Raw genomic sequence first — 57,382 nt, 5'->3', positions numbered from 1 at the left:
TGGAGAAACTTTCTTCTGGTCTTAAAATCAACCGTGCAGGAGATGATGCAGCAGGTCTAGCGATTTCTGAAAAAATGCGTGGACAAATCCGCGGATTAGAAATGGCTTCAAAAAACGCACAAGATGGTATCTCACTTATCCAAACAGCTGAAGGTGCATTGACTGAAACTCATTCAATCCTTCAACGTGTACGTGAGCTTGTTGTTCAAGCTGGAAACACGGGTACACAAGACGATACAGATCTTGGTGCAATTCAAGAAGAAATCAAGAACCTTGTCCAAGAAATTGGTAATGGTTCTGAGAAAAATGGTATCTCTGATCGTACTGAGTTCAACGGTAAAAAATTGTTGAATGGTGCTTTCGCTAATGGTACAGCTACTTTAACTTTCCAAATCGGTGCAAATAAAGCACAAAAATTAGATGTAAATATCGAAGCAATGTCTTCTGATAAAATTGGTGCTACTCAACCAGATGGAACTCTTGTAACTGGTCAAGCGGTCTCTAACATTGATGTTACACAATTCGCTGCTGCTACACCAACACTTACATTTGATCAGCAACTAGACATCGTAGATGGTGCAATCAAACAAGTTTCAAATCAACGTTCTAAACTAGGTGCGGTTCAAAACCGTCTAGAGCACACGATCAACAACCTTGGTGCTTCTGGTGAAAACTTAACAGCTGCTGAGTCTCGTATTCGCGACGTTGATATGGCGAAAGAAATGAGTGAGTTCACAAAGAACAACATTCTTTCTCAAGCTTCACAAGCAATGCTTGCACAAGCGAACCAACAGCCACAAAACGTACTTCAATTACTTCGTTAATGACAGGCCCCTTTATGGGGCTTTTTTGTTTTGTTCCTATTCAATTTAATACAGGTTATGTGCTCATCACTTGAACGAATAGCATAATAGAAATCTATTTAAAACTAAATGGTGAATAAAGATATGTAAAATTGATCAATATATATTAAAAAATGTTAAACTTCCTATGAAATAAGCCGATAAAAGAATTGTCAGGGTTGATAAGCCCTAGAATAAAGGACTTTTTTCAGACAAGGATGTCTGTCAGGTCCCACATACATGGAGGTAATAGGAAATGAGAATTAACCACAATATCGCAGCACTTAACACACTGAACCGTTTATCTGCAAACAACGGTGCGAGCCAAAAGAACATGGAGAAACTTTCTTCTGGTCTTAAAATCAACCGTGCAGGAGATGACGCAGCAGGTCTAGCAATCTCTGAGAAAATGCGTGGGCAAATCCGCGGATTAGAAATGGCTACTAAGAACGCACAAGACGGTATCTCTCTTATCCAAACGGCTGAGGGTGCATTGACTGAAACTCACTCAATCCTTCAACGTGTTCGTGAACTAGTGGTTCAAGCTGGAAACACGGGTACACAAGACGATACAGATCTTGGTGCAATTCAAGAGGAAATCAAGAACCTTGTCCAAGAAATTGGAAATGGTACTGATAAAAACGGTATCTCTGATCGTACAGAATTTAACGGAAAGAAATTACTTGACGGTACGTTCAGCGCAGCTGGTGCTACACCAAAATCATTAACTTTCCAAATTGGTGCAAATAAAGCACAAAAATTAGAAGTTAATATTGAAGCAATGTCTTCTACAGCACTTGGTGCGGTTGATCCCGGTACTGGTGCTCTTATTGCAGACCACGCAGTAGCTGACATCGATGTAACACAATTTGCTGATCCAGCTGCTGCTGGCGCACTTTCTTTTGATGATCAATTAGATATCGTTGATGGGGCGATCAAACAAGTATCTGACCAACGTTCTAAACTCGGTGCAGTTCAAAACCGTCTAGAGCACACAATCAACAACCTTGGTGCTTCTGGTGAAAACTTAACAGCTGCTGAGTCTCGTATCCGTGACGTTGACATGGCGAAAGAAATGAGTGAGTTCACAAAGAACAACATTCTTTCTCAAGCTTCACAAGCAATGCTTGCACAAGCAAACCAACAACCACAAAACGTACTTCAATTACTACGTTAATGAAGAGCCCTATATGGGGCTTTTTTTGTTTCCTAACTTCATACAGTTCATAAAACTGAATATGTTAAAATGCGATAAAAAATATTAAAGAATGTTAAACTTCCTATAAAATAAACCGATAATACACTTGTCAGGGTATATAGACCCTAGAAAAAAGGGCTTTTTTCAGACAAGGACGTCTGTCAGGTCCCGCATACATGGAGGTAATAGGAAATGAGAATTAACCACAATATCGCAGCACTTAACACATTAAACCGTTTGTCTGCAAACAACGGTGCAAGCCAAAAGAACATGGAGAAACTTTCTTCTGGTCTTAAAATCAACCGTGCAGGAGATGACGCAGCAGGTCTAGCAATCTCTGAAAAAATGCGTGGACAAATCCGCGGACTAGAAATGGCTTCTAAAAACGCACAAGACGGTATCTCTCTTATCCAAACAGCTGAAGGTGCATTGACTGAAACTCACTCAATCCTTCAACGTGTTCGTGAACTAGTGGTTCAAGCTGGAAACACGGGTACACAAGACGATACAGATCTTGGTGCAATTCAAGAGGAAATCAACAACCTTATCAAAGAAATCGGTGGCGGAACGGATGGAAATGGAATTTCTGATCGTACTGAATTCAACGGTAAAAAATTGTTGAATGGCGACTTTGAAACAGATACATTAACATTCCAAATTGGTGCAAACAAAGCTCAAAAATTAGATGTGAACATCAAAGCGATGTCTGCTGATAAAATTGGAACAGATCCAACTGACGCTACTAAAACAGTATCTGCTATTAAAGTAACTGATTTTGCAACAACTAGTTTCGATGATCAACTAGATATCGTTGACAATGCAATTAAACAAGTTTCAGATCAACGTTCTAAACTTGGTGCAGTTCAAAACCGTCTAGAGCACACAATCAACAACCTTGGTGCTTCTGGTGAAAACTTAACAGCTGCTGAGTCTCGTATCCGTGACGTTGATATGGCGAAAGAAATGAGTGAGTTCACTAAGAACAACATTCTTTCTCAAGCGTCTCAAGCTATGCTTGCACAAGCGAACCAACAGCCACAAAACGTACTTCAATTACTACGTTAATGAAAGGCCCCTTGATGGGGCTTTTTTTAATGCCGTTTTTTCTTCGTTTTTTCTCCTTAATTATGATTCTTAAATCCCTCTGATAAATCATGAAAAATGACCTTTAAATTTGGCATACTCTAGCGAAACAATCATAATGAATAAGACTTTTTCCTTATTTATTCCTTTTTTGTTAAACATATTCCATTAAAGTTCGATAAATGGATTGTAAGGCTTACAAAAAAATTCTAATTTAGAACTTTTGGACATGGATGTCTAATTGGTTCAAACACATGGAGGTCATTTAATATGAGAATTAACCACAATATCGCAGCACTTAACACACTGAACCGTTTGTCTGCAAATAATGGAGCAGGGCAAAAGAACATGGAGAAGCTTTCTTCTGGTCTTCGTATCAACCGTGCAGGAGATGACGCAGCAGGTCTTGCGATTTCTGAAAAAATGCGTGGACAAATCCGGGGGTTAGAAATGGCGTCTAAAAACGCACAAGATGGTATTTCCCTTATTCAAACAGCTGAAGGTGCATTAACTGAAACACATGCGATTCTTCAACGTATGCGTGAGTTGACAGTTCAAGCGGGTAACGTAGGTACACAGCAGACTGAGGATTTAACGGCGATTCAAGATGAGATTAAAGCACTTGTTGAAGAGATTGATGGTATCTCAAGCCGCACAGCATTTAACGGAAAGAACCTTTTAAATGGAGATGTTACAGACGGATTCCAATTCCAAATTGGTGCGAACAAGGAACAACATATTATTGTTGAAATTGGTAAAATGGATGCAGAAACATTAACAGTTAAAGATATTGATGTAAGTGTTGATGGCTTCAATTTCGATACTGAAATTGAAAAAATTGATGCGGCAATCGGCGCTGTATCTAAACAACGTTCATCACTTGGTGCGGTCCAAAACCGTCTAGAGCACACTATTAACAACCTTGGTGCTTCTGCTGAAAACTTAACAGCTGCTGAGTCTCGTATTCGTGACGTTGATATGGCGAAAGAAATGAGTGAGTTCACTAAGAACAACATTCTTTCTCAAGCGTCTCAAGCAATGCTTGCACAAGCGAACCAACAGCCACAAAACGTACTTCAATTATTACGTTAATTAAAAGCCCCCGTTGAGGGGCTTTTTTTATGTTGATTTTAGCAACAGATGTAATTGAAAATCTGGAACAGCTTCATAGAAGAAAGCTCGATTTAATTCATCATTTTTTTGATCCCACCTCTGCCACCAGTTGCGGACCTCACCAGTGGAGTCAGCTTGAATCATGTCTTGCAGCTGCTCTAGGTTGATGATTTTTCTCGGTTCTATTAAGAACGAATGCATACGATGATACGCCTCAAGGCATTTAGGTTGTTTTGTTTGAACGGCATATTGTACATAATAATTGAAAAATTCTTGTACAAATGTCAGATGGGGAATGGGGGTTCCTTTTAATTCGACGCCTTCCCAAGCCATATCCGCAATTGCACAAAGCCACCAGCCAAGCTCATTGGCGTGCTGCATTTGTTGTAAGGTATGCCGTTCAAAAGAAATAAGCTCATCTTCTTGTGCTTGTTTGAGCATACGCTCAAGTGTCTGTGCCTCAAGAGCTGCCTTTGTCATTCCCTGACCATGTATTGGATCTAATGTGCATAAGGCATCACCCATGACCAATAAGCCGCTTGGCCAATCATCCATTTGTTCATAGTGGTTTCTGACACAAGCCGGAACTCTAAATCCTTTTGGTTTCGTATAGGGAATTAAATGAGTGATGGCTTCTGCTATCGAGGGATTGGTCAGCCTAGCGGTCTCTGCATCAAACTGATCAGCGTCCGTTGTTGGATAATGAGAGCCGCCAGCTGCTGAGAGAAGAACCGCTACTAAATCATGATCTACTCGTTCAAACAGTCCTGTTGGAATTTTCTTATTTGGCTGTCCAAGGATGACCATTGGTTCCAGATTCGGTGCCTCAGGTGGTATTTGGTAGTATCTTGTGCTATAGCCAAGAGACACGATTAGCTCATCTGTCTGCGGCAAGGTTCGCCCTGCGCTTTTCAGCCATTTTGGCAATTTAGACATTCTTCCAGACGTATCAATGACTAAGTCCGCACTTATTTTGTTGATGATTCCAGGCTTTATCCTCCGATCTTTGACCTGTAATCCACTCACTTTAGTCGTTTCTTCTTCAAAAAGAAGAGCGATCGCTTCATGTTTTTCTAAAAATTGAAGACGTTCCTCACGTAACATTCTTTGCATCAGCACCCACTCTAGCATGGCACGTCGTGTGACAGCTGTTTCTTCAGTATCGGTGAGTACTAACTCGCCATCTTTTGTCAAAAATCGAGATGTCTGATGCCATGTGTTGTACCCGCCCATTTCGAGTAATTCTTTTGTATAACCAGGAAATAGACGTTCCACTATTTGTTTGCCTAGTGGCAGCATTCTATGTGGATGAAAAGCTTGAGGCGTGCCAAGACGATTCTCAGGAGAGTCTGGCAATTCGTCCTTTTCAATAATCAATACTTCAAGGTAAAAACTTGATAAAACCTTTGCAGCGAGCATTCCCGTTATTCCGCCTCCGATGACGATCGCCCGCTCATACTTCATGGGTTGTGTCACAACATGCGCCTCCAGTGAATATATAAAATGGTTACATGACCATTTCATCATATGTTGATTTTCTAAGTATAGCAAATTCTTGTTTTTTTGAATATAGAAAGGAATTGGCATACTTTTTACTCGTAAATATGAAAAAAACTTCAATCTTGATCATTATTTTTAAAAAATAATAATCAAATTTGAGAGGAATGACCGATAAATACATTAAGGGGGTAGAGAGAATGGATATACTACAGAGTATTGTAACCGCAGCACCTTATATGATGAAGATTTTAAAAGATGAAGTGACGATGGGTGTCATTGATTGAGAAAAATTCTTGCTGTATTTGCCATCAAAAGATGTGGATTTTCAAATACGGACAGGAGATCCCATTAAACCAGATGATCAGAATATGAAAAATGCGCTTAGAGGAGAAACATCAAGTACATTCGTACCTGAATCGGTGTATGGGACGCCTTTAAATGCAATGGGATTGCCGATTTTCGATGAAAATCAACAAGTCATTGGTGCAATCGCTTTAGGTTTTCCACTTAAAAATCAAATAGAACTTGAGGCGTATATGGAGTCATTGAACGACATCATTCAAAGTATTCAAGAAAAAGTACATGTGGTGGCGGCTCATTCAGAAGAGCTCTCTGCGACAAGTGAGGAAATGACATTCCAAACACAGCAAACACTTGAAAGCTCGAAAAAAACTTCAGATATTACAAAAATGATCAAAGGTATCTCTAAACAAACGAGTTTGCTAGGATTGAATGCTTCAATTGAAGCGGCCAGGGCAGGAAAAGAGGGAGCGGGTTTTAGTGTGGTAGCGAGCGAGGTTCAAAAGCTCTCAAGCGAAACCTCACGTGCGACAGAAAACATAGAAAGTTCATTACAAGGAATTTCCTCTAATATACATACATTACTTGAGAGTATGGGCCATATGAAAGGGTCATCTTCAGAACAAGCTTTATTAGTGACGGAGTTTAGTGAAATTGTAGATAGGTTGACGATGTTTAGTAAAGAAATGAAAGAATTTATGCAAAAGGCGATGTTAACGTAAAAAACGAATCCAAAAAGGGTTCGTTTTTTTGTTGGCTCGTTATTTTCTGTTTTTCTGATCAAAGCGATAATCGTATGTTTCACCTTTGACCACATTTAAAAACTCATGTCCAATTTGAACGAGCTGTGCATTTTCCCATTTAATCAGAGGATCTTTATCAGGGTACTTCCAGTAGATTGTTTTCTTATGATGGGTGAGTTTGTTTTCAATTTCTGCTCTGACCGCATTCTCTTTTAGCTTTCCTCCGCTATGTCGATATGTGTTAATGGTATAGGTTCCATCAGGTGATGATATCGAGCGGATGAATGTTCCGTGAGACACGCCTTGAAGAGAGAAGCATTTCCAGTAAATAATTCCGGCGAAGCTAAGACATAAGATGGCAAGGATGATGGTGGTTTTCTTTTTAAACATGAATTCCTCCAGGTGTAGATCGCAATATTCTAATATATGAGAGAGATTACAAAAAGATTCATATAGTCCAAAAGTTCTATTCATTTCAATTATCGGTCATTTTTTCTCAACATTCAACAGTTAGCCCGTAAAGATAAGGAAAATTTAAGGATGCATTCAGATCACACTGGTCATTCGAAAACACTTTACAAAAGAATTTGCGATCAGTAGACTTATGCTCATATAGAGAAATGGGGCAGATGGAATGAATCGAATCATAGATACGTATCAAAATTATGAAGAGCTTTCCGCTCATGAAAGAAAAGGGATCGACTATCAAATTCTTCATCAGCGGAAAGGGGATCAGCTTCTCGTCCTGTCACCTCATGCGGGAGGGATTGAATCTGGCGTGAGCGAGCTGGTCCATGAAGTAGCAACCGATTATTCTATGTATTTATTCGAGGGCCTTAAAGTGAAAGGCAATCATGTTCTTCATATTACGAGCACACGTTTTGATGAGCCGATTTGTCTTTCTCAAGTGCATACACATCATTATACATTTGCACTCCACGGCTATGGAGAAACAGACGTTCTACAAACTTTAGTTGGTGGTACCGACAGGGAAAAAGCTGCTGAAACAGTGAAGTGTCTCACACAAAATGGCTTCCATGCCTTACTTTTATCTGAATCGGATCAATTTGCTGGAACACATCCTCAAAATATTAATAATCAATGCCTCACAGGAAAAAGTGTTCAAATTGAAATTAGCCAAGCTCAGAGAAGAGCTTTCTTTCAAGACTTTAGGCGGAGCCGTAGGCGTGATACACAAACCGAACAATTTTATCAATACACAAATGTACTGAAACAAGTGTTAAGTCTTTATGAATAAACTTCTGACGTCACGTGTGCTGACGCTTTTGTTTGATACGCAGCTTCATTTTCTGCGACCTTGCCGGCTCTCATTAAATAAGAAGTAAATTCTTTTTGAAATTGAATGCCGGCTCTTCGCTGTTCAAATAGAGCAAGCCGTTTTTCAGCAAAAGCCCGAGTGACATGAAATGTTTGAGCAATATGCAAAATGGCTTGCTGCCTAAGGTTTGGGAGCGTCATTTGCAGCAGCATAAAAGTCGGAACACAAAAGTGATACATGAATTGTTTTGCTTGAAACTCTTGCAGTTCTCGAAAGAGCTTGTGCATGTTAAAGTGGTTGCCTGTATGCTTCAGCACATGACAAAGCTCGTGTGCGAAATCCTGCCACTGTTCTTCTGACGATAAGGCTCTGTTTAAAATAATACTGTAAAGACCTTGATGTTTGATCATCATGCTGCCAGTATCCTCGTAGTGTACCCATACATGAAATTCAGCTGCGATCCTATGCATGTCTACATAGGCAGGACCGCTTATTTGCAGTTGAGTGTATAACCGTTTAATATCTTCTTCTAAATGGGTTAAAAAATAAGTCATGTCAAAACCTCCATACAAACGTATGTTCTATTTTTGCCGTAAAAGAAAAGTCCATATAGGACTAAATGGCTAATAAAGCTATCGCTTACTTTTTATATCGGCTTATTTTTAACAATTTTAACATAAAATCAAAGAAAATTGGAAGTTTTTCCTGTTTTTTTGTTCTGTTTTTTATTTTTTATAAAGATAAAACGGCGATTGAATTCAAATTTTACCATAGTCTTATGACGAAAACAAACAAATTTGTCTTACGTTTGCCACCGATTGATGAGCAAGATCAAACATCAATTTAACAAAAAGGAGTGCAAAACATGGTACAAATTTATCAAGATTTTATTCCAGTTGGAAACGGAAATCGGCCAGGATATGCTATGACGCCGCTTTATGTAACTGTGCATAACACAGCCAATACATCTAAGGGAGCTGACGCAAAAAGTCACGCGGCATATGTCAAACGCTCAACAACAGAGGTAAGCTGGCACTTTACAGTGGATGACAGTGAAATTTTTCAGCATCTCCCTTTAAATGAAAATGGTTGGCATGCTGGGGATGGACATGGAGATGGCAATCGAAAATCGATTGGCATTGAAATTTGTGAAAATGAGGATGGAAACTTTCAACAAGCTGTCAAACATGCCCAGTGGCTTATTCAAAAGCTTTTAAAAGAACATGGCATTCCATTAGCAAATGTGGTGACGCATCAGCATTGGTCAGGAAAAACATGTCCACGTCTGCTGCTAGCTACATGGGATGAATTTAAAAGAGGAATTGAGACTGCAGGTGATCCGGAAACGGTGATCACATATGTGGTGAAAAGCGGGGATACGCTAACGAGTATTGCAAAAGCCCATGGTGTCACAGTGAGTGATTTACAGACATGGAATCAGATTAGTGACCCGAACATGATTCGAGTTGGACAAGTTCTCAAGATTTATCATGCAGAAGAAAAGCTCAGTTATGAATTGCCGGATGGGGTGTTAAAGGTGACATCACCTCTGACAAAAGGGGAGCATGTACGTCTCGTCCAAAAAGCGCTTGCTGCTGTGTATTTTTATCCTGACAAAACAGCTGTAGATAAGGGCATTGATGGCGTTTATGGGGAAAAAACAGCCAATGCTGTCGCGCGATTTCAACTGATGAATGGTCTAACAAGTGATGGAGTATACGGTCCTAAAACAAAAGTGAAGCTGCTTCAACTATTAAATCAGTGAGTCTTTCTTTTTGGCCGCTTGAATGACGGCTTCACTTTTTTCATGTAATCGGCAGATATAAGGGGATGGCTTAAATTCAGCAAACTGAACATACCTCAATTGTTTAAGTTTCTTTTTCATATTGGCACCTCAATCGTTGCAGCAGTTGGTTTTATTGTATGCAAGTAGATGTGAAAACGGAAGTAGGACGCGGATAAAGTTCCGCGTCCTTTAGTGTAATCAAGCTTTTTTATTTTTATACTCATCTAGGAGCTGTTCATTCTTTTTGAAAATACGCTCCGTATGGGGACTTACTTTGTAATCAGCCATACTAATATGGCGCTTTTTCTTTAAAATCTTAAATGGGTTTTTCTTGCGATTGTTATTATCCCCTTGAAGTGCGTGTTCCATCTTCATCACCTTCCTCTTCGTCAGGCAAGATTAGGTCATAAATCGTTGTAAGTGAAGTCATTAATAAATAGTCGAATTCAGTGACAATATCCTCAGAGGTCAGCTTAATCACAAAGTGTGCATCCGCTACTGAAAACGGGATGAGAACCAATTTGCCGAAATCATCGTAATACACTTCCTGCCTGTCAAGCTTTGCTTGAATAAGCGCTCTCTGATCAAGTGTCCGCAGCAGGTCATCTTTTTGCTCCTGCGTATCATAAGGACAAAGAACTGCTTGAATATTCATTTTTTCTGCAAAAGAATAGATCAGTCGTTCAATTCCCTCTATATATGCTTCTATACTTCCATAATATACATGGATCGGTTCGTTTTTCAATAGGTATTGGTACGTTTTTAGTTTATTGAGGTAAGAATGAAGCAGGTCGTTATTTTGTTCTAGGAGTTGATGGGTGTCGGTTTCAAGTTCATGATTTCCGAGTTTTTTAATATAGGAGCTGAGGAAAATAAAGGCATCAGTTAATGCGAAAAAAACAGCAATAATCAGGTAGTGCATCCAATCGGTGAAGATTGAAGCAGGGTCATTTGTCCAGTACACAACAGCACCCGCTACATAAATCCAATACCACGTTTTACGAATCGCAAACATCTTTTCTTTTACTTTTTGTTCAAAGCGCCATACCGCAAATACATATACAGCAAGAGCACCTAGCAATAACCAAACAGTCAATTGAAAAAATAATAGCATGTTCTTCTCTCCCATAGACAGATGGATACTTATTTATTTCTATGGATATGATTGGAAACCCTGCTTCATGAAAAAATGGCTTGCAGAAAAAGAGCATTTAAGAATGTAAACAAATAAAAAAAGACCTGTTAGACAGGTCTTTGATATTAGAGAATCGCATTTAACACAAAGTATATAAGTGCCCCTAGAGTTCCCGAAATCGGTAATGTGATCACCCAAGTGACAAGCATACGTTTTGCCGTACCCCAGTTGACTCCTTTTACTCTATGTGCAGATCCTACACCTAGAATAGAAGATGAGATCACGTGAGTGGTACTAACCGGTAAGTGAATAAATGTTGCACCGAAGATAATAGCTGCACCCGTTAAGTCTGCAGATACTCCGTTTACTGGACGAATCTTCATGATTTTACCGCCGACTGTTTTAATAATCTTCCAGCCGCCAATAGACGTACCTAGTCCCATTGCAAGCGCACAAGAGAATTGTACCCAGAAAGGAATGTCGTCTGTTGTATGCAAATTACCTGCAATTAAAGCCATCGTAATAATTCCCATCGCTTTTTGCGCATCGTTTGTTCCGTGGGTATACGATTGCAGTGCAGCCGTTAAAATTTGAACACGTCGGAATTGTTTATTTGTTTTTGCGAGATTATTGTTTCGGAATATAATTTTGATAATGGTATACACGATATATCCTAAAACAAAAGCCAGGATAGGTGAAAGCAAAAGTGCTTGAATGATTTTAATGAATCCCGAATAGTTTAAAGCGCCAAAACCAGCAGAGGCAATAACAGCTCCTGCAATTGATCCGATCAGTGCGTGTGAAGAACTACTCGGAATCCCGTAATACCAAGTAAGCAAGTTCCAAGTTATCGCTGCAATTAAAGCAGCCAAAATGACGACAGATCCGTTTTGAAGTGTAAAAGGATCTGCGATGTCTTTTGTAATGGACTTTGCCACACCTGTAAATGTCATTGCTCCTAAGAAGTTCATAAACGCTGCCATAATAATAGCATGTCTAGGCTTTAACGCCTTTGTTGAAACAGAAGTAGCAATGGCATTTGCTGTATCGTGGAATCCGTTAATGAAATCAAAAGCAAGTGCACAAATGACAATAAGTATGGTAAGGATGAGTAATGTATCCATGTTTAACTAACCCCGTTACGCATTCTTCATAATGATTGTTTCTAGATTGTTGGCAACACTTTGACAGGAATCTGCGATTTCTTCAAGTGTTTCGTAAATTTCTTTGTATTGAATGACCTTAATTGGATCTGTTTCTTTTCCAAACAAGTTCTTTAGTGATTTGCGGTGAAGATTGTCACAATTATGCTCAATCTCTTTAATTTTGATTGCGTGCGGATGAATATCTTTCAAGCGATTATCAGCCAGTAATTCAATAGTCGTTAAAATTTCTTTCGCACATTCTCTGATGTAGTGGCTGAATTTGTCGATATGTTCGTCAGAGCTTGTAATTGAATAAATTTCTAAAGTTGCTGAAAAATGCTCAATGCCGTCTAAAACATCGTCGAGGCTATTCGTCAATTGAAGAATGTCTTCACGTTCAATCGGTGTAATAAAGGCTTTATTCAGCTCTTTAATCATGGTATGAACATGATTATCACCTTTTGTCTCATATTCCTTCAATGTGTCAGAAAATTCTTTCAGAGTGGTTTGATTTGTTACTTTATAGCTAACAAAATACTCAGCAGTTTCATCTAAATTTTTAGCAATTTCCGTTAACAAGACGGAAAACTTGTCTTTTTTCCTTTTTAACATGTAAAAACCCTCCATTGTATAAATGAGACAATGCACACATCAAATAATTATATATTCTTTTGTCGAAAAAAAACAGGTGTAGTCGAAAATTTCTTCACTTTTTCTATTTGATCTTATTCTGACCTAAAGATGTGATCTCAACTCACCTTTTTCAGAAAGGGGAAAAGAAAGCAAAAAAGCGGACCATTTTTGGCACCGCTTAAAAGTTAAGAAGCTGAATAAACAAGCTTAAACCGCTCACAAACAAGAAGCATATCTTCCTTAAATGTTAATCCGTACGGCTTAAGGGCTTCTGTGAAAAATTCTTCATGTTCTTTGTACCAATAGTCATATGAAAGATCGCCTTCACCTTCTGCTTTTGCAAATGATTCAGGAACCTCATTCATTGGCATGATATCTACTTGTGTGATCTCTATGATGGCTTTTGGTTCCTCCCTGCTGTCCAAAATGACCGCATATTGACCGGGTTTTGGAAGAGGCTCTTGTTCTTTTTCGTAAAAAAGGTATCCAGAACAAGTGGCTGTTTTTTTCCCTTGTTGTACAAGGTCAAGCAAGTGATCTGGATCTGCGCCAAATGCCCAAGCAGAAACAGAGGCGTGATCAGGAGTTTTTTCTGATTTTTCCTCCCAATAAGATTCCCAAAATAAAGTGCTTTTGTGGTTCATCCTTTTTCCCCCTTTGTTATGAGATTATTATATCGTGAAGTTTCAAACTTGGAAATCATATGTCTTTATTACTACGAACTGTGCATGTCATATGTTTTGAAAACATGCGTTTTGTTTGGCAGATATAGGATGATAGAATGAAAAATTTTGAAATTTTAGAATAATCTATTGTATTCTGGTCAAGAAGTCGGTAAGGTCAAAGTAAGAATATGGAAGGGGTGTTGTTCATGAAACGCATTTCTCTAACTGTTTTGTCCATATGTCTGTTTGTTTTCTCGTTTTTCCTGCCGGTCAGCCAAGTCACTGCAAACGAAACTCATGGGAATAAAGTAGCTGTTGGCAAAGATGGTATGGTGGCTACTGCACATCCGCTTGCATCAGAGATTGGTGCTGACGTATTGAAAAAAGGTGGGAACGCAGTGGATGCTGCTGTTGCCATTCAGTACGCACTTAACGTAACAGAGCCAATGATGTCTGGAATTGGCGGTGGCGGATTTATGATGGTTTATGATGGGAAAACAAAGGAAACATCCATCATCAATAGCAGAGAGCGAGCACCACAGGGCGCAACACCTGACATGTTTTTAACAGATGATGGAAAAGTGATTCCGTTTGCTGAGCGATCTACACATGGAAATGCGGTAGGTGTTCCAGGGACTGTAAAAGGTCTTGAAGCTGCATTAGATAAGTGGGGTACTCGTTCTATGAAGGAATTGATTGAGCCCTCCATTCAACTTGCAGAAGATGGTTTTAAAATTGATTCTGTCTTGGCAAAAGCGATTGATGATCATCAAGGAAAATTGAAAAAAACGGCCGCAGCGCCAATTTTTCTTCCAAATGATCAGCCGCTCGAAGAAGGAGAGCTGCTTGTACAGCCAGGTCTTGCAAAAACATTTAAACTCATTGCGAAAAAAGGAAGCAAAGCATTTTATGAAGGAAAAGTAGCAAAGGCACTTGCAAATACAGTTCAAGATTTTGGCGGGACGATGACTTCAAAAGATATCAAACGTTATGAAGTCAAGACTGACAAGCCAATCTGGGGAGACTATAAAGGATATCAGCTTGCAAGCATGCCTCCACCAAGCTCAGGCGGGGTGTTTATGCTACAAATTCTCAAAATACTTGACCATTTTAACCTGTCTCAGTATGACCCCAAATCATTCGAAAAATATCAGCTGCTTGCTGAAACAATGCACCTCTCCTATGCTGACAGAGCCGCATATGCCGGCGACCCCGAATTCGTAGATGTTCCACTAAAAGGACTACTAGACGATGATTACATTTCAGAAAGAGCCTCTCTCATTCAATTAGATCAAATGAATCGCAGCCCGAAAGAAGGAGATCCTTGGGCATATGAGGATGAAAAAAATCCATCCCCAATTGTTCCTCAGCCAGAAGATAAAACCATTGGTGAGACGACCCATTTTACTGTTGCAGATCAGTGGGGAAATGTTGTGTCATTTACAACGACCATTGAACAATTATTTGGTACAGGGATTCTTGTTCCAGAGTATGGATTTTTCTTAAATAATGAACTGACTGATTTTGATGCAAGACCTGGCGGGGCAAATGAAGTCCAGCCCAATAAACGTCCGTTATCAAGCATGACCCCGACGATCATTTTTAAAGATGGAGAGCCTGTCATGACTGTTGGGTCTCCTGGTGGAACGACGATCATTGCTTCTGTTTCACAGACGATTCTCAATTTACTTGAATATGACATGGAGCTTCAGGATGCAGTAGAAGAGCCAAGAATCTACACAAACAGCTTAACTTCGTATCGTTATGAAGTAGGTGTCCCTCTAGATGTAAGAACAAAGTTAAATGATATGGGTCACCAGTTTGGCAGTTCCCCTATTGATATAGGGAATGTGCAAGCTTTACTGATTGATCGAAAAGCAGGGACATTCACTGGAGTAGCTGATTCAACGAGAAATGGAACTGCTGTTGGTGTCAATCTAAAAGTAGCTGCAGATCAATAGCATTTCCCGGGAAAAGAAGCGCCTCATCAAGAAGGCGTTTCTTTTTAGTTTTCATTAAAATAAAAACACAGTTGACACCTGTGAATAGTTTGAATAATATATAGACTAACATCAATCATACATAGCTGATCGGACAACCGAAGGCTCTTGGCATTGACGTACAGGACTTTTTTGTACTTCAATCGCTGAGGGCCTTTTTTGCGTATAGAACTGAAAACGGCAAGGTTGGTGTCACTATTCAATGTGAAAGGGAGCGGATAACATGAAAAATTGGATATGGATGTCTATTGCGATGACACTTTTCATCATCACAAGTGCCGCATGCTCAAATGCGAATGAAGCCTCAAATCAAAATGGAAAGGTTGAGCTGTTGAATGTGTCATACGATCCTACACGTGAATTGTATCAGGAATACAATCAAGCCTTCCAGACTTATTGGAAAGACAAAACCGGTGAAGATGTGACGATACAGCAGTCTCATGGAGGGTCGGGTAAGCAGGGGAGATCGATTATTGATGGACTCGAAGCAGACGTGGCTACACTTGCTCTTGGGTACGACATTGATGCCATTGCAGATCGAGGGCTACTTTCAAAGGATTGGCAAAAAGAATTTCCGAATCAGTCCACACCTTACACGTCTACGATTGTGTTTCTTGTGAAGAAAGGGAACCCCAAAAATATTAAAGACTGGGATGACTTGCTTCAGCCAGGTGTATCTATCATCACACCAAATCCAAAAACGTCAGGCGGTGCAAGATGGAATTATTTAGCCGCATGGGCATATGCCGATAAAACCTTTCATGGGGATGAAGAAAAAACGAAGGATTTTGTGAAAAAGTTATATGAACATGTCGAGGTGCTCGATTCAGGTGCTCGCGGCGCCACAACAACTTTTGTCGAGCGCGGTCTTGGTGACGTGTTAATTGCTTGGGAAAATGAAGCCTATTTGACACTGCATGAATTAGGCAAAGACAAATTTGAGATTGTCAGTCCCTCCATTAGTATTCTAGCAGAGCCGCCCGTTGCCGTTGTCGACCAAAATGTGAAACGAAAAGGAACAGAGAAAGTGGCAAAGGCTTATTTAGATTATTTGTATTCTAAAAAAGGACAGGAAATTGCGGCGAAAAACTATTATCGACCAAGAAATCAAGAAGTGCTAAACAAATATAAAGATCAATTTAAAGAGATTGATATGGTGACCATTGATCAGGCATTTGGCGGATGGCGAAAGGCGCAGAAAAGATTTTTTGATGATGGCGGATTATTTGATCAAATATATAGCGGACAAAAATAGGGGGCGACGTGATGAAGAAAGGCTATACTGCCGCCAATAAAAGAAAACGTGTATTGCCTGGATTCGGGCTGAGTCTCGGAGTGACACTTGTTTATGTCAGTGCGATTGTCGTGATTCCTTTATCTATGGTATTTATTTGGACGGCTTCATTAGGAGCAGAAGGAATTTGGAATGTCTTTAGTGATGCGCGGGTGCTAAAGTCGCTGCAGCTTACGGTTACGACTTCTTTTGCAGCTGCACTCATCAATGCAGGTTTCGGTGTACTGATCGCATGGGTTCTCACGCGGTACTCGTTTCCAGGAAAGAACATCCTGGATGCCCTCATCGATTTGCCGTTTGCTCTTCCAACGGCAGTGGCTGGCATCGCTTTGACGACTCTTTATTCTCCGAATGGGTGGATTGGGCAATTTTTGCATGTGAAGGTGGCATACACCCCGCTCGGGATTATCTTGGCACTGATTTTTATTGGCATTCCATTTGTCATAAGAACGGTTCAACCGGTCATTGAGGGGCTTGAGCAGGAAGTGGAAGAGGCCGCAGCCATACTTGGTGCTACAAGAAAACAGACCTTTTTTCATGTACTGCTGCCTGCCTTGTTTCCAGCGGTAATGACTGGATTTTCTCTTGCATTTGCAAGAGCACTCGGTGAATATGGCTCCGTTGTGTTTATAGCGGGAAATATTCCGTTTAAAACAGAGATTACACCACTGATGATCATGTCTAAGCTTGAGCAGTATGATTATCAAGGTGCCGCAGCCATTGCCTGTTTCATGCTGCTCTTATCATTTGTCATTTTGTTATTGATTCACGGATTGCAGTGGTTTGTCGAGCGGAAAAAACAAGTGGAAGTGAGGTGAGACGATTGGAAAGGGAGCTTCTTAAAGAGCACCGCATCAAGTACAGGAGTCCTGTGACGGAATCAAAAGCGGTGAAGAGTATGTTGATTAGTGTGGTGTATGCTTTTTTGATTTTGTTTTTACTCATGCCGTTGATTGCTGTGTTTTCAAAGGCTTTTGAGAAAGGATGGAGTTCTTATCTTCTTGCCATCTCACATCCAGACACGCTTGCGGCAATTAAATTGACTGTTTTCATTGTGATGATCACATTGCCGCTTCAAATGATTTTTGGGATCAGTGCTGCTTGGCTCATCACAAAATTTCATTTCCCGGGAAAACGTTTGTTAACAACTGTCATTGATCTTCCGTTTGCGGTGTCACCTGTCATTGCAGGACTTGTATTTGTACTTTTATTTGGTTCAAATGGACTTTTAGGACCGTGGCTTTTAGCAAATGGATGGAAAGTGATTTACTCTGTACCGGGGATGATTCTTGCGACCATCTTTGTGACATTTCCTTTTGTTGCGAGAGAGTTAATTCCGTTTATGCAAAATGAAGGCATTCATGAGGAAGAAGCATCGCTTACGCTTGGTGCCAGTGGGTGGAAGACCTTTTTCCTTGTGACACTTCCAAATATAAAATGGGCCCTTTTTTACGGCGCCATTTTAGCAGGGGCAAGGGCGATTGGTGAATTTGGTGCAGTGTCAGTTGTATCCGGTCATATCCGCGGAATGACAAATACAATGCCGCTTCATATAGAAATTCTATACAACGAGTATCAATTCCAAGCGGCTTTTGCCGTGGCCTCTCTCATGGCGTTTGTTGCGGTCATCACATTAATCATCAAGCAGATCATTCAGCAGAGAGATCACAGGCTTGGCAAGCGTTCAAAATAAATGGAGGGATCAGCCTTGGGGATTACAGCGAAACAAATATCAAAGCAATTTGGGCAGACGAAGGTTTTGCAAAACGTGGATTTGACGATCGGAAATGGGGAATTAATATCCTTACTAGGACCATCTGGATCAGGTAAGACGACTTTATTAAGAATTATTGCAGGGCTTGATGATGCGAATACAGGGCAGATCTTATTTGGAGAACAGGATTATACTCACATTCCAGTGCGAAAACGGCAAATTGGTTTTGTCTTTCAGCAATATGCGCTTTTTCGAAATATGACGGTATTTGATAATGTGGCTTTTGGATTGAAGATGAAACCTAGAGGAGAAAGGCTGCCTAAAAAAGACATCAAAGAGCGGGTGCATGAGCTGCTGAAAGTCGTTCAATTAACGCAGTATGCTCACCGTTATCCAGAGCAGCTGTCAGGTGGACAAAAGCAACGTGTAGCACTTGCACGTGCGCTAGCCGTTAAACCGAAAGCTCTTCTCTTAGATGAACCTTTTGGTGCACTAGATTCAAAGGTGAGAAAAGACTTAAGACATTGGCTGAAAAAAGTTCATCAAGAATTTCAAATGACGACCATCTTTGTGACGCATGATCAAGAAGAAGCGTTTGATATCGCTGATCGTGTTGTGGTGATGAATGAGGGCAGAATCGAAAAAATCGGCACAAAAAAAGAAATGACAGAGCAGACAGACAACCTTTTTGTAGCTGAATTTTTAGATATAGGAAGCCATATTTAACAAGAAGTTGATGTGATGTAATAAAAGAGATGCGGCAAAAAGCTGCATCTTTTTTTATAAAAATTTTCCTAGGAACATTGACTTATAATTTTGAATATTATAATATCTTTACAAAGGTAACAGTATTGAACATTTTATAAAACATGTATTTGTAAGCGCTTTACGAAAGGTTCTATTTTAAAATGTTCATTCTTTTTGTTACATGTGTTCATATTTATACCAAATGAAAGGGGTGGTTGTTTGAACAGCTTGTTTGAGTTAGATCAACAGCTGATTGAGCTGCAATACGAAGCATCTTCAAGTGAGGAGGTGACTGCCTATTTAGCAGAAAGGTTAGAAACTGGAGGGTATATCAAATCGAGCTTTTTACCAGCAGTGCTTGAAAGAGAAAAAACATATCCGACCGGTCTTCCTCTTGCGACCTTTGGGGTAGCCATTCCCCATACAGATCCTGAACATGTAAACAAACCGGCGATCAGTGTAGCGACATTAAAGGAACCTGTTATTTTTCATAAGATGGGAAGCCCTCATGAGACAGTTCAAGCCAAAATTGTGTTCGTTCTGGCAATCTCTGAACCTAGTAAACAGCTCGTGATGTTAGAGAAACTGATGACGCTTTTCAGAAAAGAAGAAGTAATGACAAGTTTATCTCACATGACATCGTATGAAGAAGCAGTTGATGTACTTCAAAAAGAATTAAACCAATAGCTATTCACGACATAATGTAAGCGCTTTATTTAAAATCAGGAGGTGGATGTATGATCAAGCAAGCCGTCGATTTCATCTTAGACTTAGGGCCAACAATTATGCTCCCAATTATTATGACGTTATTCGGTATGATTTTAAGGCAAGGATTTAAAAAATCCTTCCGTGCAGGTATTACGATCGGAATTGGATTTGTCGGGGTCAATCTTGTCATTAATTTACTCGTAAGCGGTCTTGGACCAGCAGCCAAAGCCATGGTCAATTCTCTTGGATTAAAGCTTGATATTTTAGATGTCGGTTGGCCGATTGGAGCCGCCATTTCATTTGGTACACCTGTTGCCCCTTTGATGATTCCTCTTGTGCTCTTGTTAAATGTCATTTTGCTGTCTGTTAACTTTACGAAAACATTGAATGTGGATATTTGGAATTTCTGGCATTTGATTTTCGCTGCTTCTGTTACTTACTACGCTTATCATAATATGTTCTTAGCTCTTGCCGTTGGTTTAATCGTTTCTGCGATTACACTAAAACTCGCCGATTGGACGGCACCGACGATTGAACACCATTTCGGATTAAAAGGCGTATCGATGGCTCATGCTGAAACGGTCAACTTCGCTCCGCTCATGTATGCGTCAAACCGCGTGATTGATAAAATCCCTGGTTTAAACAAAATTCATGCGGATCCAGAAACTTTGAAAAAACGTTTTGGCATCTTTGGTGAACCGCTTGTAATGGGTCTTATACTTGGTATCATTATTGGTCTTCTTGGTGGCTATGATGCAAAAGGTGTCATGACCCTTGGAATTCAAATGGCTGCAGTGCTTGTGTTAATGCCAAGAATGGTTGCTTTATTAATGGAAGGACTTATTCCAATCTCTGAGGGTGCTCGTTCTTATATTCAAAAGCGTTTCCCTGGAAAAAATGTCTATATTGGTTTGGATACAGCGATTGTCATTGGTCATCCAGCGAATATGGCTGTAGCCCTTTTGATGGTGCCAATCACCATTTTGCTCGCTGTCGTTCTTCCCTACAATGGTATGCTGCCGTTTGCAGACTTATCGGTTCTGCCATTTACAGTGGTATGGGCAGTAGCTGCCGCTCGTGGGAATATTATTCGCGGCCTCATTAACAGTATTTTTACTTTAATGATTGTTTTCTTCATTGCAACGAACCTTGCACCACTCGCCACAACAATGGGGAAAGCAGTTGGTTTCGACTTCCCAGAAGGGGCAAATATGATCTCTGGTATTGATCTTGGTTCACACGTCATTCCTTGGATCATGGTGAGACTTCTTGATCCGAGCAACCCTTACTTCATTGCAGCGATTGTCTGTGCACTGGCATATGCGCTTCTTTGGTACTGGGTGCGAAATGATATTAAAAAGCAGTATGCAAAAGAAATGGGCTTAGATCAGAAAGATCAATAAATGAGCTGGAGGGATTCTCATGGCAAAAAAAATATTAGTATCTTGTGGAACGGCAGTTGCTACGTCAACGGTTGTAGCAAAAAAGGTAGAAGAGACATTAAAGGAAAAAGGATACGATGTCATCGTTGAACAGTGTAAGGCATCTGAGGTTCCGCAGAAGGCGGAGGGTGCTGATTTAATTGTGACGACAACGCCTGTTAGTGATACAAAAGGAACGCCTGTGATTCAAACGTTGTCTTTTTTAACGGGATTTGGCATTGAAGAGGATATTGAAAAAATTATCGATCATATTAAGTGAACGATGGTTGCGTGGAGGAGCTGCGAAAGCTCCTTCCATGTCATTTGAAAGGAGGAGCTCTCATGCAGCAGCATGCTTATAGCCGAACGTCTGCCATGTTTTCTATTTTCCTTCCGGCCTTGTTAATATGTGTGTTTTTTCTCTGGTCTCTTTATACGTTGATGTCGGCAGGACCTGAGCCATTAGCTGTGTTAGGTGTCTATACGCTGCCTATCCTTATGCTTTCTAGCATCACTGGCCTGAATCAGCCAACGAATATCATGATTAGTGAAGATGAGCTGAAAATAGGTGCTTTTGGCAGGTGGCACACATATGCCGTGTCCGATATTAAAGGAAAATTGTTTTTAAAACCATATCCTCATATCGGGAAAGTATATGTCAGAGTGGGACCTGCGCGAATATTTGGCGGACGCTACTGGATTTCAAGTGAGATGAGTGAGTACAAGCAGCTCGTTCAATCCTTGCAGAGTCTTGCGACATGTGATGAAAAGGAGGATGCGGCTAAATGAAATCAGCTGTCTTTTATTCTTCAGAGGACATTCGTTACGAGGAGCGGAAGCGGCCAGCCATTGGTGATGATGAAGTATTATTAAAAATGCGTGCCTGCGGCTTATGCGGGACGGATATTTATAAAGCAACACATGAGACGGTACCTCCTGGCACAGTGCTAGGGCATGAAATCGCTGGTGACATTATCGAAACAGGCCGTCACGTCACACATGTTCAAACGGGAGACAGGGTGTATGTAGCGCATCATGTCCCTTGTTTCACTTGTGACTTTTGTCAAAGAGGATTTTATACAATGTGCCCGCAATTTGCAGCCACAAATGTAGAGCCGGGCGGTTTTTCGGAATATATTCGTGTTCCTGCTTTACATGTGAAGCATACAATGGGCAAGCTCCCACATGACGTCTCATATGAACAAGGAGCGATGGTCGAACCGGTTGCCTGCTGTCTTCACGGCTTTGAAAGGGCGCCCGTTCATCCTGGAGATTCGGTCTTGATTCTTGGAGCGGGGCAAATTGGCTGCATTCAATTACAGCTTGCCAAATATTATTTGGCTGGAAAAGTGATGATCACAGACGTAAATGAGAACAGGCTCCTTCAAGCAAGAAATCTTGGGGCGGACGTCGCTTTTCATCCAGCATCTGAGCCAGTAGAAAACCGCGTCATGAAAGAAACAGATGGAAAGGGAGCGGACCTTGTCATTATTTCTGTGGGGAGCAGTGCGCTTTTAAAAGAAGCATTTCAAGCTGTTGCAAGAGGCGGAACGATTTTGGTCTTTGCTCACTTTCCGAAAGGGGATGTCTCCATTCCAGCAGAACGTTTTTTCCATGATGAAGTAAAAGTAGTCGGAGCTTATTCCTCGCATCCATACCATTATCGTGAAGCGCTAGAGCTCTTAAAAGCAAAGGTCGTTCATACAGAAAAAATGGTGACGCATCGATATCCATTAAGTCAGCTTCGTCAGGCGATAGAATGCGCTAGGCATCCAGAAGGTGAAAGCGTCAAAATCATGATGTATCCAGATGAATGAGAATGTACGAGATGGAGAGAAAGAGAAGGTCTTTGGAAAAGGGCTTTGCCTTTCTCTTTTTTTCTGAAAAAAGATGAAAACGCTTAAAAAATAAACGGAAATACTTGACTTCAATGAGAGTTAAACGTATGATAATTACAAATGTAACACATAAGAACAAATGTAAAGGGGAGAGAAGAAATGCAAAAACAAATCACTTTGCCTGAACAGATTAGTCATGAGAAATTAGCAGATTTATATAAACAAATGTGGTTAGTAAGATATTTTGATGAAAAGGTCGATCAATTCTTTGCTAAAGGATTAATCCATGGAACGACCCATTTATGTGTTGGACAGGAAGCATCGGCTGTTGGGTCTATTGCTGTGTTAAAGGATGAAGATAAGATTGTCAGTACACACCGCGGACATGGTCACTGTATTGCAAAAGGTGCAGAGGTCAATAAAATGATGGCTGAACTATTCGGACGTGAAACAGGTTACTGCAAAGGAAAAGGCGGTTCCATGCATATTGCCGACTTAGAAAAAGGAAACCTTGGGGCAAATGGAATTGTTGGCGGCGGTATTCCGCTTGCAACTGGTGCGGCGCTCACGTCCAAGATGAAAAAGGAAGGTTTTGTGGTCCTTTGTTTCTTCGGAGACGGCGCCACAAATGAAGGCAGCTTCCACGAAGCGCTGAACCTTGCTTCCATTTGGGATTTACCTGTTGTGTTTATTTGTGAAAACAACCAATACGGCATGTCTGGTCCTGTGAAAGAAATGATCAACATTGAAGACATCTCAACAAGAGCAGAAAGCTACGGAATGCCAGGGAAAACAGTTGATGGAAATGACATGGTTGAGATCATGAATACAGTAGATGAAGCGGTAAGCCGTGCAAGAGCTGGAGAAGGGCCATCACTCATTGAAATGAAAACGTATCGCTGGAAGGGTCACTCAAAGAGTGATGCGAAAAAATACCGTACACGTGAAGAAGAGACAGAATGGAGACAAAAAGACGGAATTAAACGCTTTAAGTCACTCTTAATGGAGCTAGATGTTCTGACAGAAGAACAGGCTGCTCGTTTACAAGAAGAAGCGAAGCAAGAGATCGAGGCATCTGTTGAATTTGCGAAAAATAGTAAAGAACCATCAATTGACACACTATTAGAGGATGTATACGCCTAATTAGGAGGGGAATCACGTGACAAACACGACAGTGAGAGAGATTTCATATTTAGAAGCCGTTCGAGAAGCAATGAGTCAGGAAATGAGAAAAAATCAAGATGTCTTCATTTTAGGTGAAGATATCGGCGTATACGGTGGCGCATTTGGTGTCACGCGCGGGATGATCGAGGAATTCGGTCCAGAACGCGTCCGCAATACGCCGATTTCAGAGGCTGCCATCGCAGGAGGCGCAGTCGGAGCGGCTTTGACAGGGATGCGTCCGATTTTAGAACTACAATTCTCTGACTTTATTACAATTGCAATGGATCAGCTTGTAAACCAAGCAGCGAAAACACGTTACATGTTTGGCGGAAAAGGGAAAGTGCCGCTTGTTGTCAGAACACCAGCAGGTTCCGGGACAGGTGCCGCAGCGCAGCACTCCCAAAGCTTAGAAGCGTGGATGGCTCATATTCCTGGACTAAAGGTGGTTCAGCCTTCAACAGCTTATGATGCAAAAGGACTTTTAAAAGCAGCAATGGATGATGACAACCCTGTCATTTTCTATGAACACAAGCTTTTATATAAAACAATTGGTGAAGTACCAGAAGAGCAGTACTCGATTCCTTTAGGGAAAGCGGATGTGAAGAGAAGCGGAAAGGACGTCACAATTGTCGCAACAGCCATTATGGTGCACAAAGCGCTCGAAGCAGCGAAGGAACTAGAAGCGGAAGGAATCGATGTCGAGATCATTGATCCGAGAACGCTCGTCCCATTAGATGAAGAAACCATTATTGAATCTGTGAAAAAAACAGGCAAATGTATCGTTGTGCATGAGGCAGTGAAACGAGGCGGCTACGGCGGAGAGATTGCGAGTATGATAGCGGAAAGTGAAGCCTTCGACTATTTAGATGCACCTATTAAACGACTTGGCGGTCTTGCCGTTCCAATACCGTACAACCCAACGCTGGAAAAAGCAGTCATTCCACAAGTGCCAGATATTATTGAAGCAGCAAAAGAGCTCGTGCGCTCTTAAGTAAAGGGGGAGAAGATCATGCCAAAAGAGATATTTATGCCGAAGCTAAGCAGTACGATGGAGATCGGTACCTTGCTTCAATGGTTTAAAGAAGAAGGAGATTCGGTTGAAATCGGTGAGCCTCTATTTGAGATTATGACAGACAAAATCAATATCGAGGTTGAAGCCTATGATGATGGCGTTTTTCTAAAGAAATATTACGAAGCAGATGATCAGATTCCAGTCAATGCTGTCATTGGATATATCGGAGAGGCAAATGAGCAGGTACCGAGCGAGCCGCCAGCGCAGTCAGATGAAGCATCTTCTGAAGACAGCGGAACGTCATCACCATCTGAACCATCTGTTTCGACTGAAGTTGAACCAACGGTGGGTGAGAAAGTACGCGCAACACCTGCAGCGAGAAAAACGGCAAAAGATCACCAAGTAGCCATTCAAGAAGTATCTGGTACAGGACCAAAAGGCAGAATTCAAAAACGGGATGTCGAAGCGGCACTTCATACGAACGAGGAAGGCCAGCGCGTATCACCACTTGCAGGAAAAGTGGCTGCTCGTGAAGGGATCGACTTAGCGAATGTTGCTGGTTCTGGCGTCCACGGAAAAATCATGAAGAGTGATGTGACAGCAGCAGGCGCACAAAAGGCAGAAGCTGCTCCAGTAAGAACACAAAAACTAGCCGGGATGAGAAAAGTGATCGCAGATCGCATGTCACAAAGTGCCTTTACAGCGCCGCACGTCACATTAACAAGTGAAATTGATATGACAAAAGCAAAAGAAGTGCGCAAACAGCTGCTCCCAGCGATTGAAAAAGAGACAGGCTACAGATTGTCGTTTACAGAAATCATCATCCATGCGGTCAGCAGTGTCCTCACGCGCCATCCGCAAATCAATATGACGTTTGAACAAAATGAGCTCCATTTCCATGAGGATGTGCACATTGGTCTTGCGGTTGCTGTGAAAGACGGCCTAATGGTTCCGGTCATCTCTCATGCAAATCAAAAAGGGCTGAAACAGCTCACAAAAGAAGCAAAAGAAATTGGTCGAAATGCACGCGATCAAAAGCTGCTGCCAGACCAGTTGAAGGGGTCTACATTTACCATTAGTAACTTAGGGATGTATGCCATTGACACGTTTACCCCAATTATTAATCAGCCGGAAGTGGCGATTTTAGGTGTTGGACGCATTCAAGAAAAACCTGTAGTGATCGATGGAGAAATTCAGGTGCGGCCAATGATGGGCGTCAGTTTATCATTTGATCATCGAGTGGTAGATGGTGCACCAGCAGCAGCCTTTTTAACAGACCTTAAAAAAGTGCTTGAACAACCATTTGAATTGCTAATGTAGGAGATGAATCGGATGACAAAAACGTATGATCTGACAGTCATTGGCGGAGGGCCTGGCGGATACACTGCCGCCCTTCAAGCCGCTGAACGTGGACACAAGGTTGCATTGATTGAAGAGGATTTTCTAGGGGGGACTTGTTTAAATCGAGGCTGTATCCCTTCAAAGACACTGCTCAAACATGCAGAAGTCATTGAATCCATTGAGAAAGCAAAAAGCTGGGGAATCGAAACAGGTGAGATGGTTCTTTCCTTCGATAAAATGAGAAAACGTAAAGATGATGTCATCGAAAAACTCAGGGGTGGAATCGCCTTTTTATTAAAGCAAGGAAAGATTGATGTATATAACGGCAGAGGAACAGCTGTGACAAAAAATCGCATTGACATTGAAAAACAAGATGGGTCAGAAACGATTGAAACAAAAGAGCTGATCATTGCCACTGGCTCATCACCTGCTATTCCGCCTATTCCAGGGCTCAAAGAGATTCAATTTGACACAAGTGATACGATCTTTGACATCCCAGATATTCCTGCATCTGTCGTCATTATTGGCGGGGGTGTAATTGGTCTTGAGCTGGCATGCATCTTCCAGAGTCTCCAATCAAAAGTCACCATTATAGAAGCCGCTCCGTCGATTATTCCGCAGGAAGATGAAGAAGCGTCGAAATTACTAGAAAAAGAATTGAAGAAAAAAGGCATCCATATCGCAAAGAAAACGACGGTGACAGAAGTAACAGAAAGCGAAGGAGTCAAAGCGATTCATGCGACAGACGATAAAGGAGAGACGCACATCTTTACGGCTGAAAGGCTGCTAGTTTGTGTCGGAAGAAGACCAAATGTCTCTGCTGTCAGTCAGCTGGATCTTCAGCTAGATGGTCCTTTTATTAAAGTGAACGACGAGATGAAGACAAGTGCTGAAGGTGTATATGCAATTGGCGATGTAGCCGGCGGCTATCAGCTCGCTCATGCGGCGATGGCAGAGGCAGCCGTTGCAGTTAGCAATATATGCGGTGAGCCTGAAAGAATGAATCACGACATCGTTCCTAGATGTATTTATACATTGCCAGAAGTAGCGAGTGTGGGACTGACAGAGAAAGAGGCGAAAGCCAAAGGACTAAACGTGCGGGCAGAGCGATTTGATTTAGCTGCAAGCGGAAAAGCGTTGGCAGCAGGTGTTCAAACCGGTTTTATTAAACTCGTGTACGATACCTTATATGGTGAAGTCATTGGCGCTACAATGGTTGGTCCGCACGTAACGGAGATGATATCAGAGGCTTCCTCATTTATGTATTTAGAAGGAACAGCGGAAGAGATGGCCAAAATGATTCACCCGCATCCAACCATCTCAGAAGGCTTTTATGAAGCAGCTCTTGATATTGTGAGTAAGCTGAGAAAATAAATGCCAAACAAGGGATAGGGAGGAGATCCGTGTGCACGTCCAGCTTCATCAGAAAGTGGCACTTGTGACAGATAGCACAGATGGATTTGGAGAAGCCATCTGCCTAGCTTTGGCCCAGGCAGGTGCACATGTTTTCATACACGCTTTTCGTGATGAATCAAAAGCAAAGTCGATAAGCGAAGACATTGAAAAATTAGGCGGCCAATCGACTGTTGTCATCAATCCGCTTGAGACACCGCGTGATGCTACGCTTATGCTAAGACAAGTCATCGATACATGCGGCAAGCTTGATATTTTAGTCAATCAAGCCGAGCAAACAGCAGATGGGGAGATTGATGACGTAAGTCCTGAGATATGGGTCGATGAAGTGGAAAAGTCCGTAAATACAGTCTTTCTTTCCAGTCAAGCCGCTGTGTGGCATATGGTGGATCAGAAGCAGGGCTGCATCATTAATATTTCCTCATCAGGCAGCATAACAGGTGATGGCGGGGTCTCACATGCTACATCAAATAGTATGTTGAATGCCATGACAAAAGGATTAGCGCGCGAATTTAAAGACAAAGGCATCCGGGTATTGGCACTACTTCCGCCGCCTCTCCATTTGCTTCCTGACAAAGAGCAAATCAAGGAGACGGTGGCTCATATGACGGTTTTCTTAAGTACGTCGTACGGTGCATTTACAGATGGAGCAGCGATTATGCTTGATGGGGGTGAGAGCGCTGGCTAATCAACAAAAACCAGTTCTCATCGTAGGTGGCGCCCAAGGAATCGGCAAAGAAATTGCTCAGCGTTTTTTAAAAGAAGGGCATCGTGTAGCTGTGTCAGATATAGATGAACAGGGACTTTCGCTTTTAAAACAACAGCATCCTCAGCTGCTGACGTTCCAAGCTGACGTTTCATCGTGGGAAAGTGTTCAGCAAATGGCGTCAGCAGCTGAAAGGGAGCTGGGTGGCATTGGGCATCTTGTCTATTCAGCAGGAATGACGAAATCCCTTCCTTTTTTAGAGGTTGATTTTTCACTTTGGAAAAAGACACTGGCTGTGAATCTATATGGTCTTTTCTACTGCATCAAAGCATTAGCACCCTATCTATGTGAGCGGAATGAAGGCAGCGTCGTCATTATTGGATCAGGATCTGCGATAACAGGCTCTGGCGGCGGCATCCAGTATTACGCATCAAAAGCCGGGGCATTTGGTCTCATGCGTTCGCTCGTAAAGGAATTGGGTTCCCATCATGTCCGCATCAATGTCATTGCACCGCGCGTCATTGAATCTCAGATGCTTGATACGCTCTATCCGACTGAGCTTGAGAAAAGTCAGCTTCGATCACTTATTCCTATCGGGAGATTAGGAAAACCAGAAGATATTGCTGGAGTCACTTTATTTCTCGCAAGTGACGAGGGAAGCTATTTGCACGGACAGATACTCTTATTAGACGGCGGGAGAACGTATCAGCCTAAATATAGCGAGGGAAAAAGAGCGGAGCGTTAATCGCTCTTTTTGTCATTTTCATAACAATTGTTCCAATTAGAAACGAATGTTTGGTATACTGGTAATCATAGTATATTAAAAGGATGATGTCACATGCTGAATTGGGAAGAAAGACGACAGCTCGTCAAGGTTGCTCATCTTTATTATACAGACGGGTGGACGCAGCAGGAGATTGCAAAAAAGCTCAATGTCTCAAGACCAGTCATTTCAAAGCTCTTACAAAAAGCAAAAGATGTGGGAATCGTTGAAGTGTACATTAAAGACGAAAGTATTCATACAGTGGAACTTGAAAAGCAGCTGGAAACAACTTTTCAATTAACGGATGCTGTCGTTGTCCCAAGTGTCGGGACAATGTCTGAGATGGTCAAACGGGCAGTCGGTCAAGCGGGCGCCTATTATCTTTCTAAAAACATGAAAGGCGCTGAGAAAATCGGTATTTCATGGGGAACCACACTTGCCGAGCTCGTGAAGGAATATCCATTTGAGCGAAGAAACGATGTCAAAGTCATTCCTTTAGAGGGCGGAATGGGCAGGCAGGCAGTCGACATTCACGCGAATCAGCTGGCATATGAGCTGGCAAAGAAGATGAATGGTACGTGTTCCTATTTATATGCACCTGCGATTTTAGAAACAGAAGAATTAAAAGAGCGGCTGATGGCGATGCAGGACATAGAAGCTGTGCTTGAAGAAGGCAGAAATGTTGATATTGCCCTGATCGGTATTGGAAATCCGCATAAAGGCTCTACATTGAAAACAGTCGGTTATTTAAAAGAAGAGGATTTGTCTGGGTTGAGACAATCAGGGGCTGTTGGTGATATTGGTTTTCGTTTCTTTGATGGTGAAGGGAAACCAGTCCAAGATGAGCTGAACCAAAAGGTGATTGGATTATCGTTAGAACAATTAAAGAACGTGAAAAAAGTCATCGCAGTTGTGGAAGGAACCCATAAAGCTGAAAGTATTTTAGGGGCCTTAAACGGCGGCTTTATTCAGGTGCTCGTCACCGACGAATTAACTGCGGCAGCTATTTTAAAGGAAGCATCTGTCCAATAAACAGCTGACAGCTATCGTATTGTATAAAAAGAGCTACATCAAACGAGAAAGGAGCTGTGTATCTTGAAGAAAACCGAAATGGAAGCAAACCTACACTGTACTCGGTGCCAAGAAGAGACCCTCCACAGCATCGTTTATGTGAATGATCAGATGAAAAGCGTTGAGTGTACAGAGTGTCATCAGAAGATCAGTGTGCAAGTCGACATCATGAAGGAATTTTACAAAGAAGTATATGAAAAAATTGCGACAAAGCCGAAGCGGATGACGCAGGAGTATAAGGCGAATCTGAATGGATTTATTTCAAGACTCCCCATCCGGGTTTTAAGTAAGCCATACCGGCTGATGAGATATTTAAACGAATCTTATAAGGTCATTAAGCAATATAAAAAATAAAGCAGAGGCTGTCTTAGCGCTCTGCTTTATTTTGTGTTTTTTTCATGTAGTAATAAATCGGCAGTCCGGCAATGCCGATCAGCATGGAGATCAGGCAGCTTTGCCAATCGGTGATCATGGTGCTGATTAAGACAAAGAAAGAGCCGATAATCGCAATGATCGGTGTGAGCGGGTAAAGTGGTACGCTATAAGTGCGCTTCATTCCCTTGTTTTGTTTTCTTAGCTTAAAGACAGCGAAAAAGGCCATCACATAAAAGATGTAAATCATGAAAATCGAAACCTCTGACAGCTTCTCAGGATTACTGACGATCATAAACACAATGGCAATCAAAATCTGTACAAATACAGCGATCCAAGGTGTTTGAAAAGTAGGATGAATGCGTGAAATGGCTTTGGCAAATGGAATTTGTTTTCGTTCTGCCATTGCAAAAATGACACGCGGGAACGAAAGAACCTTTCCATTCAAACAGCCAAAGATACTAATGATGATTCCGATACTAATAATTTTACCGCCAATGGGACCAAAGAGCATTGTAGCAGCTGTGCTTGTGGCATTTTCACCTAGTTGAACGATTTGATCAGCTGGTAACACATGCAAAAGGGCGATGTTAATAAAGAGATAACATGCTGTGACAATTAAAATACCTCCTGCCATCGCGCGAGGAAGCAGTTTCTCTGGATTTTTCATTTCACCACCAAGCGCTGCAAGCAAAATCCAGCCATCATAGGCGAATAATGTTGCCAAAATTGCTGCACCGAAGTTCATCTGAGCGATACTCTCATTGACGGCTGTGAAAATATGTTCATTTCCTTTCCATAAGCCAAACACAATAATTGCTGCAATTGGAACAAGCTTTCCGATCGTGGTCAGTCCTTGGACAAAACCACCGTATTTCGTTCCCATGATGTTGATCACACATAAAAAAAGAACGGTGATAATGCCAATGGTTGTAGCCCATATAGATGAAAGAGAAAATAAATTAGCTAATAATGAACCAAAATAAAGACCAAGAGCACCAATAATCGCTGGTCCGTAAATAATAATTTGCACCCAGCCACATAAGTAGCCCCAAAATTCACCGTATACTTCTTCAAGATAGGCATATAAACCGCCAGTACGCGGGATTTGTGTACCAATTTCAGCGACTGTGAGTCCGCCTGCAAGGGTTAAGATCCCGCCTAACAGCCATGCGAATAAGGCGATGCCTGAGCTTCCTGAATAAGAAAGGACGTTGCCAGGCTTCATAAAAACGCCAGATCCAATAATTGTTCCGATGACAAGAGATAGGGCAAAAAATAAGCCGATGTCTTGTTTTAACGCTGGTTGTTCTTTGTTCATTACACACGACCTCCTGCATCACTTTCGTACGTTACTGTGACATGTATTTTGTTCATTGTAATACGATTTTAGGAAAACAAGAATTAAAAAAATTTTCTGATTTTCGTATTTGTATTTAAAAGTGTTCGTTTATTGGAGATATTAGGATGAATGTTATCTTAAAAACGAACAATATAATGATATTTTCGATTTAATGTTAATTTAATAGGTGAAAGCCGAACATCCAATAAAGATGCAGCCGAATGGTTGACTTTTCTTCTAAAATGACCTATTTTATTCATAAGGATATTATCTTGAATTCGAGATATTTTATAATAGGAGTGAACACAATGAAAATAAATGGGATTCACCACGTATCAGCACTAACAGCAAATGCTCAGAAAAACGTTGATTTCTACCGCCAAATCCTTGGCTTAAAACTGGTGAAAAAAACAGTCAATCAAGATGATCCATCGATGTATCATCTATTTTATGGAGATGAGGTCGCCTCACCTGGTACAGAGCTGACGTTTTTTGAAATACCGATGCTCGCCCGCCGGCTGGACGGAACAAATGCGATCTCACGCACAGGTCTGATTGTCTCTTCAGAAGAGGCAATCACCTTTTGGGAAAAGCGCTTTGAAGAAAAAGGTGTAAAGAAAGAAACAGCTTCTTTAAGAGGCGGCAGACCTACCTTGAAATTTACAGATCCAGAAGGACAGCAGCTGTTTTTGACTGTAGAACCAAGCGTGCAAGATGGAGCGAAGCCGCCAGTGCATGATGAGATTCCTGCTGATTTTGCGATCAGAGGTTTGGGACCAGTAGAATTAACAGTCGCAGAAGCAGATAAAACGATCAGTGTGTTAACGAGCATCCTTGGTTTCACAGAAAAAGCACGTGAACAATCAAATGATGGGGAAATCGTGACGATTTTTGAATCAGGACAAGGCGGAGCTGGAACAGAGATTCATGTCATTGAAAAAGCAGAAGGACCTGCTGAGCGATCTGGCAGAGGGAGTGTTCATCACGTAGCCTTTCGTGTAGCGGACGCAGAAGAGCTTGAAAAATGGCATGATAAAATAGCCAAAGCCGGTTTCACCAACTCTGGTGTTGTAGAACGTTTTTATTTTAAAGCCCTATATTTTAGAGAGCCAAACGGCATCTTGTTTGAAATCTCAACAGACGGTCCTGGATTTACAGTGGATGAAAGCGTGGATGAACTTGGTGATCAATTAGCACTTCCGCCATTTTTAGAGCACAAACGAGCAGAAATTGAACAAAGATTGGTCCCAATCAAGTGAACATGAAAAAAGCAGCTCATAAAAATTGAGCTGCTTTTTTCGTTAAGAGCTGACTTGCTTTGATTCAGATTGTGTTAATGTCACTTGTTTTGTTTCTTCTGTTCCATTACGAACGAGTGTGATGCTGACGGTATCTCCTACTTTTGCATTCGTGTAAAGCTCGTGACGTAATTCACTGCCGGTTGTCACTTTTTTACCATTGATGGCGGTGATGACATCCTCTGTCTTTAATCCAGCTTTGGCAGCAGGTGAGCCAGCAGCGATTTCTTTTACGTACACGCCTTTATCCAGCTGACTGCTTGTCAGTCCAAGCGTTTCCTGCTGATAAGCATCTGGTACTTGTTCGAGATCCAGCATGCTGATACCGATATAAGGTCGTTCGATTTTTCCTTTTGTGAGAAGCTGCTCTGCAATTGGTTTGACATCATTGATTGGGAGCGCAAACCCGATACCTTCCACACCTGTTTCAGAAATTTTCATACTGGTGATCCCCACAACCTTTCCGTCTGTTGTTAAAAGCGGCCCGCCGCTGTTGCCGGGGTTAATGGCGGCATCTGTTTGAATGACATTAATACTGCTTTCGCCAGCTGATGTATCCATAGACACTGTTCGATCGACACCGCTGACAATTCCTTGTGTCACTGTTCTTGATAAATCTTCACCAAGCGGATTTCCGATTGCAATGACGGTTTCTCCTGCACGAAGGGATGAGGAGTCTCCAAGTTCAGCGACTTTTGTAACGCCGTTGCTGCTAATTTCGACGACAGCAAGATCAGTCAGCGGGTCAGAACCGACCACTTTTCCTTCCACCGTCTTGCTATTATGCAAGGAGACTGTTAATTTATTTGCTCCTTCAATCACATGGTTGTTTGTTAATACATAGGCTTTACTGCCCGATTTTTTGAAAATAACCCCTGATCCGGTACCGCTTTCTTGCTCTTGACTGCTGCTGTTTTGATTTTGCTGTGATCCATCAAAAGGTGAGTTCATATCACCAAAATCTGTGGTTGTTTGACTTTGTGTTTGATAGTTTGTAATGCCGACGATGGCTGGTGATACGTTTTCGACCATACTGGAAATACTGCTGGTCGAATTGGATGTTTGTGACGCTGTTGTTTTTGACGAATTTGTACTTGTATCATTTGTCGATACAGCGGCTGTTTTCGTTGACGACTCAGTTGAATGATTTTCTGAATGCTGAGCATATGGAGTTAGAACGTAAACACCTAACGCTAACGTACCGCCCACAATCCCGCTGACAAATGGCTTCAGCCAGCCACTTGGCTTCTTCTGTGTTTTTTTCGGCTGTTCAATCGTTTGTAATTCATAAGAAGTGTGTTTTTCATCTTTGTGTTGTGTCATTAAGATCACTCTCTTTCATCGATTTTTACATGTATGTGTTCAAGATGTTTGACCGTATGTGGTGGATACTGACTTTATCGTAAGAAAAAAGTGTGGGATAAAAATGAAAACATTGTGGGAAATTGTTAAAATAAGTAGTGAATCTAAGCAAAATAGAGGAGATTAAACTGTGGAGACTATTGGAATCATTGGATATGGAAGCATGGCAGATATGATGGTACAAAAATGGCTGGATAAAGGAGTACTTCATGCCAGTCAGTTTATGATCCATACACGAAGTGAAACGGAGCGTCTGCAACAGCTGAAAGAGAAGAACCAGCATGTCAACATTTGCTCTTTAGATGACATCTCTGCATCATGTGATGTCGTGTTTGTTTGTGTACCACCGCTTGCTGTACTTGATGTCTTAGATCAACTGAGCCTCGCAAAGACATCTCTTCATATCGTATCAGTGGCAGCGGCTGTCACGTTAGACAAATTAATGCAACATACGAATCAGCCGGTGTCTAGATACATTCCCACTTTGACATCAGCCGTAGGGACGGGTGTATCCCTTGTGGCGCATGGTGAAACCGCTGGGCAGGAGGCGCAAGAACGGCTCCACCGCCTGCTTTCAGCTTTTAGTATCGTCAGGGAAGTGGAAGAGGACCGCTTTGATGCGGCGAGTAATTTGACAAGCTCTTCTCCGGGCTTTATTGCAGCAATCTTTGAAGAAATGGCGAGAGCCGCTGTTCGGAATAGTGAGCTTTCTTTAGAAGAAGCCTATGAATTTTTAACATATGCGCTGCTCGGTACAGGACAAGTTCTTGTTGAACACGGACTGACATTTGCTGAAACGGTGAACAGGGTCGCAACAAAAGGCGGGATTACAGGAGAAGGCGCTGCAGTCATCCAGCAGCAGGCACCGCAAATGTTCGATGACTTGTTTACACAAACGATGAAAAAATATGCGCAGCTAAAATCGCAAATCGATGAAGCAGACAAACACCACTAAAGACATAGCTAGTGGTGTTTTTTCTGTAAAATAAATCCTTTCGCATCAATGCTTTTGACCTGTATTACCTGAGTCTAATTTCCTTATTTTCAGACATTGTATTGAAAAATCAATCAAGTTCTCATATAATTTTTTAGAAAATTTAGAAAAATATACACAAATTTTAAGTTTAATTAAAGGGGGATGGGGATGAAGCTCTATTTATCAGTCGATATGGAGGGAATTACTGGTCTAGCTGATCATACATTTGTTGATAGCCGCCAGCACAATTATGAGCGCGGGAGAAAAATCATGACAGGTGAAGTGAACGCCTGTGTAGAAGCTCTTCTTACACATGGGGCGACCGATATTTTAGTGAATGATAGCCATTCTAAAATGAATAATCTGTTGATTGAAGAATTGCATGAGGAAGCATCTCTCATATCAGGTGATGTAAAGCCTTATTCAATGGTTCAAGGATTAGATCAAACGTATGATGCCGCTGTTTTTTTAGGCTATCATGCAAGGGCATCAATGAAAGGTGTGATGTCTCACAGTATGATTTTTGGTGTCAGACATTTTTACATAAATGATCATCCGATTGGTGAAATGGGCTTTAATGCGTATGTCGCAGGCTATTATGGTGTTCCGGTCATTCTTGTATGCGGAGACGATCAAGCGGCACTTGAAGCAGAAAAGTTAATGCCTGGCGTGAAAACAGTGGCGGTGAAAGAAACCATTTCAAGATCTGCTGTGAAATGCTTAACACCAGCGAAAGTGAGCACCCTCATCTCTCAGCAAGTGGAAGCTGCCATGAAACAAATTCATCAAATGAAGCCGCTCACGCCTCCTGAGCAGCCAGTGCTGAAAATCGAGTTTGCCAATTATGGACAAGCTGAATGGGCGAATTTAATGCCGGGTACGGCCATCATTGAAGGGACAACAACGGTGACGTACCAAGCGGAGAATATATTAGAAGCCTACCAAGCGATGCTTGTCATGACAGAGCTTGCCGCACGTACAACATTTTGTTAAGCGAGGGGGAGACAGCAGATGGCCAGCTTTTTGCTCAAGCGTTTGATTGCGATGATTGCCACGATTTTAACGATTACGACGTTAACGTTTATTTTAATGAAGGTCATCCCAGGATCGCCCTTCAATGAAGAACGAAATACAAACGAAACTGTCCAGCGAAACCTCGAAAGCTACTATCACTTAGACGAACCACTCTATGTTCAATATATGATCTATTTAAAATCCATCGTTACTTTTGATTTTGGTCCTTCCATTAAAAAGCCTTCTGAAAGTGTCAATGATTTATTGGCGAGAGGTTTTCCAGTCTCATTAGAACTTGGTCTTATCTCTATTTTGATTGCTGTCATCTCCGGTATCTTGCTCGGAATCATGGCTGCCCTCCGGCATAATGGCTTGATTGATTATATCGCCATGACGATTGCTGTTTTCGGTATATCCATACCAAACTTTATCTTTGCTACCTTATTAATTCAGCAGCTTGCTGTGAATGTAAAGCTCTTTCCTACAGCGATGTGGACAAGTCCAATGCATATGGTGCTTCCTACCATTGCACTGGCGGTAGGTCCAATGGCGATCATTGCCCGGTTAACGAGATCGAGCATGATTGAAGTGCTGTCGCAGGACTATATTCGAACTGCAAAAGCGAAAGGACTTTCCCCTTATAAAATTGTGTTTAAACATGCCCTGCGGAATGCGCTTTTACCTGTCGTCACGATCCTCGGCACACTTGTCGCAAGTATTTTAACAGGCAGTTTTGTCATTGAAAAAATATTTGCGATCCCTGGAATGGGAAAATACTTTGTCGAGAGTATTAATAACCGTGACTATCCTGTCATCATGGGAACCACTGTTTTTTACAGCATCATCTTAATTACCCTTCTTTTCATTGTAGATGTGACATATCGTCTGCTTGATCCAAGGATCCAGCTGCATCAGAAAGGAGGAAAGGCATGAGTATACACCTTCAGCATGATCAAATGAATCAAGCGCATGAAGTGCCAGATGAATGGTTTGCGCCTAAAGAACAAAAGACATCTGAAGTCCATGCCATTAAAAGACCCTCACTTTCGTATTGGGCAGATACTTGGCGACGGTTAAAACAAAATAAACTCGCTATGTTTAGTTTATCGGTGCTGATTTTTCTTTTCGTCATGGCTGTATTAGGTCCACTCCTTGCACCGAATAGTGTGACAGAACAGCGGCTTTCCATGCAAAACTTGCCGCCGTCAGCTGCTCACTGGTTTGGAACAGATGAGCTTGGACGTGATGTGTTTACACGTACTTGGTATGGCGCACGCATCTCGTTATTTGTGGGCGTGATGGCCGCTCTCATTGATTTTGCGATCGGTGTCATCTATGGCGGTATTGCAGGATATAAGGGCGGGAAGTATGACCATGTCATGATGCGGATCGTCGAGGTGCTTTACGGTCTGCCGTATTTACTCGTCGTCATTTTATTGATGGTTCTGATGGGGCCTGGGCTTGTCACTATTATTGTGGCGCTCACTGTCACAGGGTGGATCGGGATGGCAAGAATCGTGAGAGGTCAAGTCCTTCAGCTGAAAAGCCAAGAATATGTCCTTGCCTCGAAAACCTTTGGCGCAAAAAGTTTGCGCATCATCCGCAGAAATTTACTGCCGAATACGATGGGACCGATTATTGTCCAGATGACGCTAACTGTACCGACAGCGATTTTTGCTGAAGCATTCTTAAGTTTTCTCGGTTTAGGGATTCAAGCCCCGTTTGCAAGCTGGGGTGTGATGGCCAATGACGCCTTGCCGACAGTGCTGTCAGATAATGGTCACTGGTGGCGTTTATTCTTTCCGGCATTTTTTATTTCGCTGACGATGTTTTGCTTTAATAATTTAGGTGATGGCTTGCAAGATGCGCTTGATCCGAAGATGAAGAGGTGATGGCGTGATGAAAAAAATGCTTCGGATTATCGATCTGCATGTTAGCTTTCGGACATATGGCGGTTCTGTTCAAGCGGTACGCGGGGTGAATGTGGATGTGTATGAAAAAGAAACCCTCGCCATTGTAGGAGAATCAGGCTGCGGAAAAAGTGTGACGTCTCAAAGTATCATGCGGCTTCTCCCTGCATACAGTGCACAAGTCGATCAAGGGGAAATTTGGTTTCGTGATCGCAACTTGCTGTCATTATCTGAAAAAGACATGCGCAGCATCCGTGGTGTCGATATCTCCATGATTTTTCAAGATCCCATGACGGCACTCAACCCGACGCTAACAATTGGAGATCAGCTGATGGAGGCTGCAAAAGTGCATCAGAAGCTGACAAAAAAAGAAGTGAAAGAAGAGGCGCTTCGTATGCTTGATTTAGTGGGGATTCCGCAGCCGAAAGAGAGGCTGAAGCAATATCCGCATCAATTCAGCGGTGGCATGAGGCAACGGCTCATGATTGCAATGGCTCTTATTTGTGAGCCGAAGGTGCTGATTGCAGATGAACCGACAACTGCACTAGATGTCACCATACAGGCGCAGATTTTAGAACTATTTAAAGAGATTCAGAAAAAAACAGGCGTGACGATTATTTTAATCACACATGACCTAGGGGTCGTAGCACAAGTTGCTGATCGAGTGGCCGTCATGTACGGGGGGAAAATCGTTGAAGTTGGGACAAGGCGAGATATCTTTTACAGTCCGCAGCATCCCTATACAAAAGGGCTGCTGCAATCCGTTCCAAGGCTGGATATGAAAGATGAACTCATTCCTATTGAAGGAAGCCCGCCTGATTTATTTGCCCCGCCAAAAGGATGTCCATATACCGATCGATGCCCGTCTGCGATGAAAGTGTGTGATCATATCATGCCGCATGAAACGCAGCGTTCACCTACACATGCAGTACATTGCTGGCTCCAAGATGAACGAGCGAAGCAAACGGTTTTATCTTCAACACAAAGGGGGAGTTTTTCATGAGAAAAACAGGTTGGATTCTCAGTATGTGCTTTATCGCAGTGATGCTGCTTGCAGGATGTACAGCCAATGAGCAAGCAGGCAAAGGATCTTCAAGCAAGGGCGAAGAGAAAGTTTTAACATTAAATAATGAAAACGAACCGACATCATTTGATCCGCCTATTGGTTTTAATAATGTGTCCTGGCAAGGGCTCAATAACTTAATGGAAGGATTAACAAGACTGAATGAAAAGCACGAACCATCTGCTGCCATGGCGGAAAAATGGGACATCTCAAAGGACGGAAAAACGTACACGTTCCATTTAAGGGATGGGATTAAGTGGTCAAATGGTGATCCAGTCAAAGCAAGTGACTTTGAATATGCGTGGAAGCGGCTGCTAGATCCAAAGACGGGCTCTTCTGCGGCATTCTTAGCTTATATGATTGAAGGAGGCGAAGCGTTTAACAGCGGAAAAGGGAAGAAAGAAGATGTAAAAGTCAAGGCTGTTAATGATCAAACGCTAGAGGTCAAGCTAGCATACCCGCAGAAATCTTTCTTAAATATGACCGCAAACCCTGCCTTTTTCCCGGTGAATGAGAAGGTAGCGGAGAAGGACCCGAACTGGGCCAAGGATGCGAAAACCTTTGTCGGTAATGGACCGTTTAAGCTGACAGAGTGGAAGCATGATGAAAGCTTTACAATGGAAAAAAGTGACACGTATTGGGACAAACAAACGGTCAAGCTAGATCAAGTGAAATGGCTCATGATCAGTGATCGAAACACAGATTATCAAATGTATCAATCAGGAGATTTAGATACGGCCTTCGTTCCGGCAGAACAAAGTGAAGACCTGTTAAAAAGCAAAGATGTGCAAATTGAAGATCAAGCAGGGCTGTTTTTTTATCGCCTAAATGTCAACATGGAGCCTTTTCAAAATAAGAACATTCGCAAAGCCTTTCAAATGGCGATCAACCCTCAGGATATTGTAAAGTATGTGACGAAAAATGAAGAGAAGCCAGCACGTGCCTTCGTTTCACCAGGAATTTTAGATTCAAAGGGTGAAGATTTCAGAGAAGCTGGCGGCGACCTTGTCAAACATGATACGAGTGAAGCCGTAAAACTATTAGAAAAAGGGTTGAAAGAAGAGAACTATTCAAAGCTGCCGCCCGTCACATTAACATATAGTACAAAGCCTGAAAATAAGAAAAAAGCAGAAGCCATTCAGCAGCAATTAAAAGAAGCGCTAGGGGTAGACGTGAAGCTTGCAAACATGGAAGCAAATGTGTTTGCAGAAGATCAAAAGGCACTCAAATTCCAATTCTCGCAAAGTTCATTTCTAGCTGACTATGCAGACCCAATCAATTTCTTAGAGAGCTTCCAAACAGGAAATGCGATGAACCGGACAGGTTGGTCAAATGATACGTATGATCAGCTGATCAAAAAGGCGAGTCAAGAAGCAGATGAACAAAAGAGAAATCGTATGCTGCATGATGCCGAGGCACTTCTGATGGAAGAAGCACCGATCATTCCCATTCATTTTTATAACCAAGTCTATTTACAAAAAGAAGGCGTAAAGGGCATTGTCCGTCATCCTGTTGGTTACATTGATTTGAAATGGGCACAGGTAGATGGAGAGTAAATGAAAAGAATGAGAGAACGGGACGCTTTGAAAAAAGCGTCTCAGCGTGTAGACAAACCCTCGCATTCGGTGTCAGTCCTGCGCTTCGGTGCTCACGAATGTCAAATTCGCTCCGCGCCGATGCTCGTCCTTCCTAGGGCTGCAAAGGTTTTCTATCACGCTGAAAAGAAGACAAAGGGTTAAAATAAAGTTCATTTTAACCCTTTGTCAACAATCTGGGACGCTTTGAAAAAAGCGTCTGTTCCTTTATTCGTTCATGTTATGAAGAAGATGCCCATAGATTGAAAGAAACGAAGAGAAAGAGGGGATTGGCATGAACCATCTGCCAGTGGCACTTCAAACAGGAGATACAGTGGGAATCATTGCACCAGCAAGCCCGCCTGATGAGCTGAAATTAGCAAGAGGTATTTCTTTTTTAGAAAGCTTAGGGCTAAAGGTGAAAAAGGGGAAGTATATCGACTCCCGGTATGGTTATTTAGCAGGTCATGATCATGAACGAGTGGAAGATATTCATCACATGTTTCAAGATCCAGACGTGAAGGCAGTGATTTGTGCTTGCGGAGGATACGGAACAGGAAGAATTGCAGAAGCCATTGATTATGATCTCATTCGCCGGAACCCAAAAATCTTTTGGGGATACAGTGATATTACGTTTTTACATACAGCCATTCAGCAGCAGACGGGTCTTGTGACCTTTCATGGTCCAATGCTCTCCTCTGATGTGGGACTTGAAGGGGTTCACCCGTATACAAAGGATACCTTTTTACAGCTATTCACTCCGAAAGCCTTTTCGTATACGAACCACCTGTCACCTCTTCATACTTTTTATCATGGCACGGCTTCAGGCGAAATCACCGGAGGAAATCTTGCCCTTATTGTCACGACACTTGGTACACCTTTTGAAATTGATACAAAGGGGAAGCTTTTATTGATAGAAGATATTGACGAAGAACCATATAAAATCGATCGAATGATGCAGCACTTAGCATCTGCAGGAAAATTACATGATGCGGCGGGATTTATCATTGGTGATTTTCATCAATGTGAGCCGAAAAAGAAAGAGCAGTCGTTAACGCTCGATCAGCTATGGGAGACGTATATTGTCCCGCAACAGAAACCTGCACTTGGCGGCTTTCGGATCGGTCATTCATCTCCAAACTTCGCCATTCCAATCGGCGTGCACGCTACATTAGATGCTACAGGGAAAAAACTGCATATTTCCCCAGGTGTTGCAGCGAAAGAGGCGATCAAATGAAAATCGTAGATGTTCGCACATGCAGAACGAGTGTACCGCTAAAGAAGCCTTTCAAAACAGCATTAAGAACGGTGTATGATGCCGCATCTCTTATTGTGATCATCACCTATGATCAAGGTGATGTCAGCTATGGAGAGGCAGTGCCGACATCGGTCATTACAGGTGAAACACTGGAAAGCATCGACTATGCTATTTGCGCTGTGATGAGGCCGATCTTGATTGGGGCCTCATTGTCACAATATGAACAAATCTTTTCAGCGATCGACCGTGTACTTGTAGGAAACACGAGTGCAAAGGCTGCAATAGATATGGCGATTTACGATGGTTTAGCGAAGCAGGCTGGCCTCCCGCTTTATCAATTTCTTGGCGGTTATCGTGATCAGCTAGAAACGGATTACACGGTCAGTGTCAACCGTCCGCTAGAAATGGCAGAGGATGCGAAGCAATATGCAGCTGAAGGCTTTCGTACCTTAAAGATCAAAGTGGGAAAAGATGATATAGATACGGATATTCAGCGGATCGAGCGGATTCGAGAAAAAGTCGGGCCGGACATTCAAATCAGGCTTGACGCCAACCAAGGCTGGACATGGAAGGAAGCGGTTGTGGCTATTCGAAAAATGGAGGCACTCGATATTGAACTAGTCGAGCAGCCAGTGCCTAAAGAAGACATCGAGGGTCTGCGCCGGGTGACGGAAGCAACAGACACATTGATTATGGCAGATGAAAGTATTTTTAGCCTCCATGATGCCATCAAGGTGTTAGAAACGAGAAGCTGTGATCTCATCAACTTAAAATTAATGAAAACAGGCGGTATCAAAAAAGCGCTGAAAATCAATAGTTTAGCAGAAGCATACGGCGTCAAGTGCATGGTTGGCAGTATGATCGAATCAAAACTAGGGATTACCGCAGCCGCTCATCTTGCTGCAAGCCAGCCGAATATTACCCGTTATGATTTTGATGCGCCGCTTATGCTCAAAGAGGACTTAATAGACGGAGGAATTGTCTATCAAGGAAAAGATATTCTCTTTCCACCGCATCATGGATTAGGCATTCAAGGAGTGAAAGGGGTCTTATGATGTTATATGAATCAAAGGTTCCAGTCGCAAATATATGGACAGCTCCGCAGTCGCCGAGAGATATGGATCGACACGTTCTTCAAAGTTCCGTCCAGATCAAAGAATGGATTGATCAGCAAACATATGAACAGAAATTGGCCTTATGTGAAGAAAACCTTATTCAAACCCAAGTACTGCTTGGCGAACGAGTCATTGGGCTGGAGGAGACAGATGGCTGGATGAAAGTTGTCATCCCGCAGCAGGCAAGCCGGAAACACCCGCAAGGCTACCCAGGTTATATCCCTGTAGAGCAATTAAATGAAGTATCAGAGAGTGAACCACCTGCTAGTCCCTTGATTGTTTGTCAGAAAAAAGCGGTTTTATATCAAAACGGAACACCGAATATGGAGGTTAGTTTTTTAACAGAACTAGCACCTGTTGAAGAAATGAGCGATTCCTTTGATGTTCTAACTCCAGTAGGAAGAAGAGAAATCAAAAAAGAAGATGTGCGCCGCGCTTCATCCCCTTCTTCTATGAGCGGTAAGGATGCCTTAGCTATAGGAAAACAATTTATTGGACTGTCATATTTGTGGGGCGGCATGAGCAGCTATGGCTACGACTGTTCGGGTTTTGTTTACAGCATGTACAAAGCGTGTGGATGTTTATTACCGAGAGACGCAAGTGACCAAGCAGTTCAAGGAACTCCAGTCGCATCAAATCATTTGGTGCCAGGTGATCTCATGTTTTTTGCCAATGACAATGGGAAGGGAGCTGTTCGCCATGTAGGGATGTATGCTGGAGATGGCATGATGCTTCACTCGCCTAAAACGGGCAGACAGATTGAACTTCTTTCTCTTTCTGGTACTTCATATGAACAGGAATGGGCAGGAACAAGGCGGTATTTGAAAGCTGAGAGGGGGAGATGTGATGGGAAGTGAACCACTTCTGCAAGTCAACAACTTAAAAAAGCATTTTCATCTATCGAAAGGAAGAACGTTAAAAGCATTAGATGGTGTCACCTTTCAGCTGAAACAAGGCGAAACCTTTGGTCTTGTTGGTGAGTCAGGCTGCGGTAAATCTACACTTGGAAAAGTGCTCATGCGGCTTTATGACCCGACAGAAGGTGAAGCTTTGTATGAAGGGAAAAGTCTCCATCACTTATCGAACCGAGAATCATTTGATTTCAATAGACAAATTCAAATGGTGTTTCAAGATCCGTATTCTTCTTTAAATCCTAGGCTCTCTGTAAAAGATATTATGCTGGAACCGATGGAGATCCACCAATTGTATGGCAGTCAAAAGAAAAGGCTCGCACGTGTGAAGGAACTGCTTGAAGCGGTGGGGCTAAGTCATGATTTTGCTACACGCTATCCTCACGAATTCAGCGGAGGACAGAGGCAAAGAATAGGGATTGCTAGAGCACTCGCCTTATCGCCAAAGTTTATCGTGGCAGATGAGCCGATTTCTGCACTAGATGTATCCGTTCAAGCTCAGGTCGTGAATTTGCTGAAAAAACTGCAAAAAGAAGAAGGATTGACGTTTTTATTTATTGCCCATGATTTATCAATGGTTAAATATATTAGCGATCGAATCGGTGTCATGTACTTAGGACATCTCGTGGAAATGACTAGCAGTGATGCTTTATATAAAACACCGCTTCATCCATATACACAAGCATTGCTGTCTGCTATCCCGATTCCAGATCCTGATGTGGAAGATAAACGCAAGCGGTTTATTTTAAAGGGAGAAATTCCAAGTCCAGTGAATCCGCCAAGCGGCTGCGTATTTCGGACAAGATGTCCTGCTGCAATGGATGTATGTGCGGACAAAAAGCCAGTATTACAAGCAGTCGAAGAAGGACATGAAGTGGCCTGTCATTTATATGATAGGAAATAGATAGAGGGAAGAAGACAAGCGTTTAAAAAGCCAGCGAGTAAACAAGCTGGCTTTTTGGCTTTTATGAACGCCTAATAGGTAATGTACAGCATCTAAAAGAGCCGCCGGATTTAATGATTTCTGAAAAATCCACTTCAATGACGGTGTAGCCGCGTGCTGTTAATGCAGCATTTGTTTCTTGGTTGATTGGTAAGCTGATGACTTTTTTCTGACCAATGGACAACACATTTGGTCCAAGTGTGAACTGCTCTTGCTCACTTATTTCAATGAGATCATAATGCTTTTTGAGCATATGAAGATCCTTTTCCGTAAAAGCTTCAGGGTAAATCAATATCTCATGATGAGAAAGAATATTCATCACACAATCAAGATGCAAAATGTGAGAAGGAAGATGAATAGGAATGATGTCGTGATTCGGCAGTTCTTTTTTGAGCTGCTGGATGGCGACTAGATTTGTTCTTTTGCTGATCCCCACAAATACACGGGTTTGGTCTATAAGCACATCGCCGCCTTCAATCGTTCCATCATCCAGCGTGATGGTTGTCCATCCTTTTGTCTGTGCCCATTCTTTTAAGGAATGTTCTTCTCCTTGTCTGACAGGGGCTGCCATGTTTGAAACAAATAAAGTCTGTCCAATTGTAAATCCAATATCCCGAGTGAAGACTTGTTCAGGGAAACGTTCATTTGCAGGAAGAAGGACAGGCCGGACATGATGGTTTTTCAGCGTTTGGATGAATTGCTTATGCTGCGTGAGGGCTTTGTTTTGAGAAATATTTACTCTTGCAAAATGCTTTTGGGTTTCATTGATGATCTGTTTAATTTCCATATAAATTGGACTGCATAAGAGGACTTCTTGTAAATCATCATATTCACTCATACATTGCGGCGTTTTGTACACTTTCTCTGATTTCATAGAATCCATCAAAGGGCCTCCTTGTTTATCGATAGTTATATTATTCCTCCTTCTAGTAAATGTTGAAACATTTCCGAAAGAAAATCTCTCATGAGAGACTAAAGCAAAAAGTTTAGACAAACCTAATAGAATAGTGTTTAATAAAAGTCGTTCCGCATCAACGAAAACAGCAAGAAGGAGCTATGACGATGAGTGAAGAAAATTTCAAATACTGCAAGGAATCAAAAGTTGTGAAAACCAGCAGGGTATTCCCCCTCGATACGAATAACCACCAAACGTTATTTGGCGGGAAATTAATGAGTTATATAGATGACATTGCTTCCATCTCGGCAGCAAGACACAGCCGTAGTGAAACAGTCACCGCATCAATGGATTCAGTTGATTTTTTAGAGCCGATTGGACAGAAAGAGTCCGTCTGCTTAGAATCTTATGTGACATGGGTCGGCACATCTTCTATGGAAGTATTCGTCAAAGTCATTAAAGAAAACTTGATGTCTGGAGAACGCAGACTCGCAGCAACTTCATTTCTTACCTTTGTCTCGCTGGATGAAAACGGGAAGCCAAAACGAGTTCCACAAGTCATGCCGGAAACAGAGGAAGAAATCATGCTTCATCAAACAGCGAAGCAGCGGGCAGAGGAAAGAAAAAGCCGCCGAAAGCATAGTAAAGCTTTGGCTGACGCACTTGGGACGGATAAGCCTTGGGCGTAAAAATCACCCTTTATGCGGTGATTTTTTTCTAGGTCAGTATCTTGCATAGCAAGATAGTGTGTGGTAAGATCATACTATCTTGTCATGCAAGATACTGAAAGCGGAGGATCGATGATGACACAATCAACACAAATGCTAAAAGGAATTCTAGAGGGATGCCTACTGTCGATTATTTCTGAAGGTGAAATTTATGGCTATGAAATGACAAAGAAGCTTGCGCACTATGGGTTTGATCAAATTAGTGAAGGCAGTATTTATCCGATCTTGCTGCGCATGCAAAAAGAACAGCTGGTCAGTACGTCCACAAAAGCATCGGCGAGCGGGCCGAAAAGGAAATACTATACGCTCACACAAAGAGGCGAAGAAGCGCTGACGGATTTTACCATGCGATGGAATGAGCTGTCAGGGAATGTAGAGCGATTATTACATAAAGGGAAGTGAGAAGATGGTAACAAAAGAAACGAGACACATCTTATTAGAGCTGCAACTCTATCTCATATCAAAAGGGAAAAATCAGGACGAGATCGACGAAGTGATGGATGAATTAACGACACACGCTGTCGAAGCTGAGAAAGATGGGAAAACAGGGGAAGATGTATTTGGAGGAGATCCACGGGGCTTTGCTGACGAGCTAGCGAAAGAGCTCTCTAGAAATCATAAAGACTGGGTTCCGTTTGTCAGTGCTTTTTTAATTGGATCTCTTTTTTACATGATGTTAGCAGATGCTATTAGTCAAAGTTTATCGTATTCTTGGTATGCACTCATTGGTTATCCGCTCATCATAGTGGCCAATGTGATCATGACCATTGTGATGTTTAGAGCTTCTGCCTTTCAAACAAGCAGGAGGGCATTCTTTTACTTTTGGATATTAGGTGTTTTTCAGATGACAGCCTTGATCACAGTGAAATTATTGGACCAAAAACTTGGTACTCCTTTACTTGTGCTGACCTCGAGCCAAAGATGGGGCGTCATTCTTCTGTTACTGCTGTGTATTGTCTTATTGAATGCCATTTTAAAAGCCAATATGGTGTCGCTCATTCCGCTGATCTTCTTCGGACCGCAGCTCCTATTCGAATGGCTTGGATGGACATCACCTCTCATGCTTCTTTTCACAAGTCTGGTATCCATTGTGATTTTAGTCATGCTCACAATCGCTTTTTTACGGAAAACAAACAATAAAAATGAACATTTAATGTAAATAGAGCACATCTCTTGCGATGTGCTTCAGCGTGTAGACAAACCCTCGCATTCTTTGTCAGTCCTGCGTGCTGGTGCTCACGAATGTCAAATTCGCTCCGCGCCAGTACTCGTCCTTCCTAGGGCTGCAAAGGTTTTCTATCACGCTGAAAAGAAGACAAAGGGCTAAAATAAAGTTCATTTTAGCCCTTTGTCAACAATCTGGAGCACATCTCTTGCGATGTGCTTTTCTTTTTCTAAAAAAATGTAGATATGGGATCACATTTTTCTTTACAATGAGAAGAGGACAAAAAATGAAAAGGGGTTCTGTGATTGGATATTGTATGGGGGTATGTACTCGTTTTTATATTGGCTGCTTTACCTTTCTTTGAAGTGGTTGGTGTCGTTCCGCTGGGGATTTTAAGTGGTCTGCATCCTGTGACAACGGCAGTTATTGGATTCGTCGGCAACTTTCTTACCGTCTTGCTACTCATCGTCTTCGTGGACCGATTTAAAGCGTGGTGGCTGAAGAGAAAAGAGGAGAAACATGATGAAAAAGGAGAGAAAAAACAGCTGAAAGCCAGAAAGGTTTGGGAACGGTATGGTCTCCCTGGTTTGGCACTTATCGGTCCTTTTATCATTGGCAGTCATTTAGCGGCTTTTATGTGTATGAGCTTCGGTACGAAAAGAAAACAAGTCACTGTGTGGATGACGGTCAGTTTAATCATGTGGACCGCATTAGCTGCTAGTTTAACGGGTGCGGGGTTCCATTACTTTGCCCCAGATTCAAATGGGTTGTTCGGAGATATTTTTAGCAAGTAAGCAAGGAGGATAAAAAATGGCATATCAAACACGGATCGTGCTTGAAACAGAGCGTCTCAGACTGAGAACAATGGATGAAGACGATGCGCCTTTTTTATATGAAAAGCTGTTCCAAGATGAAGAGGTCATGAAGTATTATCCTTCACTAAAGGATGAAGAGCAGACAAAAGAGTGGATTGCTTGGAATCAAAAGAATGACCGCACGTATCATACATCCCTGTGGATCATTGAAGAAAAAGAAACGAAAGAACCACTTGGACAAAGCGGAATTGTTCTCCAAAACGTCGAAGGACAAACAGAGCTTGAAATTGGCTATATGCTAAAGAGATCGGCTTGGGGAAAAGGATATGCTGTTGAGGCTGCAAAAGGCTGTCTTGCGTATGGTTTTGACGAAATGAAGGTGAGGCGAATGGTTAGCTTAATTCGCCCTGACAATGAAGCGTCAGTCAAGGTCGCAATGAAAATGGGAATGAAAAAAGAAAAAACCATTTCAAAATGGGATCAAATGATTGATGTTTACAGTGTTACTCGTGACGGAAAAAGCGGCTCACTTGAATCATAAGGAGAGCCGCTTTTTCTTTTGTTCTAACTGAAGTAAATATTTCTTTCGTTCGATTCCCCCGCCATATCCGCCAAGTTCACCGTTTGTTTGAATGACTCGGTGACAAGGAATGATGATGGCCAACTGATTGGCACCATTTGCATTTCCAACTGCCCGAACCAAATGGGGATCGCCAAGCATGATGGCAAGATCTCGATACGATCTCGTTTCGCCTGGCGGAATCTGTAAGAGAAGATCCCATACCTTTTTCTGAAAAGGGGTGCCATGTATAGCAAGTGGCACAGTAAACTGCGTGAGTTTCTTTTCAAAATATAAGGCCAATTCCTTTGCTAATTGCTGATGGACGTTTGTTTCTCCAACTAAAATACGGGCATGATGTTTTTTTCTGATGTTCTCAATTTCTCTTTCTAATCCTCGCCTGTCCATAAATTCAAGCAAATATACATGGGTTGCATTTGAAATGCTCATCATCCGCCCAATCGGAGTAGAAATAAAATTCGCATGCAAAATATTGACTTGCGCCTTTTTGGGTGGATTTCCCATGATTTTCGTAAAGGCATCATTGAAGGCACTGGAAGACTCGTAACCGAAGGTGACTTGCTGATCAATGACTTTTTTTCCGTTTAGAATCTCTTTAAACGCTAGTCCCATTCGGCGTGATCTAGCATATTGAACAAAGGTCATTCCATAGATGTCTTTAAATTTTCTCCGAGCTGTTGCAGAGTGAATCCCTAATTGGCGAAAATCTTCTTCTTTCCACCGTTTCTCAGGACTCTCTTCAACTGCTGATACAAGTGTTTTGACTTCTTCTGGAATGCTGTTAGGATATGTTAAAGGCGTGCATCGCTTACACGGCCGATACCCTGCAAGCAGCGCCTCCTCTGCTGTAAAGAAAAACTCGCAGTTCTCATATTTTGGTTTTCTAGCAGTGCATGTGGCATGGCAGAAGATGCCGGTTGTTTTAATACCAGCAAAAAACGTGCCATCATATTGCGGATTCTTATCAACAAGTGCTTGATAAAATTCGTGTTTTTGTTCGTCGGTCATCATCATTTGATCCACCTCTTGTTTTATTATATCAGTGATGTGGTCGTTCCTCTTTCTAACATTTAGTATACTTCGCTTTCATCCACTTTCTTTCGAAAAATGAACAAGTATATTTGAAGGGGAAAAGCAAAGTGGTAGACCGGCATATCAGGGTGTGATACACTTTTTCATACAGAATCGGCTCTATGCTAGATCTGATTATCATGAATTGGTTTTCTAGGGTTCCGTGCGGGCAGCGCAGTCTGGACCGAGAGAAAACACATAGGGTCCTCTAAGAATGGGCCGTATGGACACGGAGGGATAAAAGCCCGGGAGATTTGATCAAACGATCGATTTCCGGGCTTTTTTTATTGCTTGGAATCGGTAAGAAAGGAAGAGATCGAATGAAATGGGGAAATGTTTTGATTGCAGCCGTATTTGAAGTCGGCTGGGTAATGGGGTTGAAATATGCTGGCTCTATATTGGAATGGAGCGCAACCATCGTTTGTATTGTCGTCAGCTTTTATCTACTCCTGAAAGCCACGACGGTACTTCCAGTTGGCACACTTTACGCCGTTTTCACCGGACTTGGAACAGCAGGTACGGTCATAGTAGGGATGGTCATGGGTGAGCCGGTACAGCTAGTAAAATTACTTTTGATCATGGTCCTTTTAAGCGGTGTATTAGGACTCAAATTGACCACAGGTGAAAAGAAAGGGGAGGCTGAATCGTGAGCTGGCTTTTACTCATTGGGGCAGGCATCTTAGAAATGCTTTGTGTCACCATGATGAATCAATTCCAGAAAGATCGCCATGTCAAATGGATTTTCTTCATAGCAGCTGGCTTTTCGCTTTCCTTTCTGATGCTGTCTCTTGCGATGAATACAATTCCGATGGGAACGGCGTATGCGATTTGGACAGGAATCGGAGCAGCTGGAGGAGCGATTGTCGGAATGCTGTTTTATGGTGAGTCGAAAGACGCAAAACGTATTTTATTTATCGCACTCATTTTATCAGCAGCGGTCGGGTTAAAAATCATTGAATAAGAAAAGGCTGGCAAACATGTGCCAGCCTTTTTTCTACATCGAATGATGATTGGAATCGTTTTCATTTTTGCGGTAAAGCTGACTCACAAGCAGAAAACATACACCAAATGTAAGTAAAGGAATGAGTCTTTCTCCGGTCATAAATAGATAAATGCCCGTGATGAGACATACGATGCCGAGCCAAAAGCTCACTTTACCAAACAAAGTCATGCTTTTCATCTCCATCACTCCTTTTGTGATAAAAGGTCTATTCATATTATATCACGCCAGGTGCAGAATTGAATGAATATTCAATAAAAAATACGCCACTTAATTGCTTTTTCTGTTTCCAGTCCAGTATAATATTTCATTAGAATGAAAAACGTAAATGAGGTCATAAGACATGAGAACATTGATTACAGAGAAACTTGAATTACACAGACAAAAGCATGAGCAAAAAGGAAGGCTTTTAGTCAGCTGCCCGGATCAGCCTGGTATTGTGTCAGCTGTTTCTACTTTTTTATTTGAACATGGAGCAAACATCATTGAATCTAGTCAATACACAACAGATCATGAGAGCGGCCGGTTCTTTTTAAGAATTGAATTTGATTGGAAAGACATTTCTGCCAACTTAGATCAATTGAAAAGCAGTTTTGAGCCAATTGCGCAATCATTTCACATGACATGGAGCATGTCGCGTGCAAGTGATCTAAAAAAGCTGGCAATCTTTGTGTCCAAAGAGCTTCATTGTTTACATGAACTTTTATGGGAATGGCAAAGCGGTAATTTAATGGCTGAAATAGCGGTTGTCATCAGCAATCATGAAACGGCAAAAGATACAGTCGAAGCACTCGGCATTCCATTCCACTTCGTGAAGGCAAATAAAGACATTCGCCAAGATGCAGAAAAACAACAGCTTGCCTTATTAGAAGAATATGATATTGATGCGGTTGTGCTTGCGAGATACATGCAAATTTTGACGCCAGCCTTTATCGAACAGCACCCGAACAAAATCATTAATATTCATCATTCCTTCCTGCCAGCGTTTATCGGTGCAAACCCATACAAGCGGGCATACGAGCGGGGAGTCAAATTAATTGGCGCGACTTCCCATTATGTCACCAATGATTTAGACGAAGGGCCAATCATTGAACAGGATATTGAGCGGGTAGATCATAGAGATGATGCAGAGGCATTAAAAAATATTGGCCGCACGATTGAGCGCAGTGTGCTTGCCCGAGCTGTCAAATGGCATCTGGAAGATCGAATCATTGTCCATGAGAATAAAACGATTGTGTTTAATTGACCGCTTGACTTTTCTGAAGCAATTGGTGATAATATAAAAAAATTAACGAGCGTTGAGAAGGAATAGTAAGCAGGACCTGCTGTGTAAAGAGAGCAAATGACACGCTGAAACATTTGCCACAGACAGCTGCTGAACCTACCCTTTGAGCCTTAGAGGAAAAATCTAAGCGCATGCCTGGCGTTACAGGAGTTGAGTGGAATAAGCAAACGTATGCTTATTCAATGAAGGTGGTACCACGGAAAATCCCTTTTTCGTCCTTTACATAAGGAGAAAAAGGGATTTTTTATGTGGTGAAAGGTATAGCGGAGGGAATCAATGATGAAAAAGCAAAGGATCGTCATAAAAATTGGTAGCAGTTCATTAACAGAGCAAAAGGGAGCCATTGATGAACAAAAAATGCAGGATCATGTCAAAGCCATTGCAAAGCTAAAAGAGGCAGGACATGAAATCATTCTCATTTCGTCAGGTGCCGTTGCGGCGGGATTTGGCAGTTTAGGATATCCGTCAAGACCTGTGACCTTAAAAGGGAAGCAGGCTGCTGCTGCTGTTGGTCAAGGCTTGTTAATGCAGAAATATACAGAACTATTTTCACAGTTTCAGATGACGCCTGCACAAATGCTTTTAACACGTAATGACTTTTCAGATCGTACAAGATATCGAAATGCTTACGCAACGATGATGGAACTGCTCGAAAGAAAAATTTTACCGATCATTAATGAAAATGATTCTGTGTCCATCGAGGAGCTTACCTTTGGTGATAATGACATGTTATCAGCACTGGTCAGTGGCTTAATTCATGCAGACCAATTGATCATTTTAACAGATATCAACGGAATTTATGATGCCAATCCAAGTGAGAATCCTGATGCGAAGCGGTTTGATGTGCTGACTCACATCTCAGATGAATTGTTCTCATATGCGAAGAGTACGGGTTCAAAGGTTGGAACAGGCGGGATGAAATCTAAGCTTTCAGCTGCACAAACAGCTCTCTCCCTTGGCGTTAAAGTCTTCATTGGCACAGGTACAGGGGAAGACAAGCTTCTTCACATTCTCGCTGGTCAAGGGGACGGCACATATATTGGTGAACAAGACTTATCATCAGTCAATAACCGTCGCCAATGGATTCAATTCCACTCACCAGTCTCTGGAAAGATCATGATTGATGCGGGAGCAGAGGCGGCGATTTTGCATAATGGAAGGAGTCTTCTTCCAGCTGGTGTCATTGATGTAGCTGGTGAATTTTCTAAAGGAGAGGTCGTCGAAGTTGTTGGTCCAAATGGTTTAGTCGGTAAAGGACAAACATTGTATGATTCAGATGAGCTTCTTGGCATTAAAGGGATGCGAAGTCATGAGCTTTCTCATGAAAAACCTGAAGTCATTCACCGAGATCACTGGGTTCAGCACGTACAAAACTGAGGAGGGAAAACGATGAATGAAGTTCTAGAAAAAGCAAAAAAGGCAAGCGCAGCCAAAGATCAGCTGCTATTAAAAACAACTGAACAAAAGAATGCTGCATTAGACGCTATTGCAAAAGCATTAAAAGCATCTTCAGCGTATTTAATTGCCGAGAACCATAAGGATGTTCAGGCGGCTATAGACAAAGAGTTCACGCCATCTGTGATCGACAGAATTACATTAACAGAAGAGAGAATTGAAGCGATTGCAGACGCTACGCATCAACTCATTCAGCTCAAAGACCCAATTGGTGAAACATTAGAAACCATTCAAAAAGAAAACGGGCTTTTCATTGAAAAAGTACGTGTGCCTCTTGGAACGGTTGGGATGATTTACGAAGCAAGACCAAACGTGACAGTCGATGCGGCCACTCTTTGCTTGAAAACTGGAAATGCTGTGATTCTTCGAGGAAGTTCATCGGCCATTCATAGTAATAAAGCGATTGTGAAAGTCATTCATGAAGCGTTGCAACCAACGGATATTCCAGTAGACAGTGTACAATTGATTGAAGATACAGGCCGTGAGACGGCTAAAACCCTGTTCACTTTAAATGACTATCTAGATGTCCTGATTCCACGCGGAGGGAAACATTTAATTGATCTTGTTGTGAGAGAGTCTACTGTTCCAGTACTTGAGACGGGTGCAGGGAATTGTCATATTTACATTGATGAAACAGCCCAAAAAGAAATGGCTGAACAAATTGTTCTGAATGCGAAAACACAAAGACCATCTGTTTGTAATGCCATTGAGAGCATTGTCATTCATGAAACATGGGCAAAAGAACATGGCGCTTCGCTCTTTGAAGCACTTCAGACACATGGTGTAGAGATACGGGGCGATGAAGCAGTATGTGCAATTGCACCGAGTGCCACATTAGCGACGACCACTGATTTTGAAACGGAATTTTTAGCGCCGATTGTCAGTATTAAAACCGTCAAGACCATGGAAGAGGCGATACAGCATATTCAAATGTATAGCTCTAAGCATTCTGAAGCGATCATTACGGAAAACGACCAGCATGCGGCACTTTTCTTAACAGCCGTTGATGCTGCCGCTGTGTATCATAATGCATCTACCCGGTTTACAGATGGCTTTGAATTTGGCTACGGAGCGGAAATCGGCATTAGCACACAAAAATTGCATGCTAGAGGACCAATGGGTCTGCCAGCCCTAACCTCTGAAAAATTTGTCATTCGTGGTCAAGGACAAATAAGAGAATAACCCATCCAAAAAGAGAGTCTTATCGCACAAGGCTCTCTTTTTCCTTTCATTTTTGTATTTCTTCGGTCAAGTATGATAAAATATGGTAATGTTTTATATTTTGAGAAGATTGGAGAAGGCAACGTATGGCGAAAATCATTCCCTCTTCGGATATTGGAGTGAAAATCAACAAGTGGTATGAATTAATCCGCAGATTTGATTCAGAACAAGCAGAACAGTTAAAGCAGGAAATTCGCACCTCTCTTGATTCAATGGAAGAAGATCAGAATTTGCTTCTCTATTTTTCTTTAATGGAATTCAGGCATGAGGTCATGCTCGATTATTTAAAGCCATTAAAGGAAGGAAAGCTTCGCGCCAACTTTTCCGAGCTTTCGAAAGAAATAGATGAGCATCAAACGCATGTCACAGGCATGCTTGAATATTACTATCATTTCTTCAGAGGCATGTATGAGTTCGGCCGGAGAGAGTACATTGCTGCCATATCGTCCTATCAAAAGGCAGAGCATAAGCTTTCTTTTGTATCCGACGATATTGAACGTGCAGAATTTCATTTTAAAATGTCAGAAATATATTATCACATGAAACAAACACACATTTCGATGCACCATGCCAAACTAGCGCTGGATGTCTATATTCAGCACGAACTATATGCGCTTCGTACCATTCAGTGTGAATTTATTGTAGCCGGTAATTATGATGATATGAGAAGGCATGAAAAGGCATTGCCACATCTCGAAAGAGCACTTGCAAGATCAAGAGACTTTCAGAATGTGCGTTTTATTGCTTCTTCTTTGTTTAATATGGGCAACAGTTATTACAGAATGGGAGACTTGAACCGCGCACTCGACTTAATGAAAGAATCCATCTCATTATTTGATCAAAACCAATCTGATCATCTTCGTCGATCGATAGACCCTCTTTATACAGCCGCTCAGATCTTATACAAACAAGGTAAAAACAATGAAGCATTATATTACAGAGAAGAATGTATGAAACGAGCAGAAGCTCTGCAGGATGACATTCATATTCAGAAGACCATTTTTTTAGAAGCGTTGTACTTACGACAAGATGCAGAGCATATTAAACGAATTTTCCATTTTTTAGAATCTTCCTATGCATATCCAGATATAGAAGAGCTGGCTTTAGACACCGCAAAGTATTATAATGAAATGGAGGATTATGAAAAATCTTCCATGTTCTATGGGGAAGCGGAACATGCTCGTATCTATATTCAGAGAGGGGATTGTTTATATGAATTTTAAAAAATGGGCAGTCGTCTGTACAAGCATCACGATCTTGGCATTATGGATCACATCACCTAATGCCGACCCCGATAACAGAAACCATACGCTAGAAAAACCGAATCCGCAGCATATCACGATCTAAAAAGCCCTTTTTAAAGGGCTTTTTTTTATTGCCTTGATTGGTTCCATCATCGTGCGATGTACATTCAT

Annotated in this window: 61 protein-coding genes, 1 pseudogene, 1 riboswitch and 1 other annotated feature (1 of these 64 running past the window's edge); of the genes and pseudogenes, 48 read left to right on the top strand and 14 right to left on the bottom strand. The window is 41.9% G+C overall.

Features of this window, described 5'->3' with window-relative positions:
* From hag (N521_RS17290) to hag (N521_RS17275), 4 genes are all read left to right on the top strand, one after another.
* Positions 1-824: the 3' portion of a flagellin Hag gene (hag, locus tag N521_RS17290; protein WP_017367065.1), read on the top strand. It extends 79 nt beyond the left edge of the window; 824 of the gene's 903 nt are visible here — the last part of the coding sequence; the start codon falls outside the window, past its left edge; the stop codon is at positions 822-824.
* Between the two features lie 274 nt (positions 825-1,098).
* Positions 1,099-2,019 carry a flagellin Hag gene (hag, locus tag N521_RS17285; protein ID WP_008346310.1) on the top strand — a complete coding sequence of 307 codons (921 nt, stop codon included), beginning with the start codon at positions 1,099-1,101 and terminating at the stop codon, positions 2,017-2,019.
* 213 nt (positions 2,020-2,232) lie between these two features.
* A complete protein-coding gene (gene hag / locus N521_RS17280; RefSeq protein ID WP_008346308.1) occupies positions 2,233-3,105 on the top strand; it encodes a flagellin Hag in 873 nt (290 codons plus the stop codon).
* A gap of 288 nt (positions 3,106-3,393) precedes the next feature.
* Entirely contained in the window at positions 3,394-4,215 is an 822-nt protein-coding gene (hag, locus tag N521_RS17275; RefSeq protein ID WP_008346306.1) for a flagellin Hag, read from the top strand.
* A 27-nt stretch (positions 4,216-4,242) separates the two neighbouring features.
* Here the strand turns inward: hag (N521_RS17275) and N521_RS17270 are convergent, their stop codons facing one another.
* Positions 4,243-5,712, bottom strand: coding sequence for an NAD(P)/FAD-dependent oxidoreductase (locus N521_RS17270; RefSeq protein ID WP_035392346.1), 1,470 nt, complete (start codon positions 5,710-5,712; stop codon positions 4,243-4,245).
* 221 nt (positions 5,713-5,933) lie between these two features.
* Between N521_RS17270 and N521_RS17265 the strand changes: the two are divergent.
* A pseudogene (locus N521_RS17265) lies at positions 5,934-6,758 on the top strand (methyl-accepting chemotaxis protein).
* A 39-nt stretch (positions 6,759-6,797) separates the two neighbouring features.
* Here the strand turns inward: N521_RS17265 and N521_RS17260 are convergent.
* Entirely contained in the window at positions 6,798-7,169 is a 372-nt protein-coding gene (locus N521_RS17260; RefSeq protein ID WP_017359605.1) for a DUF5412 domain-containing protein, read from the bottom strand.
* Between the two features lie 244 nt (positions 7,170-7,413).
* Here N521_RS17260 and N521_RS17255 point away from each other — a divergent pair, with 244 nt between their 5' ends.
* Entirely contained in the window at positions 7,414-8,037 is a 624-nt protein-coding gene (locus N521_RS17255) for a poly-gamma-glutamate hydrolase family protein (RefSeq protein WP_017359604.1), read from the top strand.
* Here the strand turns inward: N521_RS17255 and N521_RS17250 are convergent.
* The gene (locus N521_RS17250; protein WP_008346294.1) at positions 8,028-8,612 is read right to left on the bottom strand and encodes an ImmA/IrrE family metallo-endopeptidase; all 585 of its coding nucleotides are present in this window, start codon (positions 8,610-8,612) and stop codon (positions 8,028-8,030) included. The two genes, N521_RS17255 and N521_RS17250, sit on opposite strands and share 10 nt — an antisense overlap.
* Positions 8,613-8,923: 311 nt before the next feature.
* Between N521_RS17250 and N521_RS17240 the strand changes: the two genes are divergently transcribed.
* Positions 8,924-9,823, top strand: a complete 900-nt coding sequence (locus tag N521_RS17240) for an N-acetylmuramoyl-L-alanine amidase (RefSeq protein WP_035392343.1) — start codon at positions 8,924-8,926, stop codon at positions 9,821-9,823.
* On the opposite strand, the gene N521_RS19930 is transcribed toward N521_RS17240, so the two are convergent.
* From N521_RS19930 to N521_RS17215, 6 genes are all read right to left on the bottom strand, one after another.
* Positions 9,812-9,943, bottom strand: coding sequence for a hypothetical protein (locus tag N521_RS19930; protein WP_255201815.1), 132 nt, complete (start codon positions 9,941-9,943; stop codon positions 9,812-9,814). The genes N521_RS17240 and N521_RS19930 overlap by 12 nt on opposite strands.
* 99 nt (positions 9,944-10,042) lie before the next feature.
* On the bottom strand, positions 10,043-10,219 hold the full coding sequence (locus N521_RS17235; protein ID WP_008346289.1) for a type II toxin-antitoxin system SpoIISB family antitoxin: 177 nt from the start codon (positions 10,217-10,219) through the stop codon (positions 10,043-10,045).
* Positions 10,188-10,958, bottom strand: a complete 771-nt coding sequence (locus tag N521_RS17230) for a type II toxin-antitoxin system SpoIISA family toxin (protein WP_019743468.1) — start codon at positions 10,956-10,958, stop codon at positions 10,188-10,190. Before N521_RS17230 ends, N521_RS17235 begins: the two co-directional genes overlap by 32 nt.
* A gap of 146 nt (positions 10,959-11,104) precedes the next feature.
* On the bottom strand, positions 11,105-12,103 hold the full coding sequence (locus tag N521_RS17225) for an inorganic phosphate transporter (protein WP_017359158.1): 999 nt from the start codon (positions 12,101-12,103) through the stop codon (positions 11,105-11,107).
* Positions 12,104-12,118: 15 nt separating this feature from the next.
* The gene (locus N521_RS17220; protein ID WP_017359157.1) at positions 12,119-12,736 is read right to left on the bottom strand and encodes a DUF47 domain-containing protein; all 618 of its coding nucleotides are present in this window, start codon (positions 12,734-12,736) and stop codon (positions 12,119-12,121) included.
* Between the two features lie 206 nt (positions 12,737-12,942).
* The gene (locus N521_RS17215; RefSeq protein WP_035392337.1) at positions 12,943-13,401 is read right to left on the bottom strand and encodes an ASCH domain-containing protein; all 459 of its coding nucleotides are present in this window, start codon (positions 13,399-13,401) and stop codon (positions 12,943-12,945) included.
* Positions 13,402-13,628: 227 nt separating this feature from the next.
* Between N521_RS17215 and ggt the strand changes: the two genes are divergently transcribed.
* The 18 genes from ggt to N521_RS17125 all read left to right on the top strand — a co-directional run bounded on the left by ggt (position 13,629) and on the right by N521_RS17125 (position 30,968).
* The gene (ggt, locus tag N521_RS17210; protein ID WP_035392335.1) at positions 13,629-15,383 is read left to right on the top strand and encodes a gamma-glutamyltransferase; all 1,755 of its coding nucleotides are present in this window, start codon (positions 13,629-13,631) and stop codon (positions 15,381-15,383) included.
* Between the two features lie 262 nt (positions 15,384-15,645).
* A complete protein-coding gene (locus tag N521_RS17205; RefSeq protein WP_025207202.1) occupies positions 15,646-16,677 on the top strand; it encodes a sulfate ABC transporter substrate-binding protein in 1,032 nt (343 codons plus the stop codon).
* A gap of 11 nt (positions 16,678-16,688) precedes the next feature.
* The gene (cysT, locus tag N521_RS17200) at positions 16,689-17,534 is read left to right on the top strand and encodes a sulfate ABC transporter permease subunit CysT (protein ID WP_017359153.1); all 846 of its coding nucleotides are present in this window, start codon (positions 16,689-16,691) and stop codon (positions 17,532-17,534) included.
* A gap of 5 nt (positions 17,535-17,539) precedes the next feature.
* Positions 17,540-18,409, top strand: a complete 870-nt coding sequence (cysW, locus tag N521_RS17195; RefSeq protein WP_017359152.1) for a sulfate ABC transporter permease subunit CysW — start codon at positions 17,540-17,542, stop codon at positions 18,407-18,409.
* 15 nt (positions 18,410-18,424) lie between these two features.
* Entirely contained in the window at positions 18,425-19,156 is a 732-nt protein-coding gene (locus N521_RS17190; protein ID WP_051632389.1) for a sulfate/molybdate ABC transporter ATP-binding protein, read from the top strand.
* Between the two features lie 240 nt (positions 19,157-19,396).
* A complete protein-coding gene (locus N521_RS17185; RefSeq protein ID WP_008346265.1) occupies positions 19,397-19,864 on the top strand; it encodes a PTS sugar transporter subunit IIA in 468 nt (155 codons plus the stop codon).
* Between the two features lie 50 nt (positions 19,865-19,914).
* A complete protein-coding gene (locus tag N521_RS17180) occupies positions 19,915-21,288 on the top strand; it encodes a PTS galactitol transporter subunit IIC (RefSeq protein ID WP_007498866.1) in 1,374 nt (457 codons plus the stop codon).
* A gap of 19 nt (positions 21,289-21,307) precedes the next feature.
* Entirely contained in the window at positions 21,308-21,586 is a 279-nt protein-coding gene (locus tag N521_RS17175) for a PTS sugar transporter subunit IIB (protein WP_008346262.1), read from the top strand.
* 62 nt (positions 21,587-21,648) lie between these two features.
* On the top strand, positions 21,649-22,095 hold the full coding sequence (locus N521_RS17170) for a hypothetical protein (protein ID WP_008346260.1): 447 nt from the start codon (positions 21,649-21,651) through the stop codon (positions 22,093-22,095).
* Entirely contained in the window at positions 22,092-23,123 is a 1,032-nt protein-coding gene (locus N521_RS17165) for an alcohol dehydrogenase catalytic domain-containing protein (RefSeq protein ID WP_017367078.1), read from the top strand. Before N521_RS17170 ends, N521_RS17165 begins: the two co-directional genes overlap by 4 nt.
* A gap of 180 nt (positions 23,124-23,303) precedes the next feature.
* Positions 23,304-24,287, top strand: a complete 984-nt coding sequence (pdhA, locus tag N521_RS17160) for a pyruvate dehydrogenase (acetyl-transferring) E1 component subunit alpha (RefSeq protein ID WP_008346257.1) — start codon at positions 23,304-23,306, stop codon at positions 24,285-24,287.
* A gap of 31 nt (positions 24,288-24,318) precedes the next feature.
* Complete coding sequence (locus N521_RS17155) at positions 24,319-25,299, top strand: alpha-ketoacid dehydrogenase subunit beta (protein ID WP_026050078.1); 981 nt, start codon at positions 24,319-24,321, stop codon at positions 25,297-25,299.
* Positions 25,300-25,317: 18 nt separating this feature from the next.
* The gene (locus N521_RS17150) at positions 25,318-26,640 is read left to right on the top strand and encodes a dihydrolipoamide acetyltransferase family protein (protein WP_035392333.1); all 1,323 of its coding nucleotides are present in this window, start codon (positions 25,318-25,320) and stop codon (positions 26,638-26,640) included.
* Between the two features lie 12 nt (positions 26,641-26,652).
* Positions 26,653-28,035: a dihydrolipoyl dehydrogenase gene (lpdA, locus tag N521_RS17145; protein WP_035392329.1), complete on the top strand. Its 1,383-nt coding sequence runs from the start codon at positions 26,653-26,655 to the stop codon at positions 28,033-28,035.
* A 31-nt stretch (positions 28,036-28,066) separates the two neighbouring features.
* Positions 28,067-28,762: an SDR family NAD(P)-dependent oxidoreductase gene (locus tag N521_RS17140; RefSeq protein WP_035392326.1), complete on the top strand. Its 696-nt coding sequence runs from the start codon at positions 28,067-28,069 to the stop codon at positions 28,760-28,762.
* Entirely contained in the window at positions 28,740-29,525 is a 786-nt protein-coding gene (locus N521_RS17135; RefSeq protein WP_035392323.1) for an SDR family NAD(P)-dependent oxidoreductase, read from the top strand. The genes N521_RS17140 and N521_RS17135 overlap by 23 nt, the downstream gene beginning before the upstream one ends.
* Before the next feature lie 93 nt (positions 29,526-29,618).
* Positions 29,619-30,575, top strand: a complete 957-nt coding sequence (locus N521_RS17130) for a sugar-binding transcriptional regulator (protein ID WP_017359143.1) — start codon at positions 29,619-29,621, stop codon at positions 30,573-30,575.
* A 63-nt stretch (positions 30,576-30,638) separates the two neighbouring features.
* The gene (locus N521_RS17125) at positions 30,639-30,968 is read left to right on the top strand and encodes a hypothetical protein (protein ID WP_008358910.1); all 330 of its coding nucleotides are present in this window, start codon (positions 30,639-30,641) and stop codon (positions 30,966-30,968) included.
* A 13-nt stretch (positions 30,969-30,981) separates the two neighbouring features.
* On the opposite strand, the gene N521_RS17120 is transcribed toward N521_RS17125, so the two are convergent.
* Positions 30,982-32,307 (bottom strand): APC family permease, encoded by a 1,326-nt coding sequence (locus N521_RS17120; RefSeq protein ID WP_035392321.1) that lies wholly within the window; start codon positions 32,305-32,307, stop codon positions 30,982-30,984.
* Positions 32,308-32,636: 329 nt separating this feature from the next.
* On the opposite strand from N521_RS17120, the gene N521_RS17115 reads away from it, so the two are divergent.
* Positions 32,637-33,587, top strand: a complete 951-nt coding sequence (locus N521_RS17115; protein WP_035392320.1) for a ring-cleaving dioxygenase — start codon at positions 32,637-32,639, stop codon at positions 33,585-33,587.
* A gap of 42 nt (positions 33,588-33,629) precedes the next feature.
* Here the strand turns inward: N521_RS17115 and N521_RS17110 are convergent, their stop codons facing one another.
* Positions 33,630-34,949 carry a S1C family serine protease gene (locus N521_RS17110; RefSeq protein WP_035392319.1) on the bottom strand — a complete coding sequence of 440 codons (1,320 nt, stop codon included), beginning with the start codon at positions 34,947-34,949 and terminating at the stop codon, positions 33,630-33,632.
* Positions 34,950-35,118: 169 nt separating this feature from the next.
* On the opposite strand from N521_RS17110, the gene proG reads away from it, so the two are divergent.
* The 10 genes from proG to N521_RS17055 all read left to right on the top strand — a co-directional run bounded on the left by proG (position 35,119) and on the right by N521_RS17055 (position 45,713).
* Positions 35,119-35,943, top strand: a complete 825-nt coding sequence (gene proG, locus N521_RS17105) for a pyrroline-5-carboxylate reductase ProG (protein ID WP_025207214.1) — start codon at positions 35,119-35,121, stop codon at positions 35,941-35,943.
* Between the two features lie 189 nt (positions 35,944-36,132).
* Positions 36,133-36,957, top strand: a complete 825-nt coding sequence (locus tag N521_RS17100) for a M55 family metallopeptidase (RefSeq protein WP_008346235.1) — start codon at positions 36,133-36,135, stop codon at positions 36,955-36,957.
* Between the two features lie 18 nt (positions 36,958-36,975).
* Positions 36,976-37,911 (top strand): ABC transporter permease, encoded by a 936-nt coding sequence (locus N521_RS17095; protein WP_008346233.1) that lies wholly within the window; start codon positions 36,976-36,978, stop codon positions 37,909-37,911.
* Positions 37,908-38,870 carry an ABC transporter permease gene (locus tag N521_RS17090; protein ID WP_008346230.1) on the top strand — a complete coding sequence of 321 codons (963 nt, stop codon included), beginning with the start codon at positions 37,908-37,910 and terminating at the stop codon, positions 38,868-38,870. Before N521_RS17095 ends, N521_RS17090 begins: the two co-directional genes overlap by 4 nt.
* Positions 38,871-38,877: 7 nt before the next feature.
* Entirely contained in the window at positions 38,878-39,891 is a 1,014-nt protein-coding gene (locus N521_RS17085) for an ABC transporter ATP-binding protein (protein WP_007498841.1), read from the top strand.
* On the top strand, positions 39,888-41,507 hold the full coding sequence (locus tag N521_RS17080; RefSeq protein ID WP_008346227.1) for a peptide ABC transporter substrate-binding protein: 1,620 nt from the start codon (positions 39,888-39,890) through the stop codon (positions 41,505-41,507). Before N521_RS17085 ends, N521_RS17080 begins: the two co-directional genes overlap by 4 nt.
* 313 nt (positions 41,508-41,820) lie before the next feature.
* The gene (locus N521_RS17070) at positions 41,821-42,762 is read left to right on the top strand and encodes a S66 peptidase family protein (protein WP_035392316.1); all 942 of its coding nucleotides are present in this window, start codon (positions 41,821-41,823) and stop codon (positions 42,760-42,762) included.
* Entirely contained in the window at positions 42,759-43,838 is a 1,080-nt protein-coding gene (locus N521_RS17065; RefSeq protein ID WP_035392314.1) for a dipeptide epimerase, read from the top strand. The genes N521_RS17070 and N521_RS17065 overlap by 4 nt, the downstream gene beginning before the upstream one ends.
* Positions 43,838-44,755, top strand: coding sequence for a C40 family peptidase (locus N521_RS17060; RefSeq protein WP_035392313.1), 918 nt, complete (start codon positions 43,838-43,840; stop codon positions 44,753-44,755). Before N521_RS17065 ends, N521_RS17060 begins: the two co-directional genes overlap by 1 nt.
* The gene (locus tag N521_RS17055; RefSeq protein WP_017367088.1) at positions 44,745-45,713 is read left to right on the top strand and encodes an ABC transporter ATP-binding protein; all 969 of its coding nucleotides are present in this window, start codon (positions 44,745-44,747) and stop codon (positions 45,711-45,713) included. Before N521_RS17060 ends, N521_RS17055 begins: the two co-directional genes overlap by 11 nt.
* Positions 45,714-45,774: 61 nt before the next feature.
* Here N521_RS17055 and N521_RS17050 read toward each other — a convergent pair whose 3' ends face one another.
* Complete coding sequence (locus N521_RS17050) at positions 45,775-46,635, bottom strand: dimethylarginine dimethylaminohydrolase family protein (RefSeq protein WP_035392310.1); 861 nt, start codon at positions 46,633-46,635, stop codon at positions 45,775-45,777.
* Between the two features lie 179 nt (positions 46,636-46,814).
* Here N521_RS17050 and N521_RS17045 point away from each other — a divergent pair, with 179 nt between their 5' ends.
* From N521_RS17045 to N521_RS17025, 5 genes are all read left to right on the top strand, one after another.
* The gene (locus N521_RS17045; protein WP_008346212.1) at positions 46,815-47,336 is read left to right on the top strand and encodes an acyl-CoA thioesterase; all 522 of its coding nucleotides are present in this window, start codon (positions 46,815-46,817) and stop codon (positions 47,334-47,336) included.
* 114 nt (positions 47,337-47,450) lie between these two features.
* Positions 47,451-47,777 (top strand): PadR family transcriptional regulator, encoded by a 327-nt coding sequence (locus tag N521_RS17040; RefSeq protein ID WP_019743451.1) that lies wholly within the window; start codon positions 47,451-47,453, stop codon positions 47,775-47,777.
* A 4-nt stretch (positions 47,778-47,781) separates the two neighbouring features.
* Positions 47,782-48,534 (top strand): HAAS domain-containing protein, encoded by a 753-nt coding sequence (locus N521_RS17035; RefSeq protein ID WP_035392305.1) that lies wholly within the window; start codon positions 47,782-47,784, stop codon positions 48,532-48,534.
* A 311-nt stretch (positions 48,535-48,845) separates the two neighbouring features.
* Positions 48,846-49,334, top strand: a complete 489-nt coding sequence (locus N521_RS17030; RefSeq protein WP_007498817.1) for a small multi-drug export protein — start codon at positions 48,846-48,848, stop codon at positions 49,332-49,334.
* A 16-nt stretch (positions 49,335-49,350) separates the two neighbouring features.
* Positions 49,351-49,896, top strand: a complete 546-nt coding sequence (locus N521_RS17025; RefSeq protein ID WP_035392303.1) for a GNAT family N-acetyltransferase — start codon at positions 49,351-49,353, stop codon at positions 49,894-49,896.
* Here N521_RS17025 and N521_RS17020 read toward each other — a convergent pair.
* Entirely contained in the window at positions 49,891-50,949 is a 1,059-nt protein-coding gene (locus tag N521_RS17020) for a bifunctional transcriptional activator/DNA repair enzyme AdaA (RefSeq protein ID WP_035392301.1), read from the bottom strand. The genes N521_RS17025 and N521_RS17020 overlap by 6 nt on opposite strands.
* 199 nt (positions 50,950-51,148) lie before the next feature.
* A riboswitch (guanidine-I (ykkC/yxkD leader) is annotated at positions 51,149-51,260 on the top strand.
* Positions 51,261-51,326: 66 nt separating this feature from the next.
* Between N521_RS17020 and N521_RS17015 the strand changes: the two genes are divergently transcribed.
* Complete coding sequence (locus N521_RS17015) at positions 51,327-51,656, top strand: DMT family transporter (RefSeq protein ID WP_024719620.1); 330 nt, start codon at positions 51,327-51,329, stop codon at positions 51,654-51,656.
* Complete coding sequence (locus tag N521_RS17010; RefSeq protein ID WP_017359126.1) at positions 51,653-51,967, top strand: DMT family transporter; 315 nt, start codon at positions 51,653-51,655, stop codon at positions 51,965-51,967. Before N521_RS17015 ends, N521_RS17010 begins: the two co-directional genes overlap by 4 nt.
* A gap of 33 nt (positions 51,968-52,000) precedes the next feature.
* Here the strand turns inward: N521_RS17010 and N521_RS17005 are convergent, their stop codons facing one another.
* The gene (locus tag N521_RS17005) at positions 52,001-52,186 is read right to left on the bottom strand and encodes a hypothetical protein (RefSeq protein WP_024719622.1); all 186 of its coding nucleotides are present in this window, start codon (positions 52,184-52,186) and stop codon (positions 52,001-52,003) included.
* Between the two features lie 163 nt (positions 52,187-52,349).
* On the opposite strand from N521_RS17005, the gene purU reads away from it, so the two are divergent.
* The 5 genes from purU (at position 52,350) to N521_RS16980 (ending at position 57,314) form a co-directional block, all read left to right on the top strand.
* Entirely contained in the window at positions 52,350-53,252 is a 903-nt protein-coding gene (purU, locus tag N521_RS17000) for a formyltetrahydrofolate deformylase (RefSeq protein ID WP_007498809.1), read from the top strand.
* A 43-nt stretch (positions 53,253-53,295) separates the two neighbouring features.
* Positions 53,296-53,514 (top strand) — a binding site (T-box leader).
* Positions 53,515-53,570: 56 nt separating this feature from the next.
* Positions 53,571-54,668, top strand: coding sequence for a glutamate 5-kinase (gene proB / locus N521_RS16995; RefSeq protein WP_035392650.1), 1,098 nt, complete (start codon positions 53,571-53,573; stop codon positions 54,666-54,668).
* A gap of 12 nt (positions 54,669-54,680) precedes the next feature.
* Complete coding sequence (locus N521_RS16990) at positions 54,681-55,928, top strand: glutamate-5-semialdehyde dehydrogenase (protein WP_035392298.1); 1,248 nt, start codon at positions 54,681-54,683, stop codon at positions 55,926-55,928.
* A 125-nt stretch (positions 55,929-56,053) separates the two neighbouring features.
* On the top strand, positions 56,054-57,190 hold the full coding sequence (locus N521_RS16985; protein WP_008346192.1) for a response regulator aspartate phosphatase: 1,137 nt from the start codon (positions 56,054-56,056) through the stop codon (positions 57,188-57,190).
* Complete coding sequence (locus N521_RS16980) at positions 57,180-57,314, top strand: hypothetical protein (protein ID WP_008346190.1); 135 nt, start codon at positions 57,180-57,182, stop codon at positions 57,312-57,314. Before N521_RS16985 ends, N521_RS16980 begins: the two co-directional genes overlap by 11 nt.
* Positions 57,315-57,382 lie beyond the last annotated feature (68 nt).

Source organism: Bacillus sp. UNC125MFCrub1.1, assembly GCF_000701305.1.
Classification (GTDB): Bacteria; Bacillota; Bacilli; order Bacillales; family Bacillaceae; genus Bacillus; species Bacillus altitudinis.
This window is presented reverse-complemented; position numbering and strand designations above follow the sequence as displayed.

What these genes read in the sequence shown, in the direction of transcription:
- hag (WP_008346310.1), top strand. Translation starts at nt 1,099, where the DNA reads ATGAGAATTAACCACAATATCGCAGCACTTAACACACTGAACCGTTTA.
- hag (WP_008346308.1), top strand. Translation starts at nt 2,233, where the DNA reads ATGAGAATTAACCACAATATCGCAGCACTTAACACATTAAACCGTTTG.
- hag (WP_008346306.1), top strand. Translation starts at nt 3,394, where the DNA reads ATGAGAATTAACCACAATATCGCAGCACTTAACACACTGAACCGTTTG.
- N521_RS17260 (WP_017359605.1), bottom strand. Translation starts at nt 7,169, where the DNA reads ATGTTTAAAAAGAAAACCACCATCATCCTTGCCATCTTATGTCTTAGC.
- N521_RS17255 (WP_017359604.1), top strand. Translation starts at nt 7,414, where the DNA reads ATGAATCGAATCATAGATACGTATCAAAATTATGAAGAGCTTTCCGCT.
- N521_RS17250 (WP_008346294.1), bottom strand. Translation starts at nt 8,612, where the DNA reads ATGACTTATTTTTTAACCCATTTAGAAGAAGATATTAAACGGTTATAC.
- N521_RS17240 (WP_035392343.1), top strand. Translation starts at nt 8,924, where the DNA reads ATGGTACAAATTTATCAAGATTTTATTCCAGTTGGAAACGGAAATCGG.
- N521_RS19930 (WP_255201815.1), bottom strand. Translation starts at nt 9,943, where the DNA reads ATGAAAAAGAAACTTAAACAATTGAGGTATGTTCAGTTTGCTGAATTT.
- N521_RS17235 (WP_008346289.1), bottom strand. Translation starts at nt 10,219, where the DNA reads ATGAAGATGGAACACGCACTTCAAGGGGATAATAACAATCGCAAGAAA.
- N521_RS17230 (WP_019743468.1), bottom strand. Translation starts at nt 10,958, where the DNA reads ATGCTATTATTTTTTCAATTGACTGTTTGGTTATTGCTAGGTGCTCTT.
- N521_RS17225 (WP_017359158.1), bottom strand. Translation starts at nt 12,103, where the DNA reads ATGGATACATTACTCATCCTTACCATACTTATTGTCATTTGTGCACTT.
- N521_RS17220 (WP_017359157.1), bottom strand. Translation starts at nt 12,736, where the DNA reads ATGTTAAAAAGGAAAAAAGACAAGTTTTCCGTCTTGTTAACGGAAATT.
- N521_RS17215 (WP_035392337.1), bottom strand. Translation starts at nt 13,401, where the DNA reads ATGAACCACAAAAGCACTTTATTTTGGGAATCTTATTGGGAGGAAAAA.
- ggt (WP_035392335.1), top strand. Translation starts at nt 13,629, where the DNA reads ATGAAACGCATTTCTCTAACTGTTTTGTCCATATGTCTGTTTGTTTTC.
- N521_RS17205 (WP_025207202.1), top strand. Translation starts at nt 15,646, where the DNA reads ATGAAAAATTGGATATGGATGTCTATTGCGATGACACTTTTCATCATC.
- cysT (WP_017359153.1), top strand. Translation starts at nt 16,689, where the DNA reads ATGAAGAAAGGCTATACTGCCGCCAATAAAAGAAAACGTGTATTGCCT.
- N521_RS17180 (WP_007498866.1), top strand. Translation starts at nt 19,915, where the DNA reads ATGATCAAGCAAGCCGTCGATTTCATCTTAGACTTAGGGCCAACAATT.
- N521_RS17175 (WP_008346262.1), top strand. Translation starts at nt 21,308, where the DNA reads ATGGCAAAAAAAATATTAGTATCTTGTGGAACGGCAGTTGCTACGTCA.
- N521_RS17170 (WP_008346260.1), top strand. Translation starts at nt 21,649, where the DNA reads ATGCAGCAGCATGCTTATAGCCGAACGTCTGCCATGTTTTCTATTTTC.
- N521_RS17165 (WP_017367078.1), top strand. Translation starts at nt 22,092, where the DNA reads ATGAAATCAGCTGTCTTTTATTCTTCAGAGGACATTCGTTACGAGGAG.
- pdhA (WP_008346257.1), top strand. Translation starts at nt 23,304, where the DNA reads ATGCAAAAACAAATCACTTTGCCTGAACAGATTAGTCATGAGAAATTA.
- N521_RS17150 (WP_035392333.1), top strand. Translation starts at nt 25,318, where the DNA reads ATGCCAAAAGAGATATTTATGCCGAAGCTAAGCAGTACGATGGAGATC.
- lpdA (WP_035392329.1), top strand. Translation starts at nt 26,653, where the DNA reads ATGACAAAAACGTATGATCTGACAGTCATTGGCGGAGGGCCTGGCGGA.
- N521_RS17135 (WP_035392323.1), top strand. Translation starts at nt 28,740, where the DNA reads ATGGGGGTGAGAGCGCTGGCTAATCAACAAAAACCAGTTCTCATCGTA.
- N521_RS17130 (WP_017359143.1), top strand. Translation starts at nt 29,619, where the DNA reads ATGCTGAATTGGGAAGAAAGACGACAGCTCGTCAAGGTTGCTCATCTT.
- N521_RS17120 (WP_035392321.1), bottom strand. Translation starts at nt 32,307, where the DNA reads ATGAACAAAGAACAACCAGCGTTAAAACAAGACATCGGCTTATTTTTT.
- N521_RS17115 (WP_035392320.1), top strand. Translation starts at nt 32,637, where the DNA reads ATGAAAATAAATGGGATTCACCACGTATCAGCACTAACAGCAAATGCT.
- N521_RS17110 (WP_035392319.1), bottom strand. Translation starts at nt 34,949, where the DNA reads ATGACACAACACAAAGATGAAAAACACACTTCTTATGAATTACAAACG.
- N521_RS17100 (WP_008346235.1), top strand. Translation starts at nt 36,133, where the DNA reads ATGAAGCTCTATTTATCAGTCGATATGGAGGGAATTACTGGTCTAGCT.
- N521_RS17095 (WP_008346233.1), top strand. Translation starts at nt 36,976, where the DNA reads ATGGCCAGCTTTTTGCTCAAGCGTTTGATTGCGATGATTGCCACGATT.
- N521_RS17090 (WP_008346230.1), top strand. Translation starts at nt 37,908, where the DNA reads ATGAGTATACACCTTCAGCATGATCAAATGAATCAAGCGCATGAAGTG.
- N521_RS17085 (WP_007498841.1), top strand. Translation starts at nt 38,878, where the DNA reads ATGAAAAAAATGCTTCGGATTATCGATCTGCATGTTAGCTTTCGGACA.
- N521_RS17080 (WP_008346227.1), top strand. Translation starts at nt 39,888, where the DNA reads ATGAGAAAAACAGGTTGGATTCTCAGTATGTGCTTTATCGCAGTGATG.
- N521_RS17070 (WP_035392316.1), top strand. Translation starts at nt 41,821, where the DNA reads ATGAACCATCTGCCAGTGGCACTTCAAACAGGAGATACAGTGGGAATC.
- N521_RS17065 (WP_035392314.1), top strand. Translation starts at nt 42,759, where the DNA reads ATGAAAATCGTAGATGTTCGCACATGCAGAACGAGTGTACCGCTAAAG.
- N521_RS17060 (WP_035392313.1), top strand. Translation starts at nt 43,838, where the DNA reads ATGTTATATGAATCAAAGGTTCCAGTCGCAAATATATGGACAGCTCCG.
- N521_RS17055 (WP_017367088.1), top strand. Translation starts at nt 44,745, where the DNA reads ATGGGAAGTGAACCACTTCTGCAAGTCAACAACTTAAAAAAGCATTTT.
- N521_RS17050 (WP_035392310.1), bottom strand. Translation starts at nt 46,635, where the DNA reads ATGGATTCTATGAAATCAGAGAAAGTGTACAAAACGCCGCAATGTATG.
- N521_RS17045 (WP_008346212.1), top strand. Translation starts at nt 46,815, where the DNA reads ATGAGTGAAGAAAATTTCAAATACTGCAAGGAATCAAAAGTTGTGAAA.
- N521_RS17040 (WP_019743451.1), top strand. Translation starts at nt 47,451, where the DNA reads ATGACACAATCAACACAAATGCTAAAAGGAATTCTAGAGGGATGCCTA.
- N521_RS17035 (WP_035392305.1), top strand. Translation starts at nt 47,782, where the DNA reads ATGGTAACAAAAGAAACGAGACACATCTTATTAGAGCTGCAACTCTAT.
- N521_RS17025 (WP_035392303.1), top strand. Translation starts at nt 49,351, where the DNA reads ATGGCATATCAAACACGGATCGTGCTTGAAACAGAGCGTCTCAGACTG.
- N521_RS17020 (WP_035392301.1), bottom strand. Translation starts at nt 50,949, where the DNA reads ATGATGATGACCGACGAACAAAAACACGAATTTTATCAAGCACTTGTT.
- N521_RS17015 (WP_024719620.1), top strand. Translation starts at nt 51,327, where the DNA reads ATGAAATGGGGAAATGTTTTGATTGCAGCCGTATTTGAAGTCGGCTGG.
- N521_RS17005 (WP_024719622.1), bottom strand. Translation starts at nt 52,186, where the DNA reads ATGAAAAGCATGACTTTGTTTGGTAAAGTGAGCTTTTGGCTCGGCATC.
- purU (WP_007498809.1), top strand. Translation starts at nt 52,350, where the DNA reads ATGAGAACATTGATTACAGAGAAACTTGAATTACACAGACAAAAGCAT.
- proB (WP_035392650.1), top strand. Translation starts at nt 53,571, where the DNA reads ATGAAAAAGCAAAGGATCGTCATAAAAATTGGTAGCAGTTCATTAACA.
- N521_RS16990 (WP_035392298.1), top strand. Translation starts at nt 54,681, where the DNA reads ATGAATGAAGTTCTAGAAAAAGCAAAAAAGGCAAGCGCAGCCAAAGAT.
- N521_RS16985 (WP_008346192.1), top strand. Translation starts at nt 56,054, where the DNA reads ATGGCGAAAATCATTCCCTCTTCGGATATTGGAGTGAAAATCAACAAG.
- N521_RS16980 (WP_008346190.1), top strand. Translation starts at nt 57,180, where the DNA reads ATGAATTTTAAAAAATGGGCAGTCGTCTGTACAAGCATCACGATCTTG.